This is a genomic window from Corynebacterium sp. HMSC063G05 (assembly GCF_001810555.1).
GTDB lineage: Bacteria > Actinomycetota > Actinomycetes > Mycobacteriales > Mycobacteriaceae > Corynebacterium > Corynebacterium jeikeium_D.
In genome coordinates, this window is record NZ_KV801846.1 from 1 (window position 1) to 56,422 (window position 56,422).

General features: G+C 61.3%; 52 protein-coding genes and 2 tRNA genes. 29 read left to right on the forward strand and 25 right to left on the reverse strand.

All coding sequences use genetic code 11. The features are described from left to right. Positions 1-261: 261 nt before the first annotated feature. The 10 genes from HMPREF2751_RS03835 to HMPREF2751_RS03880 all read left to right on the forward strand — a co-directional run bounded on the left by HMPREF2751_RS03835 (position 262) and on the right by HMPREF2751_RS03880 (position 10,917). Complete coding sequence (locus tag HMPREF2751_RS03835) at positions 262-843, forward strand: ECF transporter S component (RefSeq protein ID WP_224783742.1); 582 nt, start codon at positions 262-264, stop codon at positions 841-843. A gap of 107 nt (positions 844-950) precedes the next feature. Then, positions 951-3,152 carry an ATP-binding cassette domain-containing protein gene (locus HMPREF2751_RS03840; RefSeq protein ID WP_246823143.1) on the forward strand — a complete coding sequence of 734 codons (2,202 nt, stop codon included), beginning with the start codon at positions 951-953 and terminating at the stop codon, positions 3,150-3,152. 173 nt (positions 3,153-3,325) lie between these two features. Next, positions 3,326-4,066 (forward strand): AMP-binding protein, encoded by a 741-nt coding sequence (locus tag HMPREF2751_RS03845; protein WP_070438210.1) that lies wholly within the window; start codon positions 3,326-3,328, stop codon positions 4,064-4,066. Beyond that, the gene (locus tag HMPREF2751_RS03850) at positions 4,063-4,281 is read left to right on the forward strand and encodes a hypothetical protein (RefSeq protein ID WP_224783744.1); all 219 of its coding nucleotides are present in this window, start codon (positions 4,063-4,065) and stop codon (positions 4,279-4,281) included. Before HMPREF2751_RS03845 ends, HMPREF2751_RS03850 begins: the two co-directional genes overlap by 4 nt. Beyond that, positions 4,278-5,321, forward strand: coding sequence for an ABC transporter ATP-binding protein (locus tag HMPREF2751_RS03855; protein WP_070438215.1), 1,044 nt, complete (start codon positions 4,278-4,280; stop codon positions 5,319-5,321). The genes HMPREF2751_RS03850 and HMPREF2751_RS03855 overlap by 4 nt, the downstream gene beginning before the upstream one ends. After that, entirely contained in the window at positions 5,318-6,070 is a 753-nt protein-coding gene (locus HMPREF2751_RS03860; protein ID WP_070438218.1) for an ABC transporter permease, read from the forward strand. The genes HMPREF2751_RS03855 and HMPREF2751_RS03860 overlap by 4 nt, the downstream gene beginning before the upstream one ends. Further along, positions 6,067-6,804: an ABC transporter permease gene (locus HMPREF2751_RS03865; protein WP_070438221.1), complete on the forward strand. Its 738-nt coding sequence runs from the start codon at positions 6,067-6,069 to the stop codon at positions 6,802-6,804. The genes HMPREF2751_RS03860 and HMPREF2751_RS03865 overlap by 4 nt, the downstream gene beginning before the upstream one ends. Before the next feature lie 107 nt (positions 6,805-6,911). Then, a complete protein-coding gene (locus HMPREF2751_RS03870; RefSeq protein ID WP_070549420.1) occupies positions 6,912-7,412 on the forward strand; it encodes a class I SAM-dependent methyltransferase in 501 nt (166 codons plus the stop codon). Continuing rightward, a complete protein-coding gene (locus tag HMPREF2751_RS03875) occupies positions 7,409-9,187 on the forward strand; it encodes an ABC transporter ATP-binding protein (RefSeq protein ID WP_070549403.1) in 1,779 nt (592 codons plus the stop codon). Before HMPREF2751_RS03870 ends, HMPREF2751_RS03875 begins: the two co-directional genes overlap by 4 nt. Continuing rightward, entirely contained in the window at positions 9,184-10,917 is a 1,734-nt protein-coding gene (locus HMPREF2751_RS03880) for an ABC transporter ATP-binding protein (protein WP_049172232.1), read from the forward strand. Before HMPREF2751_RS03875 ends, HMPREF2751_RS03880 begins: the two co-directional genes overlap by 4 nt. 178 nt (positions 10,918-11,095) lie before the next feature. Here the strand turns inward: HMPREF2751_RS03880 and pth are convergent, their stop codons facing one another. From pth to HMPREF2751_RS03905, 5 genes are all read right to left on the reverse strand, one after another. Then, entirely contained in the window at positions 11,096-11,704 is a 609-nt protein-coding gene (gene pth / locus HMPREF2751_RS03885; RefSeq protein ID WP_049172234.1) for an aminoacyl-tRNA hydrolase, read from the reverse strand. Positions 11,705-11,829: 125 nt separating this feature from the next. Beyond that, positions 11,830-12,474 (reverse strand): 50S ribosomal protein L25/general stress protein Ctc, encoded by a 645-nt coding sequence (locus HMPREF2751_RS03890; RefSeq protein ID WP_049172236.1) that lies wholly within the window; start codon positions 12,472-12,474, stop codon positions 11,830-11,832. A 250-nt stretch (positions 12,475-12,724) separates the two neighbouring features. Then, the gene (locus tag HMPREF2751_RS03895; RefSeq protein ID WP_016423206.1) at positions 12,725-13,702 is read right to left on the reverse strand and encodes a ribose-phosphate diphosphokinase; all 978 of its coding nucleotides are present in this window, start codon (positions 13,700-13,702) and stop codon (positions 12,725-12,727) included. Positions 13,703-13,709: 7 nt separating this feature from the next. Continuing rightward, a complete protein-coding gene (gene glmU / locus HMPREF2751_RS03900) occupies positions 13,710-15,200 on the reverse strand; it encodes a bifunctional UDP-N-acetylglucosamine diphosphorylase/glucosamine-1-phosphate N-acetyltransferase GlmU (RefSeq protein ID WP_070595506.1) in 1,491 nt (496 codons plus the stop codon). An 87-nt stretch (positions 15,201-15,287) separates the two neighbouring features. Then, positions 15,288-15,358: transfer RNA gene (locus HMPREF2751_RS03905), tRNA-Gln, on the reverse strand. Positions 15,359-15,468: 110 nt separating this feature from the next. Between HMPREF2751_RS03905 and HMPREF2751_RS03910 the strand changes: the two genes are divergently transcribed. The 9 genes from HMPREF2751_RS03910 to HMPREF2751_RS03950 all read left to right on the forward strand — a co-directional run bounded on the left by HMPREF2751_RS03910 (position 15,469) and on the right by HMPREF2751_RS03950 (position 25,576). Then, positions 15,469-16,161 carry a TetR/AcrR family transcriptional regulator gene (locus HMPREF2751_RS03910; protein ID WP_101687444.1) on the forward strand — a complete coding sequence of 231 codons (693 nt, stop codon included), beginning with the start codon at positions 15,469-15,471 and terminating at the stop codon, positions 16,159-16,161. A gap of 44 nt (positions 16,162-16,205) precedes the next feature. After that, positions 16,206-19,832, forward strand: a complete 3,627-nt coding sequence (gene mfd, locus HMPREF2751_RS03915) for a transcription-repair coupling factor (protein ID WP_070595508.1) — start codon at positions 16,206-16,208, stop codon at positions 19,830-19,832. 7 nt (positions 19,833-19,839) lie between these two features. After that, positions 19,840-20,880: a MazG nucleotide pyrophosphohydrolase domain-containing protein gene (locus HMPREF2751_RS03920; RefSeq protein WP_049172244.1), complete on the forward strand. Its 1,041-nt coding sequence runs from the start codon at positions 19,840-19,842 to the stop codon at positions 20,878-20,880. Between the two features lie 71 nt (positions 20,881-20,951). Beyond that, positions 20,952-21,812, forward strand: a complete 861-nt coding sequence (locus tag HMPREF2751_RS03925; protein ID WP_049172246.1) for a lytic transglycosylase domain-containing protein — start codon at positions 20,952-20,954, stop codon at positions 21,810-21,812. Between the two features lie 85 nt (positions 21,813-21,897). Continuing rightward, entirely contained in the window at positions 21,898-23,172 is a 1,275-nt protein-coding gene (gene eno, locus HMPREF2751_RS03930; protein ID WP_048733955.1) for a phosphopyruvate hydratase, read from the forward strand. 112 nt (positions 23,173-23,284) lie between these two features. After that, positions 23,285-23,821 carry an FtsB family cell division protein gene (locus HMPREF2751_RS03935; protein ID WP_048733957.1) on the forward strand — a complete coding sequence of 179 codons (537 nt, stop codon included), beginning with the start codon at positions 23,285-23,287 and terminating at the stop codon, positions 23,819-23,821. Positions 23,822-23,960: 139 nt separating this feature from the next. Then, complete coding sequence (locus HMPREF2751_RS03940; protein ID WP_048733959.1) at positions 23,961-24,497, forward strand: DUF501 domain-containing protein; 537 nt, start codon at positions 23,961-23,963, stop codon at positions 24,495-24,497. Then, positions 24,498-25,487, forward strand: coding sequence for a Ppx/GppA phosphatase family protein (locus HMPREF2751_RS03945; protein ID WP_070595510.1), 990 nt, complete (start codon positions 24,498-24,500; stop codon positions 25,485-25,487). A gap of 12 nt (positions 25,488-25,499) precedes the next feature. Beyond that, a tRNA-Leu gene (locus HMPREF2751_RS03950) sits at positions 25,500-25,576 on the forward strand. 62 nt (positions 25,577-25,638) lie between these two features. Here HMPREF2751_RS03950 and HMPREF2751_RS03955 read toward each other — a convergent pair. Then, positions 25,639-27,222 (reverse strand): succinic semialdehyde dehydrogenase, encoded by a 1,584-nt coding sequence (locus HMPREF2751_RS03955; protein WP_048733962.1) that lies wholly within the window; start codon positions 27,220-27,222, stop codon positions 25,639-25,641. A gap of 71 nt (positions 27,223-27,293) precedes the next feature. After that, the gene (locus tag HMPREF2751_RS03960; protein ID WP_048733964.1) at positions 27,294-27,626 is read right to left on the reverse strand and encodes a hypothetical protein; all 333 of its coding nucleotides are present in this window, start codon (positions 27,624-27,626) and stop codon (positions 27,294-27,296) included. 235 nt (positions 27,627-27,861) lie between these two features. Between HMPREF2751_RS03960 and HMPREF2751_RS03965 the strand changes: the two genes are divergently transcribed. Beyond that, a complete protein-coding gene (locus HMPREF2751_RS03965) occupies positions 27,862-28,689 on the forward strand; it encodes a Bax inhibitor-1/YccA family protein (protein WP_048733966.1) in 828 nt (275 codons plus the stop codon). 250 nt (positions 28,690-28,939) lie between these two features. On the opposite strand, the gene greA is transcribed toward HMPREF2751_RS03965, so the two are convergent. Continuing rightward, positions 28,940-29,452: a transcription elongation factor GreA gene (gene greA / locus HMPREF2751_RS03970; protein ID WP_048733968.1), complete on the reverse strand. Its 513-nt coding sequence runs from the start codon at positions 29,450-29,452 to the stop codon at positions 28,940-28,942. 174 nt (positions 29,453-29,626) lie between these two features. Then, positions 29,627-30,094 (reverse strand): DUF4307 domain-containing protein, encoded by a 468-nt coding sequence (locus HMPREF2751_RS03975; RefSeq protein WP_070566587.1) that lies wholly within the window; start codon positions 30,092-30,094, stop codon positions 29,627-29,629. 261 nt (positions 30,095-30,355) lie between these two features. Between HMPREF2751_RS03975 and mca the strand changes: the two genes are divergently transcribed. The 4 genes from mca (at position 30,356) to HMPREF2751_RS03995 (ending at position 33,752) form a co-directional block, all read left to right on the forward strand. Further along, positions 30,356-31,210 carry a mycothiol conjugate amidase Mca gene (gene mca / locus HMPREF2751_RS03980; RefSeq protein WP_070546065.1) on the forward strand — a complete coding sequence of 285 codons (855 nt, stop codon included), beginning with the start codon at positions 30,356-30,358 and terminating at the stop codon, positions 31,208-31,210. A 27-nt stretch (positions 31,211-31,237) separates the two neighbouring features. After that, the gene (locus HMPREF2751_RS03985; RefSeq protein WP_016423190.1) at positions 31,238-31,522 is read left to right on the forward strand and encodes a hypothetical protein; all 285 of its coding nucleotides are present in this window, start codon (positions 31,238-31,240) and stop codon (positions 31,520-31,522) included. A 314-nt stretch (positions 31,523-31,836) separates the two neighbouring features. Then, entirely contained in the window at positions 31,837-32,928 is a 1,092-nt protein-coding gene (locus tag HMPREF2751_RS03990) for a 3-deoxy-7-phosphoheptulonate synthase (RefSeq protein ID WP_049172260.1), read from the forward strand. A gap of 38 nt (positions 32,929-32,966) precedes the next feature. Continuing rightward, positions 32,967-33,752 (forward strand): isoprenyl transferase, encoded by a 786-nt coding sequence (locus tag HMPREF2751_RS03995; protein WP_016423188.1) that lies wholly within the window; start codon positions 32,967-32,969, stop codon positions 33,750-33,752. A gap of 30 nt (positions 33,753-33,782) precedes the next feature. On the opposite strand, the gene coaA is transcribed toward HMPREF2751_RS03995, so the two are convergent. After that, entirely contained in the window at positions 33,783-34,718 is a 936-nt protein-coding gene (coaA, locus tag HMPREF2751_RS04000; RefSeq protein WP_038626177.1) for a type I pantothenate kinase, read from the reverse strand. 150 nt (positions 34,719-34,868) lie between these two features. On the opposite strand from coaA, the gene glyA reads away from it, so the two are divergent. Then, positions 34,869-36,170: a serine hydroxymethyltransferase gene (gene glyA, locus HMPREF2751_RS04005; RefSeq protein ID WP_005510713.1), complete on the forward strand. Its 1,302-nt coding sequence runs from the start codon at positions 34,869-34,871 to the stop codon at positions 36,168-36,170. 41 nt (positions 36,171-36,211) lie between these two features. Here the strand turns inward: glyA and HMPREF2751_RS04010 are convergent, their stop codons facing one another. Beyond that, the gene (locus tag HMPREF2751_RS04010) at positions 36,212-37,459 is read right to left on the reverse strand and encodes an HNH endonuclease signature motif containing protein (RefSeq protein ID WP_242451338.1); all 1,248 of its coding nucleotides are present in this window, start codon (positions 37,457-37,459) and stop codon (positions 36,212-36,214) included. A gap of 158 nt (positions 37,460-37,617) precedes the next feature. Beyond that, positions 37,618-38,163 (reverse strand): GNAT family N-acetyltransferase, encoded by a 546-nt coding sequence (locus HMPREF2751_RS04015; protein ID WP_049192850.1) that lies wholly within the window; start codon positions 38,161-38,163, stop codon positions 37,618-37,620. An 80-nt stretch (positions 38,164-38,243) separates the two neighbouring features. Between HMPREF2751_RS04015 and HMPREF2751_RS04020 the strand changes: the two genes are divergently transcribed. Further along, positions 38,244-39,002, forward strand: a complete 759-nt coding sequence (locus HMPREF2751_RS04020) for an enoyl-CoA hydratase-related protein (protein ID WP_048733985.1) — start codon at positions 38,244-38,246, stop codon at positions 39,000-39,002. A gap of 42 nt (positions 39,003-39,044) precedes the next feature. Here HMPREF2751_RS04020 and metS read toward each other — a convergent pair whose 3' ends face one another. The 5 genes from metS to HMPREF2751_RS04045 form a co-directional block, all read right to left on the reverse strand. Continuing rightward, positions 39,045-39,212, reverse strand: coding sequence for a methionine/alanine import NSS transporter subunit MetS (metS, locus tag HMPREF2751_RS04025; RefSeq protein ID WP_048733989.1), 168 nt, complete (start codon positions 39,210-39,212; stop codon positions 39,045-39,047). A 5-nt stretch (positions 39,213-39,217) separates the two neighbouring features. Continuing rightward, entirely contained in the window at positions 39,218-40,828 is a 1,611-nt protein-coding gene (locus HMPREF2751_RS04030) for a sodium-dependent transporter (protein ID WP_070438236.1), read from the reverse strand. Positions 40,829-41,125: 297 nt separating this feature from the next. Further along, positions 41,126-42,298: an acyl-CoA dehydrogenase family protein gene (locus tag HMPREF2751_RS04035; protein ID WP_005510658.1), complete on the reverse strand. Its 1,173-nt coding sequence runs from the start codon at positions 42,296-42,298 to the stop codon at positions 41,126-41,128. A 634-nt stretch (positions 42,299-42,932) separates the two neighbouring features. Next, positions 42,933-43,706, reverse strand: coding sequence for an alpha/beta fold hydrolase (locus HMPREF2751_RS04040; RefSeq protein WP_070595512.1), 774 nt, complete (start codon positions 43,704-43,706; stop codon positions 42,933-42,935). Positions 43,707-43,748: 42 nt separating this feature from the next. Beyond that, on the reverse strand, positions 43,749-44,141 hold the full coding sequence (locus HMPREF2751_RS04045) for a DUF5997 family protein (protein ID WP_070595549.1): 393 nt from the start codon (positions 44,139-44,141) through the stop codon (positions 43,749-43,751). Positions 44,142-44,181: 40 nt separating this feature from the next. Between HMPREF2751_RS04045 and HMPREF2751_RS04050 the strand changes: the two genes are divergently transcribed. Together HMPREF2751_RS04050 and HMPREF2751_RS04055 are read left to right on the forward strand one after the other, a co-directional pair. Beyond that, positions 44,182-44,934: a type 2 periplasmic-binding domain-containing protein gene (locus HMPREF2751_RS04050; protein WP_070595514.1), complete on the forward strand. Its 753-nt coding sequence runs from the start codon at positions 44,182-44,184 to the stop codon at positions 44,932-44,934. A gap of 64 nt (positions 44,935-44,998) precedes the next feature. After that, positions 44,999-45,631 (forward strand): GNAT family N-acetyltransferase, encoded by a 633-nt coding sequence (locus HMPREF2751_RS04055; protein ID WP_038626150.1) that lies wholly within the window; start codon positions 44,999-45,001, stop codon positions 45,629-45,631. A gap of 30 nt (positions 45,632-45,661) precedes the next feature. Here the strand turns inward: HMPREF2751_RS04055 and HMPREF2751_RS04060 are convergent, their stop codons facing one another. From HMPREF2751_RS04060 to glpX, 4 genes are all read right to left on the reverse strand, one after another. Next, positions 45,662-47,260 carry an MDR family MFS transporter gene (locus tag HMPREF2751_RS04060; protein WP_070595516.1) on the reverse strand — a complete coding sequence of 533 codons (1,599 nt, stop codon included), beginning with the start codon at positions 47,258-47,260 and terminating at the stop codon, positions 45,662-45,664. Next, positions 47,250-47,945 carry a TetR/AcrR family transcriptional regulator gene (locus HMPREF2751_RS04065; protein WP_246823144.1) on the reverse strand — a complete coding sequence of 232 codons (696 nt, stop codon included), beginning with the start codon at positions 47,943-47,945 and terminating at the stop codon, positions 47,250-47,252. Before HMPREF2751_RS04065 ends, HMPREF2751_RS04060 begins: the two co-directional genes overlap by 11 nt. Before the next feature lie 233 nt (positions 47,946-48,178). Next, positions 48,179-49,579 (reverse strand): class II fumarate hydratase, encoded by a 1,401-nt coding sequence (locus HMPREF2751_RS04070; protein WP_016423173.1) that lies wholly within the window; start codon positions 49,577-49,579, stop codon positions 48,179-48,181. A 163-nt stretch (positions 49,580-49,742) separates the two neighbouring features. Next, complete coding sequence (gene glpX / locus HMPREF2751_RS04075; protein WP_005510610.1) at positions 49,743-50,768, reverse strand: class II fructose-bisphosphatase; 1,026 nt, start codon at positions 50,766-50,768, stop codon at positions 49,743-49,745. A gap of 370 nt (positions 50,769-51,138) precedes the next feature. On the opposite strand from glpX, the gene HMPREF2751_RS04080 reads away from it, so the two are divergent. Beyond that, on the forward strand, positions 51,139-51,768 hold the full coding sequence (locus HMPREF2751_RS04080; protein ID WP_083304402.1) for a DUF4245 domain-containing protein: 630 nt from the start codon (positions 51,139-51,141) through the stop codon (positions 51,766-51,768). A gap of 118 nt (positions 51,769-51,886) precedes the next feature. Here HMPREF2751_RS04080 and HMPREF2751_RS04085 read toward each other — a convergent pair whose 3' ends face one another. The 4 genes from HMPREF2751_RS04085 to HMPREF2751_RS04100 form a co-directional block, all read right to left on the reverse strand. Continuing rightward, positions 51,887-52,177, reverse strand: coding sequence for an exodeoxyribonuclease VII small subunit (locus tag HMPREF2751_RS04085; RefSeq protein ID WP_070595522.1), 291 nt, complete (start codon positions 52,175-52,177; stop codon positions 51,887-51,889). 61 nt (positions 52,178-52,238) lie between these two features. Continuing rightward, positions 52,239-53,474, reverse strand: a complete 1,236-nt coding sequence (gene xseA / locus HMPREF2751_RS04090) for an exodeoxyribonuclease VII large subunit (RefSeq protein WP_048733842.1) — start codon at positions 53,472-53,474, stop codon at positions 52,239-52,241. Positions 53,475-53,580: 106 nt separating this feature from the next. After that, on the reverse strand, positions 53,581-54,669 hold the full coding sequence (locus HMPREF2751_RS04095; protein WP_070595523.1) for a DUF6542 domain-containing protein: 1,089 nt from the start codon (positions 54,667-54,669) through the stop codon (positions 53,581-53,583). 146 nt (positions 54,670-54,815) lie between these two features. Continuing rightward, the gene (locus HMPREF2751_RS04100) at positions 54,816-56,366 is read right to left on the reverse strand and encodes an AI-2E family transporter (RefSeq protein ID WP_070595525.1); all 1,551 of its coding nucleotides are present in this window, start codon (positions 56,364-56,366) and stop codon (positions 54,816-54,818) included. Between the last annotated feature and the right edge of the window lie 56 nt (positions 56,367-56,422).

The following is a 56,422-nucleotide window of genomic DNA, read 5'->3' on the forward strand; positions in this document are numbered from 1 at the left end:
CCGGATTATGGAAATGTTCACGCAGATAAGCCATGCCGGGCACGGTGACCGCGCCCCGTGAGGGGGCACCATCGTGGTAACGGGGGAGGGGGTAATTTCAGTGAATTGAGCCTTGCGTAAGGCGATAAGCATTGCCTAACCTAATTCTGTTTCAGGTGGTGTTCCCGATCGGGAACCGGCAACGGAAGCGAGGCGGCGACGATGAACGGAAAACGTGGATCGACCGGAGAGCCCCTCTCCGGAGGGGGAGTCGGGGACGCGGTGGCGTCGCAGACAGATGACGGGCGGTTGGTGCACGTCGCACCGGTCGCAGCGGGTGGCCGACCATCCACCCGCGACATGCTCGTCGCCGCCGCGATCGGCGTTGCGGGGTCTCTCATCATCGTGCCCCTGACCTACCTGCAGGTGTTCGCTGGCATCGCCCACGTTTATCTCGTCGCGGCGACGCTCGGGTTGTGGTTCCTGCAGTGCGTTGTTCCCCTCATCGTCGTCCGCAAGCTTGGCGCGAGCCTCATCGCGTGCCTTGCCATGGGCGTCGTGTCCGCGGCGACCACCCCGTTCGGCGTCGCCGCAATCGGGGCGCTGATTATGGAAGGATTGCTCATCGAGCTTCCGTTCATGGTCACCCTGTACCGGCGGTGGACGCGTCCCCAGTTCGTGGCCTCGGCGATGTTGTTCTCCGCGCTGATGGGAACGATGGCCCCGCGCGCAGTCGGCGTCGACTCGCCGACCACGCCCATGACCCTGATCAGCTTCGCCGTAGCCTTGGCATCGAGCTTGGTGTTTTTGGTCCTGGGCTTTGCCGTCGCAAAGGGGCTTCGCAGCCGCGGGGTCACCCGGTGACCGGCGGAGCACCCGCGTGCGCCGGTGCGACACGCGGGACGGCCCCGGCCCGGTTACGGGTTAGTGGTGCAGGTGTGCGGCACGCCGATGGGCGATGGGCACCCGACATGGTGGATCTCTCCTTCGATTTCGGCACGATCAACGCCATCACGGGACCCGTGGGATGCGGAAAGACGAGCCTGGCCCACCTCATCGCTGGACTGATCCCCTCGCACATCCCCATCGACCATGCCGGATTCGTGCACATCATCGATGCCGACGGCACCGAACGCCCCGTGGACGGGGACCGGGTCACCTTCGTCGGGCAAGACCCGGCGACGCAGGTGCTCACGCTCCGAGTCGTCGATGACGTGGCCATGGCCCTCGAGTTTTCCCTCGTGGAAGCCGGCATCGTCGCCAAGCAATCAGCCGAGGCCCTATCGGAGCTCGGGCTGTCAGAGCTCGCGGAGAAGGATCCGTGGGCTTTGTCGGGCGGGCAACGCCAGCGGATGGCCATCGCCGGTGCGGTGGCCAGGGCGCCGGAGGTCATGATCTTCGACGAGCCCGCGGCCCACGTCGACGAGGACGGTCGCCGGTCGCTGTTCGCCGCCATCCGTGATTTGCGGGCCCCGGGGCGCGTTATCCTGCTCATCGAGCACGACCTCCGCCCGTTCGACGGGTGGGTCGACACGGTGACGGTCCTCGATGCGGACGGGAGCGTCGCCGCCCACGGAGCGCCGGATGGCATCGCGGTGAAGGGCATTGCGACGACGGCCGCGACCGCCGGAACGCCGGACGCCAGTACGCCGGGCACGGGGGCGCCGGACCGTCCCGATCCGGAATCGGAGGCGGATGCCGTTCCACTGCTGGCCTTGACCGGAACCCACGTGGCCCGAGGCGGGGAGAGGATCCTGAACGGGGCCGATCTGACACTGGAACGGGGCGAGATTCATGCCCTAGTCGGTGCCAACGGAGCCGGTAAGTCCACCTTGCTGGCGGTGCTGTCGGGCCAGATGACGGCGGGAGCGGACCTCCGGATTGACGGCGCGTCCGCCCGGCGCGTGCCCGACGCCTTCGCGTCGTTGGCGTTCCAGAACCCCGAGCACCAGTTCACCCGCGCGACCGTCGCCGCGGAAATCGACTCCGCGCTGGCCGGCACGGACCCGCACGGACCACTCGGCGCCGATGAGCTGCGGAAACTGCGGGAAGCCCTGTGCCCCCGGGCACTTGACCCCGTCTCGCCGTTCGTCCTGTCGGGCGGACAGAAAAGACGGTTGGGCATCTTCCTGGCGGTGGCGGCCAATCGCCGTTTGCTGCTTCTCGACGAGCCGTTGGCGCACCTGGATTCGCCGAGCTCGCGCATCGTACTGGATGCCCTAGCGGAATACGCCGGGGCCGGCGGAACCGTTGTGTTCACGTGCCACGACCGCCGTGCCGCGCGAACGTGGGCGGATCGGGCGAGCATCGTCGCCGAAGGGAAGGTCGCCTGGTCCGGTCCCGCAGCCGACGTGCCGGCTTCCCCGGAGTCGTCCCGGCGGGATCGTGCACTGCCCGCGGCCGGCGCACGGACGTCCTTGGACGAAAGCCCCTGGACCAGTGGATCCGCCGCTCGAAGGCGCGCGGGGTTGAACGCCATCACGATTGTCGCGGCGGTGATGCTCGTCCTCGTCGCCGGGCTGCTCTACGGCGGAGACGCCGTTCTCGCCCTGACGGTGGTCGCGTTCCTCGCACTCGCTGCGATCGCGGAACGCGACGTTCGGGCGACGGCGGGGAAGGTCCTTCTCGTCCTGTTAATCGGGGTGTTCTTCGGCCTGCTCGGGTGGCGCTCCGAGTTCTACGGAGGTGGGGATGCGGCGGAGGCCGTCCGCCACGGCATCCATCACGGACTGCTGCTGACGGCCGTGTTCGCGGGGACGGTCCTGGTCTCCGCGTGCATGCGCGTCGAGGAGCTTTTCGACGCCATGGTGCAACGCCTCCGGGTGCCCTACACATGGTGCACCATAGCGATTTCCGGGGTGAGCATCGCGGCGTTCCTGCGCAGCGAAATCCCCCATCTGACATGGGCGATTAGATTGCGCTCAATGCGACCGGGGCAGTCTTTCCGCTCCGGCTTCATCCGCGCGACGACGCCCGCGCGCATCGCCTTTCCCCTGTTCGTCAGCGCCGTGCGCTGCGCCGAAAAGCTGTCCCTGACCCTGGCGATGCGCAACTTCGGCCGCCATCCGCGGCGCACCTTCCGCACCGATTACCCCTGGCGAGTGCGTGACGGGTTCGTGGCCGCAGCGTCCGCCGCGGCCTTCGTCGCCGCCCTGGTGTCCGCAGTGACTTGACGGGCACCCGGAACCGGCGGGTCCCGGGCCCGCGAGCGTTTCCGAGCTTGTGCGGAGACGCGCCCCACCCAGTTTCGTCACCCTTTCAACCCTTCAGACACATCCGCCGGGTCACGCCATGCGGCCCGGTCCGCCCGGCACCGGCATGGCGCCGACAACCGAAAGAGGTACCAATGAACACGATCCGGACCATCAGCGACGTGCTTCGGGACAAGGCCGATGAGACGAAAAAGGGGATCACCTTCGTCGAGAATCGGCGGGACGTCTTCGTCCCGTATGGCCGGGTCCATGCGGAGGCGGTGGCGGGCCCGGTTGACGTCGACAGGGTGCGGACGCTCTCGGACATGATGCCCGGGGCCCCGATCCTGGTCGACGAACGCAGTCACACGCTGCTCACCGGCGCAAACGGTGCCGTGGTCGTGGGCGAGGACCGGCTGCTCGACGTGTCCATCGTCAATGACGCTGCCGCGGAACCGGGTGCGGCGATGCCGGGTGATGCTGAATCGGACTTCTCTCAGGCGGGGGACGTGGATTCCGGGGATGGCTCCGGGGCGGTCCCCGCGTTCCCGGTGCGAGGTGGGACGGCCGGCGAAGCCCTTATCCAGTTTTCGTCCGGCTCCACGGGATCGCCAAAGGGCGTCATCGTAACCAACGAGTCCGTGCTGAACGGTCTGCGCGCGACGATCCCACGCCACGCACACCGGTACGAGAACAAGATGCTCACGTGGCTACCTTTGACCCACAACCTTTCGCTGATCGGCTTCCACGTCTACGCCCTTTTTTGTGGTTACGACCAGGTGTTGCTGCCGGTTTCCGAGGTGGTCGCCGATCCCCCGAGGTGGTTCGAGGCCGTGACCAGGCACCGGCCGAAACGACCGTCGTCCGGGCGACCGGCCCGGGTTCCTACAAAATGACCGCGGCGATTGCTGCCGCCACCGTTGTGGCGGTCGCGGGGAAGCCGGTCGCGCCGGGGTGCCGGGATCTCGTCGGCCACCCCCGGCTCCTCGAACCGGTCCTCGCCTTCGCCCGCGATGCGGGCATCCATATCGAGGTGCCGCATGACAACCCGACCACGGGGCCGCTGCCGACAGCGGCCCACTGCGATACCAAAGGAAAGGGGAAACGATGACGGATCAAGCTGAACGAGGTGCGGCGATTGTCGTCCGCGACCTCACGAAGAGCTACCCGATTGCGGGCAAAGCGGGCACCCCGCCCGAAGGCGGGGCAGGTGCCCCGCCGGCCGGCGGCCGCAAGGGAAAGCGCGGTGCCCGGATGCGCAAGCATGTGCTCGACGGCGTGAGTTTCACCGTGCCCACCGGGGCGATCGTGTCGTTCCTCGGCCACAACGGTGCAGGCAAGACCACCCTCATCCGAATCCTGTCGACGCTCATCACCGCCGACTCCGGCGAGGTGAGCATCTTCTCGCGCGATGTGAAAGAGGACCCGGCGGGCGTGCGCGCTGACATTGCCACCACCGGCCAATTCGCGGCGATCGACGAGAACCTCACCGGCCGGGAGAACCTGGAGTTCTTCGGGCGGCTGCGCGGACTCGACCGCGCCGCCGCGGCCGCCCGCGCGACGGAACTGCTCGCGCAATTCTCGCTCGCGGACAGTGCCTCGACGCTGGCGTCGGCCTATTCGGGTGGCATGCGGCGCCGCCTCGACATCGCCGCGTCGCTGTGCGTCGTGCCCAGGCTGCTGTTCCTCGACGAACCCACGACGGGGCTGGACCCGGTCAGCCGCGAAGAGCTGTGGGGCTTCATCCGGCAACTGCGGGACGACGGAATGACCCTGGTGCTGACCACCCAGTACCTGGAAGAGGCGGAGGCGCTGGCAGACCACGTCCATCTGCTCAAGGATCGCCGCATCGTCGCCAGCGGAACGCCGGAGGAATTGCGCCGCGACTTCGGGTCGCACGTGCTCCGCGTGTCCTTTGCCACCGCCGCCGAGGCGGAGGCGTTCGCCCGCTGCCTCGGGGGAACGTGCCTGGACGGCGCCCGCGTCGCGGGGAAGTCGGTGTCCCTCGACGTCGACCCCGGACCGCGGGTCCTCGAGGCGGTGGCGCAGGCGATGGAGGCCTCGGAAGCGTCGCCGGATTCGCTGAGCGTGTCGCCGCCCACCCTCAACGAGGTGTTCATATCGATGAACGCAGGGGGTGCGGCGCGATGAGTGCGACGTCGGTCGCGGCGTTTCTCCGTCGGGATCTGCTGCTGTTGCGACGCAACACCGCGTCGCTGATCTCCATGTTCGTAGTTCCGCCGCTCTTCCTGCTGTGCCTGTACGCGGTGTTTGGGTACTCGGCGGGGCAATCCGGCTTCGGGTACCTGCGTTTCGTGCTCGGCGGCTGCCTGTTCCAGGCGGCGATGTTCACCGCCGCGGCGTCGGCGATGGCGGTGGGACAGGACGTCGAGTCCGGGCTCGTTGACCGCGTGCGCGTGTTGCCCGGGGCCACAGGCGGCTATGTCGCCGGCAGGCTCGCCACCGATGTGCTGCGGATGTCCGCGTCGATCGCGGCGCTGCTGGTCGTCGCGTGGTCCTGCGGCCTCGACATGGCTATCGGTGACGTCGCGTGGACTGTCCTGTGGTCGCTGCTCGCCGCGGCGGTCCTGTCCCTGGTCACGGACGGGGTGATCCTGATGGTGCCCGCCCCGGTGTCGACGGCCTCATCGATCCAGGCGCTGGAAATGCTGCTGCTCATGTTCTCCACCGCGTTCATTCCGGCGACCGCTTTGGACGGCTCCCTTCGCGACGTCGTGCGCCACATGCCTTTTTCGCCGGTGATCGAGGTGATTAGGGCGGCGTCCCCGGACGCCTTCCCGGATCGCGCCGGGGAAGAGGCCGCCCTGTGGCTCGGTGTCGCGGCGGTCGCCGGAATCGTCCTGTTCATCCGCCGGTTCACCTCGAGGAGCGAATCATGATCGGCCCCATCTTCGTGCATCTGCGGCGCATTGCCCACATTTGGCTGCGGCGCCCCGACTTCTGGTTCATGACGTTCATTGCTCCGCTCGTGTACCTGTTCATCGTCAACCGCATGTTCGGTGGCCTGGTCAGGCAGCTCACCGGAGAGTTCGAACTCCCGAACGCGGTCATCCTGGTCGTGACGGCGTGGGCATTCATCCTGGCCATCACGGGATCGTCCACCGTGTTCGTTGAACGCAGCAATGGCCTCCACGAGCGGTTGATCACCATGCCGGCGCCGTACGCGGCCGTGCCGGCCGCACGGATCATCGCCGAGTTTATCCGGATCATGGCGATGACGGCCGTCGTCGTGGCGGTGGCCGCCTTGCTTTCCGACAGCCCCCCTGAGGCGTCCTGGTGGTGGAGGATCGCGATGACCGGCGCGATGGTTGCCGCGGCGGCCGCATGCACCGGCACGTACATCGCGTTCTCCATCACCAGCCCCCAGGGCTCCGTGGCCCTCATCCCGTTAATCATCGTTGCGATGTTCGTCAACACGGTGCTCATGCCCGCCGACCACTTCCGTCCTCTCCTGCGCGGAATCGCCGGGCACACCCCCGTATCCGCGGCCGGCGAGGCCGTCAACGGCACCGGGGCTGCGGGTCTGGTGGTCTGCGCGGCCTGGTTCTTAGGCATCGCCGTGCTCGCGGCGTGGGGCATCGCCGTGAAAACGAGGCCGGGGGAGTCTGCATGACGGGCACGTCCACGGGGGCATCGCCGCCGATGACGGCCCGCGAACCCGAGCACCTAACCCGAAACCGCCGCGTGGACGCGGCCCACACACCCCGGAGACAGAACCAGATGAAGTCGATTGCCCAGATCGTCCAGAACAACCGCAGACTCCTCGCGGCCTACCAGGACAAGGTCCAGCCGAGGTTCCTCAGCCGCTATGCGCGTGAACCGATGGACGCCGCCGCCGTCGAAGGGCTCGGGGCCCGGACGGAATTCCACGTCGCCGACGTCCTCGCGCCGCTCGCGGGAGAGCCCGGCGGGACCGATGAAATCTGGGTGTGCGGCGCGCTCCACCAAATGAAGGATGCGGGTGCTGTGCTCGGCAGGGTCGCCGGGCTGCTCGCCGACGGCGGCATCGCTTACGTGCAGACGTTCGCCGAGGATCCCGACGTGAACGAGCGGGTCGACATGGCCGTCATGGCGAAGATGGGCCACCGGGTGTTCCGGGGCAGCGAGCTCGAGGACCTCGCCGAAGCCAACGGGCTGAAGCTGGGCGGAGCCTCACGCGCCGGCATGGTGTACTTCTGCACTCTCACGAAGAAAAGCACGATCGGGGAGGCGGGCAAGTGAGCGCCGTGGACGGGACCGTAAGCCCGTGGTCGCTGCTCGCCCCGATCCGGACCCGGATGCGTGCGGTGGTCGCGTTATCCGTCCTGTCGTCGGTGGCTACCGTCGCTTCGCTGGTCGGCATCATCGACATCGCGATGACGTACCCGGAGGCCCCGGAGCATCGGACGTGGTTGGCCGTGGCTGTCATCGTCGTCGCCGCAACGGTGCGCATGGCCGCGGACGGCGCCGCCGGCATGCTCTCGCACCGGGCGGATAACGACCTGCAGCTCCACCTTCGGCGCCGGCTGGTCGCCCAAATCCGGAAGTTGCCGCTGGGCTGGCTGGACGCCCGGCGCTCGTCGGGAATCATCGGGTCGGTTGAGAAGGACGTCGCGGCTATCCACCAGCTCATGGGCCACACCGTCGGTGAGACCGTGGTGGCGGTGCTGGTTCCCATGCTTTCCCTCATCGCGCTCGTTGCGGTGGATTGGCGGATTGCGGCGGTGGCGGTCGTCCCGGTGCTGGTCACCTTCGCCCTGATGGGCGTGATGATTTCGCGCGGAGCCGGTCTTCAGCGCGACTACGAGCGAGCCTCCGAAGGAGTGACGGCCGCGGTCATCGAGTTGGTGCGAGGTATCTCAGTGATGAAGTCCTTCGGACGCGCCAACCAGGGCGCGGGTCGCTACGATGCCGCGGCGCTGTCGTTCGTCCGTGCGTGGTCTGCCTGGTCCCGGCAGTCGAACATCTATCTCGGGGTCATCGACGTGGTGACGTCCCCGATCACAGTCCTCGCAGTGGTGTGCGGGGCCGGCCTCGCTCTGAGGGACGCCGCGGGCGGCCTACCGGAGGGGCTCGTCGCCGGGCTGGTTCTCGGCCTTGGACTCTCCGCGGCGATCGTGCGGGTGGCCATGAACTCCGAACCCATCATCGCGGGGATCGCTGCCCTGAAGTCCATCGCGGAGGTGCTGGGCACGCCGCCGATCGTCGAGCCCGCCGATCCGGTGCCCGCGCGCGGAGGCGCGCTCGAGGCCCGGAACCTGGTCTTCTCCTACGGCGATGGGCCGCGGGTCCTCGACGGGATGTCCGCGACGTTCGAACCGGGGACCCTCACTGCGCTGGTGGGGTCCTCCGGTTCCGGAAAGTCCACCGTCGCCCGGCTGTTGGCGCGTTTCTACGACCCCGTTGAAGGCTCGGTGCTGCTGGGCGGCGCCGATCTTCGCGACATCGCCGTGCGTGACGTGCACCGCTCGGTGTCGGTGGTGTTCCAAGATCCGCAGTTGCTCACGCTGCCGTTGCGGGAGAACATCCGGCTGGCCAGGAGAGACGCCACCGACGGCGAAATCATGGCGGCCGCGAAGCTCGCGAACCTCGATGCGGTCATCGCGGCGCTGCCGAAGGGCCTGGATTCGGTGGTCAACGTCGACGTGACCTTTTCCGGTGGTGAGGCGCAGCGCGTGGCCATCGCGAGGTCGATCGTCACGGACGCGCCGGTGCTCATCTTCGACGAGGCAACCGCTTACGCGGATCCGGCTTCCGAGGCCCTCATCCAGTCCGCAATCGAGCGTTTGGCCCGTTCACGGACGGTGATTGTGATCGCGCACAGGTTGAGCACGATCCGCAACGCCGACCGCATCCTCGTTCTCGACGGGGGAGCGGTCGCGGAGGCGGGTACCCACGACGAGTTGCTTGCGCGCGGTGGCCGCTACCGGGATTTGTGGCGCGCGTTCGCGCTCGACGACGAACCATCCGCCCCGCGGGGCACTGAATTAGACGATGAAAAGGCGGGGAACCGATGATTCGGGACTTGTGGTCGATGACGGATCGGCGCTCGAGAATGACGCTGGCGTGGCTCATTGCGTTGGCCGCGCTTGCCGCGCTGGCTCACGGAGCGGCGTTCGTCGCGCTGCTGCCGCTGCTGTCGGCTCTGGCCGAGGGAGATGATGCGACGGCGTGGCGTTTCACCGGCGTCATCGCCGGCCTCGCGGCCGCCCATGCGGTGCTGTCTCTCGCCGCGGGGACGGTCGGCAGGGCGAATTCCGCAGCGGTGCTGTCGTCCCTGCTGCGTTCCCTGGGCGAACGCGTGCTGACGTTGCCACTCGGGTACGTCACCAAGTCCACGGCCGGCCGCTTTTCGGAGATGGCATCGTCGGGTATCGCGTTCGCGGCGTCCGTGCCGCACGTGATCCTGCGGCCTGTCATCGCCGCGGCGGTTGCGCCGACCGTCATCGCCTTCGGAATTCTGGCGGTGGATTGGCGCGTCGGTTTGGTTCTCGTCGCGTCGGCGCCGGTGATCTTCTTCGCCTACCGGGCCATTGGTCGGGTCGGCGGGGAGTCGGACGAAGCGCATGCTGACGCCGTCGCTGCCGTCTCCGGCAGGCTGATCGAGTTCACCCGCTGCCAGCAGGCGATTCGCGCCGCGGGCGACGGTTCGGCGGCGGACGCGATGGTGGATGAGGCAATCCGGGCCCAACACGATGCGTTCGCGAAGGCGACGTCGACGCAGGGGGCGGCCATCGGACGACTGGGTTCGGTCGTCCATGCGGTGTTCACGGCGGCGGTGATAGTCGCCGTGGCAGTCGCCGCGACGGGCGGGATGGCGCCGGCGCATTTGGCGCCGATGCTCATCGTGGTCGTCCAGTTCACCGGACCGATCACCACGGCGGGAGCGTTGTCCGGCGGTTTCGGTGCGGGCCGCAACACGTTGGCTGCGTTGCGTGACCTGCGGGCAATCCCCGCCCTTCCCGAACCTGCCGCACCGGAGCTGCCCGACGGGCATGACGTGGAGTTCCGCGACGTGAGCTTCGGGTACGGGGATAAGAAGGTTCTCGACGGCGTCAGCTTCCGTGCACCTCAGGGAGCGCTGGTTGCCGTAGTGGGACCGTCGGGGGCGGGCAAGACGACGGTCATGCGGCTGCTGTCGCGTTTTCATGATCCGGACTCGGGGGAGGTCCTCATCGGCGGGGTACCCTTGCCTCGGATTGGCACCGACGGCGTGAACTCGCTGGTGACCCCGGTGTTCCAAGAGACGTTCCTTTTCGACTCGTCCGTGCGGGACAACGTGGTCTTCGCCGATCCCGGATTCGGTTCCGAGCCCGGTGACGGGGATCGCTTGCGCGAGGCCGCCCGGCGTTCCGGGGTGGACCGCATCGTGGAGCTGCTGCCTTCCGGGTGGGATACCCCGGTGGGGGAGGAGGGGACGCTGCTGTCGGGAGGCGAGCGGCAGCGCCTCGCCATCGCCCGGGCGCTTCTGAAGGATTCCCCGGTGGTGCTTCTCGACGAGCCGACGTCCTCGCTGGATGCGGCCACTGAGCGGGCGATCGTCGGCACGATGGAGGCGTTGCGCGGCGATCGCACCGTGATTGTCGTCGCCCATCGCCTGCACACCGTTCGCGATGCCGACCTCATCGTCGTGCTTTCGGAGGACGGGACGGTCGCAGAGCGGGGCACGCACGATGAATTGCTGGCGAAGGGCGGCCGCTACGCCGAGTCGTGGGCGTGCCGGACGGGGAGCTCCTCGGGCGCCTGATCCTCATCACCTGGTCGATGCCCTCACGGGCGCCCTGCCGCAGCTTCCCGAATCCCACCGCCAGGCGCTCGGTGGACAGAGCGAAAACGCCGACGAAAACGCCGAGCAGCACGAACACCGACGAGCTGTAAAGACTGAAGCTCCCGGGAACGTGAAAATAGCCCCCTTCCCGCTACTGCTACCGCCCGTGAATCTGGTTCTGCGCAATCTCCAGCCCGTGGCTGGCGATTAGCTCCACCGCCTCCGCAGCAGTGGGCAGAGTGAAAGCGAGCTCCTCGCGTTCCTTAGCATTGAAATTACGCAGCACGTAGTCCGCCGGATCTTGGCGGCCCGGAGGACGGCCAATGCCAATACGTACCCGCATGTAGTCCTTCGTGCCCAACGACTTCGTGGTCGAGCGCAGGCCATTGTGGCCATTCTCGCCCCCGCCGCGCTTGAGGCGCACCACGCCCGGGTCCAGGTCCAGCTCATCGTGGACTACCACGACGTCGGTAGGTGCGACGTTGAAGAACTTTGTCAGCGCCGCGACCGGTCCACCTGACAGGTTCATGTACGTCCGGGGCTTAGCCAGAATCACCTGCCGCTCGCCACCGTCGGAAGTCTTGAACCGAGTCTGGACTATCTCAGCATTCGACTTCTTGTGCACGCTAAACGACGACGGCATCGGAGAAGTGCGGCTGGCTAGTTCATCTAGCACCAGATGCCCGACGTTATGGCGGGTGAGTTCATATTTGGGCCCAGGGTTGCCGAGCCCCACGACAAGCAGAGGTGTGGTGGAGGCGTTCATGAGTTCAATCTTGGCACACAGCGCGCGGACTTCTGACTTCGGGGAGTTTCAGAAAAAAGAAAGGGACGGACAAAAGTCCGTCCCTTTCTTACGCAGCTGTGTTAGCTAAGCATGCGAGAGGTTAACTACTCAGCAGCCTCTTCCTCAGCTGGCTCATCCGGGGTCTCAGCCTCGCCCATGCCCTCGATATCGGCATCGACGTCACCAGCCGGCTCTTCCTCCGGCTCGACAATGTTGAAGATGAGCAGGTCAGCGTCGTCGGTGAGGACCAGGCCCTCCGGCAGGGTAACGTCGCCGGCGTGAACCATGGTGCCGACCTCTGCACCCTCGACGGAGACCTCGATCTCTTCCGGAATAGCCAGAACCGGTGCGTTGACCAGAATGGTCTCGGCATCCTGCATGAGCAGGGCGCCCGGAGCGAGCTCGCCAGTCGGAACGACCGGAACCTCAACCTCAACCTTCTCGTCACGGTGAATGGCGAGCAGGTCAGCGTGGTCGATGTCGAGGGTCAGCGGGTTCTGGTCAACAGCCTTGACCATGGACAGCTGGGACTCACCCTCGATGTTGACGTCCAGAACAGCGTTGACACCGTGGTTACGGATGACAGCGTGGAAATCCAGAGTGTCAACGAGGATGTGCTTCGGGGCATCCAGGTCAGCGCCGTAGATGACAACCGGGATGTCGCCAGCAACGCGGGCACGGCGAGCGGCACCCTTGCCGAACTCGGTGCGGTTACGAGCATCAATCTTGATGATGTTGGGCTTTGCCATGAAAATGGACTCCTAAACGATTCGATATTGAGTCGTCGAGTCGAGCACGTGCCGCATCCATGCCACCGTGGGCGCAAAAGTTGGGCTGCGAGCGTCGCGTCGATAACGGCAACCACCTACTGTGGCCGCCCTCGCCGAGACTTACCGGAGAAATTGTAGTGGACTAACAGGTCAAACAGCAAACCCCGCCACCACCAGCAAAACTAGGTTGCTGGTCGCGGCGGGATGCCCGTCGGCAAGCGGAAAGAACTTATGCCTGACCCTCGAAGAGGGTGGTGACGGAACCGTTTTCGAAGATCTCGTGGATCGTCTTAGCCAGCAGTGGTGCGATTGGCAGGACGGTCAGGTTGTCCCAGCCCTCGGTGGACTGCGGCAAGGTATCGGTGGTGATGACCTCGCGGGCACCGCACTTCGACAGGCGCTCGCGAGCTGGGTCGGAGAAGACGCCGTGCGTGGTAGCGATGATGACATCCTCAGCGCCAGCCTCACGCAGCACCTTGACAGCGCCGGCGATGGTGCCGCCGGTGTCAATCATGTCGTCGATGAGCAGACAGGTCTTACCGGAGACCTCGCCGACCACGCGGTTGGCGACAACCTGGTTTGCGACATCGACGGAACGGGTCTTGTGAATGAAGGCCAGCGGGGCGTCGCCCAGGGTGTTGGCCCACTTCTCGGAAACCTTCACACGGCCGGCGTCAGGGGAGACCACGACCAGGTTGTCCAGGGAGTAGTTCTTCTTGATGTACTCCGACAGAATCGGCATGGCGTGCATGTGATCGACCGGGCCGTCGAAGAAGCCCTGAATCTGGTCGGTGTGGAGGTCCACGGAGACGATGCGGTCAGCGCCTGCGGTCTTGAGCAGGTCAGCGACCAGGCGAGCGGAAATCGGCTCACGGCCACGGTGCTTCTTGTCCTGGCGGGCGTATGGGAAGAACGGCAGGATAGCGGTGATGCGCTTGGCTGAACCGCGCTTGAGCGCGTCAATCATAATCAGCTGCTCGATGAGCCACTTGTTCAGCGGTGCCGGGTGCGCCTGCAGTACGAAGGCATCGGAACCGCGGACGGATTCCTCGTAGCGCACGAAGATTTCGCCGTTGGCAAAATCACGAGCGGTCATCGGAGTCAGCTCTGTGCCGAGCTCCTTGGCAACTGCCTCGCCCAATTCCGGGTGTGCCCTTCCGGAGAAGAGCATGAGGTTCTTTTGGTTATCGATCCACTGGCCGGTCATCTGCCGTCTAGCCTTCCTGGTCTTCCTTGTTGTTGTCAGCGTTGTCAGCTACCTGCGCCGCCTGCGCTGCCTCAGCAGCAGCGGTACCTGGACGCTTCCGCTCGACCCATCCCTCGATGTTGCGCTGACGGCCACCACTGACCGCCAATGCTCCCGGAGGAACGTCGTCCTTAATAACAGTACCTGCACCTGAGTACGCACCATCACCCACGGTCACCGGAGCGATGAACATGGTGTCGGAGCCGGTGCGAACATGCGAGCCGATAACGGTGCGGTGCTTGTTGACGCCGTCGTAGTTCACGAACACGCTGGAGGCACCAATGTTGGAGTGCTCGCCAATCTCCGCATCGCCGACGTAGGTCAGGTGCGGAACCTTCGAACCGTTTCCAATCTGCGCGTTCTTCGCTTCTACGAAGCCGCCGAGCTTCGCGCCGACACCGAGTTTGGTGTTCGGGCGAATGTAGGTGAACGGTCCGACCGTCGCATCCTCGCCGATCTCCGAATCGGAACCGTGTGTACGTACGACGCTGGCGCGCTTGCCGACGACCATGTTGGTCAGCGTCGTGTCCGGTCCCACGGTGGCCCCGTCGCCAATCACGGTCTTGCCGTGCAGCTGCGTGCCCGGCAGAATCGTGACGTCGCGGCCGATTTCCACCTCAACGTCAATCCACGTGGTGTCCGGATCGACGATAGTGGCGCCCCCGCGCATAGCTGCCTCGCAGGTGCGACGGTTGAGCTCACGGCCAAGGGTAGCCAGCTGGACGCGGTCATTGACACCGGCGACGACGGTGGCGTCGGCGAGGCGGTGACCGCGTACTGAGCGGTCGGCCTCACGGGCGATGCCGATGACATCGGTGAGGTAGAGCTCGCCCTGGGCATTGTTGGTGTCCAGCTGCTTGAGAGCGTTTGCCAGGGTCTCGGCATCAAATGCGTAGACACCGGAGTTGACCTCGGTGATCTCGCGTTCCTCGTCGGAGGCGTCCTTTTCCTCCACGATGCGCAGAACTTCGCCGTCGGCGTTGCGAACGATGCGGCCGTAGCCGTGCGGGTTGTCAGCAGTGGAGGTCAGCACAGTCACGGCAGCGCGTGGCTTGCGGTTGTGCTCTTCGAGCAGTGCCTGGAGCGCTTCGGAATCCAGCAGCGGAACATCGGAAGTGGTCACCAGAATGGTGCCATCGAAATTCTGCAGCTCAGGGTGTTCCAGTGCGCACTGAACAGCGTGGCCGGTACCGTTTTGTTCTTCCTGCGGGGCAATGACGACGTCGTTGGAGTGCTCGGTATCCGAAGCCCAAGTCCCGATGGCGTCGATTACCTTTTCGCGCTGGTGGCCAACGACAACAGCAATCTCTTCCGGACTAATTCCCTTGGCGGCATAGAGCGCGTGCTCCAACATGGTACGACCGCCGATAGCGTGCAGCATTTTCGGCGTATCGGATTTCATTCGGGTGCCTTGACCCGCGGCGAGAATGACCACAGCGGTGGCCGAACCGTTTGACATGAAACTTGCTACTCCTCGGTCAGGGTGCATCACGGTCACGGCGGGGCGAAAAGTCACTTCTTAATTAAGGGGCCGGCCCCCCGCTTGCTCTCCCACCAGGACTCGAACCTAGAATGCCGGTACCAAAAACCGGAGTGTTGCCATTACACCATGGGAGAATGGGGCAAACGCGAAAAATTGCATGGCTGATTCGACGCTGATTCGACTCAGCCAACTCGCTTGCGCCTGCGATATACGATAGCAAGACTTTAGCCACTAATCTAAAAGCATGGCCTCCAATTCTCCGAGACGACGTATGACCGGTCCACAGCGCAAAGCTCAGCTGACAGAAGTCAGCCGTGGAATCTTTGCCGCCAAGGGGCTTGATGCCGCCTCAATGGAGGAGATCGCTGCCGCAGCTGGGGTATCAAAGCCGGTTGTCTACGAGCATTTCGGTACCAAAGAGCGGCTCTACCAGGCAGTCGTCGACCAGGAGATGAAGACCCTGGAGGCCACGATTAGGGAAGCGTTGTCCCTGGGACGCTCGCGTTACCGCATCGAACAGGCGGTGTTGGCACTGCTGACTTATGTGGAGGAAAACCCGGAGGGATTCTCCATTATTTCTCGCGACCCCGGCGTGGCGGGTGGCTATGAGACGCTGCTGAATAATGCCACTGAGTCGATTACGCCTATCCTTGCCGAGGCTTTCAAACGCGCCGGCTTCGACCCGGCCATGTCGGTGCTCTACGGAAACTGCATGGTCGGTATGGTTTCGCAGACCGCTCGCTGGTGGATGGAGAAGCGCAGTCCGGATAAGGAGACAGTGGCGGCGCACATCGTGAACCTGTGTTGGAACGGGCTGGCCGGCATGGAGGGTTCTCCGACTCTGCATGGCTCCGCTGATGTGCCAGCGGCCGCTGAGGGCGCGAAGTTCGGCGCAGGTGCCGCAGCGGACCCGATGCAGGTGGCGGAGAACGGCTAACCAGCACGCAGGGTGGATCCGGGGTGCATGGTTATATTGGGGCTATGCCAACTTCTGCGTCTTCCTCGGCGAAAGCCACACCCAGCATTCTGCCGAACCCGCTGTCGGGGCTGGAAAGCCTCGTTGTCACGGATCCTCAATTTGTCGGCGTGCTCGGGCGCATCGGCGAAGACGAGCTGGCGCTCACGGGTGCGGACGCGGTGCGTTCGCACCTTATTTACGCCATGTCTACGAAGGTGCCGGTGCTGGTCATCACGGCTACCGGCCGTGAGGCGGAGGACCTGACTGCCGAGGTCAAGTCTATGATCGGCGACCGTGTAGCTATGTTCCCCTCGTGGGAGACGCTCCCGCATGAGAAGCTTTCGCCGGCCGTGGATACTGTGGCGCAGCGTCGTAAGGCGCTTTACGACGTTCGCCGGGGCAAAGTCGACGTTCTGATTGCGGCGGTGCGCTCGTTGGTGCAGCCGATTGTGGACGACCTCGAGGCTGAAACCAGTGCCCCCATTCACGTTCAGCTGGACCAGGACTGCGAGAACCTAGTTGAGCGGTTGGTGCATCACGGCTATTCGCATGTGGACATGGTCGGCAGGCGTGGCCAATTTGCCGTGCGTGGCGGCATCGTCGATGTTTTCCCTGCGACCGAAGAGCTGCCGGTACGTATCGAGCTCTGGGGTGACGAGGTCACCGACCTGCGCGCCTTTTCCGTCGCTGACCAGCGCACGATCTCTGAGGTAGAGGTCGACCAGCTGGATATCTTCCCGTGTCGTGCACTGCTTATCGACGACGACGTGAAGGCCGCCGCGGAGAAACTCGCCACCACGCGCTCTGGCCAGGTCCAAGAAATGCTCACCCGCATCGGCGATGGCCAGTGGGTGGAGGGCATGGAATCGCTGATCCCACTGATTAGTCAGCATCCGATGAAGATGCTCACCGAGGTCATGCCGGAGAAAACGCATGTGCTCATGTGCGGGCCGGAGCGCATTCGCTCCCGCGCACAGGACCTTATCAGTGCAGGCGAGGAGTTTATGGCCGCAGCGTGGGAAACTGCTGCGATGGGTGGCTCGGCGCCAATCGCCACGGATGGGCTGGAGCCCAGCGCGTACCGCAGCTTGGCCTCTATCCCGATGCCCACTTCGTGGCATATTTCCCCGCCCGGCATGCTGGAGGCGGGAGTCACCGAAGATGATGTGCTGCCACTGACCTTCGAGCCTGGGCCCGCGCCACGCGGAGACTTAAAGGAAATTGGTCACCTGATGAAGCAGCTGCGCGATGCCACGGTCGCGGGGGAGCGAGTGGCGTACGTGGCGGCGACGCCCGCGGGGGCGCGTCGGCAAGCGGAAAAGTTTAGGGAAGCCGGAATTGCGACGCGCATGGCGGCAGGTCCGGAGTATCCCGAGTCCGGAAGAATTACCGTCTACCAGGGTGTTTTGCACGGTGGTCTGGTATTCCCGCGTATTCCCGGTGGCGCGCTGACTCTGATTACCGAGCAGGACATCACAGGTAACCGCATCGCGGAAGGTGCGCTTGGTGGGCGCCGCAAGCCGGCGAAGCGCCGTGGTCGCGTGGATCCGCTGGCGCTGAAGGCCGGTGACTATGTCGTGCACGACACGCATGGCATTGGTCGGTTTGTGAAGCTCACTGAGCGCACCATCGGCACGGGCGAGGATCAGGCACGCCGCGAGTACGTGGTGCTCGAGTACGCACCGAGCAAGCGCGGAGGTCCCTCGGACCAGCTCTACGTGCCGATGGAGAGCCTGGATTTGCTGTCGCGCTATGTCGGCGGCGAAAAGCCCACCCTGTCGAAGATGGGCGGGTCGGACTGGAAGTCCACCAAGCGCAAGGCCCGTGGCGCTGTCCGCGAGATTGCGGAAGAGCTGGTCAAGCTCTACGCCGAGCGCCAAGCCGCGCCGGGCCACGCGTTCGCGCCGGATACGCCATGGCAGCAGGAGATGGAGGATAACTTCCCCTTCACCGAGACCGAAGATCAACTGCAGGCCATCGACGAAATTAAGTCCGACATGGAAAAGCCGGTGCCGATGGATCGCGTGCTCATCGGCGATGTCGGCTACGGCAAGACCGAGGTGGCACTGCGTGCTGCCTTCAAGGCTGTTCAAGATGGCCGTCAGGTGGCAGTGTTGGTGCCGACCACACTTCTGGCGCAGCAGCACTTGACCACTTTCACCCAACGTATGGAGGGCTTCCCGGTCACCATCCGTGGACTGTCCCGCTTCACCTCGCCGAAGGACTCCAAGGAGGTCCTCGAAGGGTTGAAGAACGGGACGGTCGACATTGTTATCGGCACGCATCGTCTCCTGCAGACCGGCGTGCAGTGGAAAGAACTCGGCCTGGTCATCGTTGACGAGGAGCAGCGTTTCGGCGTCGAACACAAGGAACACATCAAGGCGCTACGGCACCACGTCGACGTACTCACCATGTCCGCAACGCCAATTCCGCGCACGCTCGAAATGTCGATTGCTGGCATCCGCGAGATGAGCCAGATTCTCACCCCGCCGCAGGATCGTCACCCGGTGCTGACATACGTCGGCGCGCAGTCCGACAAGCAGGTCGCCGCAGCTATCAGGCGAGAGCTGCTTCGCGACGGCCAGGTGTTCTACCTGCATAATAAGGTGGAAACCATTGACAAAGTCGCCCAGACTATCCGCAATTTGGTGCCCGAGGCCCGCGTGGTAGTGGCCCACGGTCAGATGGGGGAGGAGCAGCTGGAGCGCACGGTCGATGGCTTCTGGCAGCGCGAGTACGACGTGCTGGTGTGTACCACCATCGTGGAGACCGGCCTGGATATTGCCAACGCCAATACGTTGATTGTGGAAAACGCCCACCATATGGGTCTTTCCCAGCTGCACCAGCTGCGTGGTCGTGTGGGCCGTTCCCGCGAGCGCGCCTATGCCTACTTCCTCTACCCGGAAAATCAGACGCTGACGGAGACTTCCTACGACCGTCTGTCCACGATCGCGCAGAACAATGACTTGGGTGCCGGCATGGCTGTGGCCATGAAGGACCTGGAAATGCGTGGCGCCGGAAATATCCTCGGTGCGGAGCAGTCCGGTCACATTGCCGGCGTCGGCTTCGACATGTACGTCCGACTGGTTGGCGAGGCCGTGGCCGCACTGAAGGCAGTGGCCGATGGTGAAACTCCGGATGCTTCCGATAACGAACCGAAGGAAGTTCGGATCGATTTGCCGGTCGATGCGAATATTCCGGCCGAATATGTGTCGTCGGAACGCCTACGTCTAGAGGCGTACCGCAAATTTGCTGCTGCCAGTGCGCTGGACGATATCGACGTAGTGCTCGAAGAGCTCGTTGACCGTTACGGAACCCCACCCATTGAGGTGGAGAGATTGGCGGTTATTTCACGACTTCGAATTATTTGCCGGGAATTCGGCGTGCATGAAGTTCAAGCCATGGGTGCGCACATTAGAATAACCCCTATGGAGCTTGCTGACTCCAAGCAGGTGCGTCTCAAGCGCCTGTATCCACAGGCGACCTATCGTGCGGCAACGCGCACGGTTTCCGTCGGAATGCCGAAGGAAGGGCGAGGGTTGCGGGCAAAACCTGTCCGCGACATTGCATTGGTGCAGTGGGTAGCAGACTTCTTGACATCGATGGCGGGAATTCCACGTATGGATATCTCGCACATGGGAAAGGACTAGAAACCGTATGACTATCATCAAGCTCGATAGCCGCTTTCCAACAGCGATTCCGCTGGAAGCCGCTAGCCTGCTGACCGGTGAAGTCAGCTACACCGAAGAAGTCCCGATCCGTGTGCGCTGGGCAATCGCCGACGCCGGTGGGCACTCGGTGTCCCAGGCGGAGATTCTGGTCACCACCGATATGGAAAACGACGAGGTACTCGATCGCCTCGATGCGGGCGAGAAGGTCTACTCGGTCGAGCTGGATGATGCGCCGGACCCAGCAGCTCCGGCAGCTCAGGTTGCGGCGGCTCCCCAGCAGGACTCGGTGAAAGAACCTGAGCCAGAACCGGTTGCAGAGCCAGGGGCAGAGCCTGTTGCAGAACCGCTGACTCCGCAGGAACAGCTTGCCGCAGCTCGTCTGCCCCACGTCGTCGAGGCCGTGGACATCATGGCGGCAGCACGGCGCACGGGGCAGTGGGAAGCTCGCCAGACGCACAAGAGCCTGCTGCCGTATCTCATTGAAGAGGCCTACGAGTTTGTCGACGCAGTCAACGAGGGCGGTGACATTCGTAGCGAGCTGTCGGATCTGCTGCTGCAGATCCTCTTCCACGCTGAAATCGCGGAGGACTTCGACTTCGACGATGTGGCGACCGACTTTATTTTGAAGATGCGCGCTCGTCAGCCGTACCTCTTCGACGGCACTGTGGCCGAGGGAGAGATGGTGTCGGAGGAAGAACAGGAGCGACTGTGGGCTTACGGCCGCGGACGTCCGCGCTCGAACCCGGCCACACAGCTGCCAGCTCTGACTTTGGCTGAGGAAGCCATCCGCCGCGCACGTGCACTGGGACTGTCCGATGCAGACATTCCAGTGGAGATTCTGGTCCCGACCCCGGGGCTGGAGACTGAGTCCGGTGCGGAAGAACGGACCCGACAGGCTTCACGCACATTCCTGACTGAGCTGGCCCAGATGGAGAATCAGCAGGCCGGCAGTGCTGAGCAGTGGGCAGCGGGCAGCGAAGATAACGAAGAGGCTGAGGACTTCGGCCCGTCGGAAAGCGACAGCTAGTTTCCAGCAAAAGTGATTTCTGTCCTCGAGTTTGAGTGATTTTTACGGTCTACCCCGTAGAGTAATTCCCCATGCCTTCTAATTCTCCCTTTGATGAATACGCGCACCCCGCACCCCGCGGGGCGAAGCCGCGTGGCCGCAGTAAGGGGAAAAAGAAGTCCTCGAGAGGCTGTGGCTGCCTCGGTCTAACCTCCCTGGCGGTGCTGATCATCATTGGCACGGTTGGGGCGTTGGCTATGTTCACTGGACCCGTAATCCCGTCGTTGACCAAGAAGCCGATTCCGGATAATGTGCCGCCTGCTGCGGCTGAGCCACCGCCGATGATTGATGTCAACGCGCCCGGGCGCACCTCGGAACAGCTCCGACAGTGGGCGCAGCAGATTTCCCCGAAGACGGGTATTTCTGAGGACGCTCTCCGCGCCTACGGCAACGCATATGTGATTGCGGCAGAACAGTTCCCGAACTGCCACCTGGAGTGGAACACGCTTGCAGGACTGGGCAAAGTGGAGACTAATCACGGCACGTACTCGGGCAATTGGCTCAAGCCGGCTCATATCGGCGCCGATGGGGTAGTCAGTCCGACGATTATCGGTCCGCCGCTGGACGGCACGAGTGGGTTTGCTGAGGTTCTCGATACTGACAACGGCGAACTCGACGGTGACACAGAGTATGACCGCGCTGTGGGGCCGATGCAGTTTATTCCCGAGACCTGGCATCGTTTTGCGATGGATGCGTCTGGTGATGGTGTCGCCGACCCCAACAACATCGACGACGCAACTGCGACCACCGCACGGATGCTCTGCAGTGGGGAACGCGACCTCGCCACCCCGGAAGGGTGGGCATCTGCAATTCGCTCATATAACCAGTCTGAGCAGTATCTTCGCGATGTTCGGGACGCTGCGGCGAACTATGCGCTGAATCAGCCCGCATAGGGTGAAAAGGATTTAAGGCGAAGGTTGGCAAACCGTGCCACAATTGGAGTCATGTGCCGGAACGGTTCCGGCGGAAAGGTGACCTATGGCTGCAATCATCGAGTTGAACGCACGCGAAATTCTGGACTCCCGTGGTAACCCGACCGTTGAGGTTGAGGTGCTGTTGGAAGACGGCGCTGTGGGCCGCGCTGCGGTTCCGTCCGGTGCCTCCACCGGCGTTCATGAGGCACACGAGCTCCGCGATGGCGGAGACCGTTACCTGGGCAAGGGTGTCGAGAAGGCTGTCCGCGCTGTGCTCGAGGAGATTGAGGACGCAATTATTGGCCTCGAGGCTGAGGACCAGCGTCTGGTTGACAAGACCATGATTGAGCTGGACGGCACCGACAACAAGTCCCGCCTGGGTGCTAACGCAATCCTGGGTGTTTCCATGGCTGTTGCCAAGGCTGCTGCTGAGTCCGCTGGCCTGGATCTGTTCCGCTACGTCGGCGGCCCGAACGGTCACGTTCTGCCGGTTCCGATGATGAACATCCTCAACGGTGGCGCACACGCTGACTCCGGCGTTGACGTCCAGGAGTTCATGATTGCTCCGATTGGCGCCCCGACCTTCAAGGAAGCACTGCGCGTCGGTGCTGAGGTCTACCACGCACTCAAGAAGGTCATTAAGGACAAGGGCCTGTCCACTGGCCTCGGTGATGAGGGCGGCTTCGCTCCGTCGGTTGACTCCACCAAGGCTGCACTGGACCTGATTGTTGAGGCAATTGAGGCCGCAGGCTACAAGTTGGGCGACGATGTCGCTCTGGCTCTCGACGTCGCTTCTTCCGAGTTCTTCAAGGACGGCAAGTACCACTTCGAGGGCGGCGAGCACACCGCTGAGGAGATGGCAGCTGTCTACGCTGACCTGGTTGAGAACTACGCCATCGTCTCCATCGAGGATCCGCTGCAGGAGGATGACTGGGAGGGCTACACCACCCTGACTGCTCAGCTTGGTGACAAGGTCCAGATCGTCGGCGACGACTTCTTCGTCACCAACCCGAAGCGTCTGGCAGAGGGCATTGAGAAGAAGGCCGCTAACGCTCTGCTGGTCAAGGTCAACCAGATTGGTACCCTGTCCGAGACCTTCGAGGCCGTCGCAATGGCTCACAACGCCGGCTACAAGTCCATGATGTCCCACCGCTCCGGTGAGACTGAGGACACCACCATCGCTGACCTGGCTGTCGGCCTGAACTGTGGCCAGATCAAGACCGGTGCTCCGGCTCGCTCCGAGCGCGTTGCTAAGTACAACCAGCTGCTGCGCATCGAGGAGTACCTGGGTGACGCTGCTGTCTACGCTGGTCGCAGCGCATTCCCGCGTTTCAAGTAAAGAGCTGAGGCGCTGCGAAAGCTGCGTCTAGCACTGCCCGTCCGCACCACGCACGTGGTTGTGGGCGGGTTTTTGTTATTTCATCGGCTGGCGGTCGGGTAGAGTGTGGGGCATGAGTGCATCGGACCGATCTCGCCGCGGAACACAGTCGCGCCCTGCAGGGGCGGGGCAGCGTTCGGCAGCGGCAATCGCATCGGGAATGCGCTCGCTGAGCACGGCACAGAAGATCGGTATTGGTCTGCTGGTGCTTTTCTTAGTATCTGTTCTCGCAATTCCGCTGCGGACTTTTGCACAACAGCAGGCGGATGTAGCCGCAACGCAGGACAATATTGCTCGCATGGAACAGCGAATTAAGCAGTTAGAGGATGAAAAGGAGCTGTACTCCAACCCCGCCTATGTTAAGGAGCAGGCACGTCTGCGCCTGGGGCTGGTAGAGCCGGGGGAGACCCCATTCCGTATCCTCGATCCGGCCGTGGGCGAACAGCCTGTGACGCAGCCGGAGGAAATTCCGCAGCACCAGGCCAAGAAGTGGTACGAGACGCTGTGGGATTCCATTTCCATCCCGCCCGAACCCGAAGAGACTCGCCCTAATCCGGGGCGCGATCAGGCAACGAGGCCAGAGAGCTTGCCGACGGTACCGGAGTCCTAAACCTCCGTAGGGCTACCTGGGGCCTCTCGGTGAGGTTGCATGCGCGGCGGAGTGTGCCGTCGTAAAGCGAAGCAACGCGCTTGTAAGGCGACTGTGAGATTATGTGTCAGTAAAAACGGAAGCAAAAGGAGTGTGACCGATGTCTGTGGATACCGCAGATTTGGAAGTGATAGCGGAGCAGCTCGGACGTGAACCGCGCGGTGTAGTGGACATCTCTTACCGCAGCCCCGACGGCACTCCTGGTGTGGTCAAGACGAAGCCGCGCTTGGACGATGGCACTCCGTTTCCCACGCTCTTTTACCTAACTGATCCGCGACTCACCGCCGAGGCCTCTCGGTTGGAGACGACCGGCGTGATGAAAGAAATGACCGCGCGTCTGGAAAGCGACGAAGAGCTCGCCGCCGATTACCAGCGCGCGCACGAGGCGTTTCTGGCAGAGCGCAATGAGATGGAAGACCTGGGCACGGACTTCTCCGGTGGCGGCATGCCGACGCGCGTGAAGTGCCTCCACGTTCTTATTGCCTACGCGCTGGCCAAGGGGCCGAATCACTTCCGACTGGGTACTGAGTCGGTGGCGCTGGCGGCGGAGAACGAGAAGCTGCGCGGCACCGCGATTCCCGCAGATTGGCCCACGATTGCCGAGCTCGGTATTGCGTATCCGGGGGTGGAGGGATAAATGACGACCCTCGCTGCCGTCGACTGCGGCACTAATTCGCTTCGCCTGCTTATCAGCCGGGTCGAGGTTGTCGATGGAGTTCTCGAAATCACAGAACTGCACCGACTGATGGAAATCGTCCGCCTTGGCCAGGGCGTGGATGCCACTGGCATGCTGGCTCCAGAGGCGCTGGAGCGCGTGCGGGAGGCTCTGACGAAGTATGCGGAGCTTATGCAGGTCGAAAAAGTGCAAGCAGTCCGAATGGTGGCGACATCGGCGACACGCGACGCAAGCAACCGCGACGATTTCTTCGCCATGACCCGCGAGATTCTCGCTCCCTGGGGTGCAGAGGCCGAGGTTATTTCCGGCGACGAGGAAGCCGCGCTGTCCTTCCGCGGGGCGGTAGATGACTTGGAGCCCGAGCTCGGTCCGTATTGCGTCATTGACGTCGGCGGTGGCTCCACCGAGGTTATTGTCGGTGACCACGATGGTACGGTAGCCGGTTCTGATTCCGTGGCTATGGGCAGTGTGCGCTTGACCGAACGGTTCCTGCAGGCCTCGCCACCGACGGCGGAACAGGTCCAGGAGGCGCGTTCGTATGTTGCGGAGCTGGCCGACGAGATTGTTGCGAAGGTGCCTGTCGACAAGGCTCGCACCATCGTCGGCTGCGCCGGGACCTTCACCACGCTGTCGGCGCTGGCACAGGGGCTAGAAACCTACGACCCGGAGGTAATCCACCTGTCGCAGCTGCGCTTTGCGGCGTTGCGTGCGCTGACCGCGTCCGTGATTGAGACCGACGCGGAGTCCCTCGCTGCCAATCCCGTGATGCATCCGAAGCGCGCGGATGTCTTCGCCGGCGGTTCCATCATTGTGGACGGTCTGATGGACATGTTTGAGGCGCTGCCGCTTTCCGAGGCAGCGAAGGAAGAGCAGCGCTTTTTCTACATCAGCGAGAAGGATATCCTCGACGGAATTGTGGCGAGTTTGGTAGACACCCATATCGCCCATTAATCTTTCTTAGGGGCCCCTATAGCCCAATTGGCAGAGGCAGAGGACTTAAAATCCTTTCAGTGTGGGTTCGAGTCCCACTGGGGGCACCAAAAGGCCAGGTCAGAGAGTTTTCTGACCTGGCCTTTTGCTATTTGTGCGCGCTACATGCGGATTACGGCAGGACGTTGAACTTCTTGCCGAGGACAAGTGCCGTGTTGAACACCTTCGAGTACAGCTCACGCGGCATCTGCGGCATCGATACCGGGGAAAGACGCTGCACGGTCACCGTCTGCTCATCGGTGTACTTCAACAAACCGCCCGCTGCTTGACGACGGCCCACACCCGAATCCTTGAAACCACCCATCGGGGCATCGACAGACGCGAAGGCCGCAGCAAAACCATCGTTGACATTGACAGTGCCGGCCTCAAGCTGTGGAGCCAGCTCCTTTGCGCGACGCGGGGAGGTCCACAGCGAAGCGTTGAGGCCATAACGGGAATCGTTGGACTTGGCGATAGCCTCGTGGACATCCGAGACGCGCTGGAGGACTACCACCGGTCCGAATACCTCTTCGGTCAGCAGGGCGACGCCCTCCGGGACGTCGGTAAGCACGGTCGGCTCGTAGAACAGCGGTCCCAGATCCGGGCGAGGACGACCACCGGTCAGCACGGTGGCGCCGGCCTCGATGGCCTCGTCGACCATGGACTTGACGATGTCGAACTGGCCCTGCGACTGCAGACAGCCCATCTCGGTTTCCCACTCGTAGCCAGCGCCGATGGACATTGCCTTCACGCGGTCGGTGAATGCCGGGACGAACTCGTCCCAGACGGAGTCCACGACATAAATTCGCTCAATGGATACACACAGGTGACCGGAGTTGGTGAAGCAGCCAATGCGTGCGCCCTCGACCGCGCGGTTGATGTTGGCATCTTCAGCGACAATCAGCGGGTTCTTGCCGCCGAGCTCCGCGGAGAAACTGATCAGGCGTTCGCCGCACTGCTGTGCCAGCGAGCGGCCGGTCTCGGAGGAGCCGGTGAACATCAGGAAGTCACACTGGCCGACAATGCCCTGGCCGACAACGCGACCGGGTCCTGGAATGACCTGGAAGAGATCCTCCGGAAGGCCAGCGCGGTAGAGCAAATCGACAGCGAAGAGAGCGGTAAACGGAGTGGTGCTGTCCGGCTTGAGCACGATGGCGTTACCGGCCATCAGTGCAGCCAGCGCATCGGAAACCGCGAGGGTCAGCGGGTAGTTCCACGGAGCAATAACACCGACGACGCCCTTTGGGTGGTGGTAGACGGTGGTCTTGGAAAGTACCGGGACCGCGCCGTGCGCTCGCTTCGGCTCAAGCAGTTTCGGGCCCTGATTGCCGTAGTAGCGGGCGGTGATAGCGGTGTGTACGAGCTCCTCGTGGGCACTGGCGCGGTTTTTACCGGTCTCGGCCTGCAGCAGGTCCAGCACCTGGTCGCAGTGGGTAAAGAGCAGGTCGTGGAAGTGGTGCAGCACTTCGCCGCGCTTTTCCGGCGCCATGCGGGCCCACTTCTTCTGCGCGGCACGGGCACGCTTGAAGGCCTCGTCGACATCGGCCTGGGTACCGACAGGAATCTGCGCCAGCTCCTGGCCGGTAAATGGTGCCGAGATAGTGGCGGTCTTCGACTTATCAGCTACCGTGACGCGCTGAAGAAGGCGGGCAACGAGCTCGTCGTTAAGCGGATTGCGGATGGTAGTTCGGTTTGTCGTAGCAGTAGATGCTGTCATGGCACAGATACTACTGTTGCGCGGCGCCCCGAGATAGTAAATTTGGCAAAACTACAAAAACTTAGAAAACTTTAGTAAGTAGTCCAGCCCATCCGACGGTTGCGGTCCGGGTCGCGCGGGCCATCGTTGCCGAACTCGAACGGTTCGTGGCCGTCGACATCGCCGTAGCGCATCTCCGGGTCATCATCCAGATCGTCGTCGACGTCGATGTCCGGCTTTTCCTCGGCCAACCGCTTGCCGAGAGTGTCATGCGGAGAAGCGCCCCGCCAGCGGTCCGGCGGATCCATTACATAATTCTCGCCATCACCGGTGAGGAAGTCGCCATCGAGTCCCTCTGAGCCATCGAGCGTGGTCTCGTCGAAATCACCAGTGGTATCCGGATCGTAGTCAAGGCCATCAGACATCTTGACCAACCTCCTGTTTCATAATCACTCATGTGGTGCCCACGCCTGGCGACTGTGAGTTTTTCCGCGATTACAAAATCACCGCCAGCAGGCGAGGAATTACCTTGATACTAACTGTTTTTCAGGGTTGGGAACAATACCTTTACATCGCCCGTTGTAGAAAGTGTAGGCAAACGTAAGCGCGTGTGCCTGAATACAAAACGTAAGAAAAACTGAGAAAAGAAAGAAGGACGACGTGCGCGAAAGCAGCAATCCTGCATTCAGTTCACTTACTAAGACCGTCGCCCGCGGACAGGCGGGCGCACATCACTACGGCCAAGGTCAGATGGGCGCTGGCTACGGGGATAACCCGTACCAGTCGCAGGTTGCCGCCGACTACCGTCCGATGACGGTCGACGATGTCGTTTCCAAGACCGGCATCACGCTGGCAACCATCATCGTTTTGGCTGCGGTCAATTTCTTCATTGCCGTCAGTGTCTCCACCAGCCTGGCCATGATTCTGACCATTGTCGGCGCCATCGGTGGTCTGATTACTGTTTTGGTTTCCACCTTCGGCAAGAAGTACGGCTCCGCGCCGGTTACCCTCACCTACGCGGCCTTCGAGGGCCTCTTCGTCGGTGGCATCAGCTTCATGTTCACTGCTCCAATTCAGGGCGTTGCCGCTGGTGCGCTGATTATGCAGGCCGTGCTGGCTACCCTGGGTGTCTTCATCGGTATGCTCTTCGTCTACAAGTCGGGCGCTATCCGCGTGACCCCGAAGTTCACCCGTTTTATGAGTGCGGCTCTGATTGGTGTCCTGGTCCTCATGCTGGGCAACCTGGTGCTCTCCCTGTTCGGCCTGGGCTTCCCGCTGCGTGACGGCGGCATGCTGTCGATCATCTTCTCTCTGGTCTGCATCGGCCTGGCAGCCTTCAGCTTCCTGATTGACTTCGATCAGGCTGATCGCCTGGTTCGCGCTGGCGCTCCGGCTCAGTACGCCTGGGGTGTCGCCCTCGGTCTGGCTGTGACCCTGGTCTGGCTCTACACCGAGATTCTGCGTCTGCTGTCCTACTTCAGGGACTAAACGCTAGAAAACTAACTAACGCACAAGCGCCGGGTAGCCCGTTATTACGGGTTGGCCGGCGCTTTGTTGTTGGCAGTCGACGTATTGACCGATAGGGCTGTGCAGTGTGACGTCGTAAAGCGCGATATCGAAGCGGGAGAGGGCACAAAAAATGGACCGATAGGCCATATGGGCTTCTATCGGTCCAAGAATCGGGCACTGTGGCCCGAAGTTGCCGCCTGGGTTGAGGCCGGTCTAACGCCGGGAGCGCTTAGGCGTCCATCTCCGGGTCGTACGGCTCAGCCTTGACCACAGTGACAGACACTTCGTCGCCGCTCGGGGAAGCGTAAGTGCGGGTCTCGCCCTCCTTAGCGCCGACCAGAGCCTTGCCCAGCGGGGAATCGGTGGAGTAGGTCTCCAGGTTCGGGTTGGAGGAGTCAGCGCCACGGGTACCGATGAGGAAGGTCTCGGTGTCGTCTTCGTCGCCGTCGTAGTAGACGTGGACCACGGTGCCGACCAGAGCCACACCGGACTCCTGTGGAATCTCGCCGACGGTGGCGCGCTGCAGCAGGTCTTCGAGGTAGCGGATGCGTGCCTCTTCCTGTCCCTGCTGCTCGCGGGCGGCATCGTAGCCGGCGTTTTCCTTCAAGTCGCCCTCTTCGCGACGCTCGTTAATCTCGGCGGCGATGACCGGGCGGTTTTCATATAGCGCCTCAAGCTCGGCCTTGAGCTTGTCGTAGGACTCCTGGGTGAGCCATGGGCTATTGTTCTTTGCCTCAGTCATGGTTCCTCCTGTGTTTTTGGCTATTTAATACAAAAGCGGCCCCGCGTGGGGCCGTCGGCTGCGTCACAGGATAGCACTGTCACGCCACATGGCAATAACAGGCGCGTCGGAGTGTTGTCGCGCACGCTTTACGACGTGCCCCCGCAGCGCATGATCCTCAGTCGCGAAGGGAGATTACTTCGCAGGTGCGAGGAACTCCGGAATGTCGGTGGAGCAGCCATAGACATCGCCTGCGACGGCCAGCTCGCGGGTGGCAATGGGGACGTCCATCCGCACGGTAGCGGGGCCGCCGCCCGGGATGAATACGTCGCGACGCCCGACCTCTGCCACGTCATAGTTCAGCGCATAGATAATGCAGTAGCTATCCAGCTCCGGCTTTTCGCGGGTGACGTCCAGCGTGAAGATGAACTGCTCATCTTCCTTACCTGGAGTGCGGCTCCAGCCCGCTTGCGTTGCAGAGACATCCGGGGCGGAGACGCGGTTCATCTGAACGAAGATGTATGCGCCGGCGATGACGAGCATGCCAACAATAGCGATGACAACCAATTTTGCGGGGAGAGTGCGACTGTTGTCCCCATAGCGCTCGCGCTCTCGCTTCGGCGCTGCGGTATTTCGGGTGTTTCGCTCCGAACTTTCAGCCATGCTTTTTAGCCTATCGGAGTTCTCGGTCGACGTGGTAAAATGTTGACAGTTAAACAATCTTTCTGGTGTGGCGCGGTGTCCTGCTGCTATGTCGTTCCACCGAGTAGCGATGCTGCGTGGTCATATGATGGTGCAGCGCTATAGTGGGGCGGTATTGAAACGGTGCTGGAGTAGCATCGTTGCGGTCGAAGGGCTCCGGCCTTGGCCAGAAAACATGGACTGAGATAGTAGCGGGAGTGACTTCAATTGACACTTCGTCTGATGGCAATTCACGCTCATCCTGATGACGAATCGAGCAAGGGCGCCGCAACGATGGCCCGATATGCGGCGGAAGGGCATCGCGTCAAAGTGGTGACCTGCACCGGCGGTGAGGCCGGCAGCATTCTCAACCCTGCGATGGATCGGCCGGAGGTGCGGGAGAATATCGCCGCAGTGCGCGTTCACGAAATGGCTGCAGCCGCTGAGACTCTCGGCGTTGAACATGAGTGGCTCGGCTTTACCGACTCCGGTCTGCCTGCGGGCAACCCGGTGCCGGTGCTGTCGCACGGAGTGTTTGCTCGCCAATCGGTCGAGGATGCGACCAAGCCTCTCATTCGGGCAATTCGCGAGTTTCGTCCGCACGTCGTCATTACTTACGACGAAAACGGTGGCTACCCGCACCCGGACCACATCATGACCCATATCGTGTCCATGCGCGCTTGGCTGGAGTCTGGAACGGATAAGTACCCCGAGCTCGGTGAACCATGGGAAATTTCCAAGCTCTACTACACCCACGGTTTCATCAAGGCGCGTCTCATCGCGCTGGACAACTACTATCGCGACAACGGTTTGGAAAGCCCGCTGGCCGAGTCCTTCCGCCGTTGGACTAAGACTCCCGGCGACATCATGACCCGCGTGACCACGCAGGTTGAGTGCGGCGATTACTTCCAGCAGCGGGATCAGGCGCTGCTGGCGCACGCTACGCAGATCGATCCGAACGGGCCATTCTTCGCCGTGCCGGTAGACATTCAGCAGCGCGTTTGGCCGACCGAAGAGTTTGAGCTTGCCCGCACTCGAGTGCAGACCGAGCTGCCAGAGACCGATCTCTTCGCCGGTATCGACCCCGACGCGGAATAGTCCGGAATTAACGCTAAGCTGGAACTCATGATTGAAAGCTTCGATGCCTTGGCGGCTCGCACGACAATTTTCCTGGCGCAGAACCCCACTGGTCCGCGGGGTGCTGACTTCGGAAAGGCCTCTCCTGTTGGCCTGCTCATCATTGTCGTTTTGCTCATCGTCATCCTGGCTCTCGGCTGGGATCTCTCGCGGCGCGCGAAGCGCATGGCCGCTCGCCGGAAGTTCGCCGAGGCGCACGACATGGATCCCTTCGATTCCGAGGCTGTGGATAAGGCGATGGCTGCAGCAGAGCAGCGTCGTGAAGCGGAGTAGTCAGCGTCAAGGTGTGTGCGCGTCGCTTGACGACGGGCAGTTGCGCGCACCCCTGATTGTTTCCCGTGTGGCGGGATTTGGAGTTCGAATTGCGGGATTCTAGGCAGTGTGCTACAGTCAAGCACATGCGTATGTGGCGATTTTATTTTTCGAAGGCTCCGGAGGCAGTGACGACATAGTCACAGCCGGCGGCTAATCGTCACGTCGCCACCAACCGGAGTCAAAGGCAGCAGCCCCAACCAATCGGGGCGCTGCCTTTTGTCGTATCTACAGCCAAAATGCGCAACTAATCACCCAGAGAAAAGAGACCTCAGATGACCCCTCCAACTTCCCTCGAAGCCCCCGCCTCGACCGCGAACCGCCGCGTCGTAGCCTTCCACGACCTGCCCTCCCCAGAAGAGGTCATGGCCAAACAGCCACTGACCCCAAACCTGGTTAACGAGGTAGAGCAGTCGCGACTCGACGTCGCCCGCGTCATCGCCCGTGAAGACGATCGTCTGCTGGTCGTTGTCGGCCCGTGCTCCATTCACGACCCCGAGGCCGCCATCGACTACGCCCGCCGCCTGAAGGCCACCGCCGATGAGCTCGACGAGGACCTGCTGGTCGTCATGCGCGTCTACTTCGAAAAGCCGCGCACCACCGTCGGCTGGAAGGGACTCATCAACGACCCCGACCTGGATAGCTCCTTCAAAATCAACAAGGGCCTGCACATGGCCCGCGAGGTACTCATCGAGGTCCTGCGCACCGGCCTGCCCGCCGGCGCCGAATTCCTCGAGCCCAACAGCCCGCAGTACATTTCCGACGCCGTCTCCTGGGGTGCAATTGGTGCGCGCACCACGGAGTCGCAGGTCCATCGTCAGCTCGCTTCCGGACTTTCCGTGCCCATCGGCTTCAAGAACGGCACCGACGGCAACGTCCAGGTCGCCGTGGACTCGCTGGTCTCCGCAGCAAACCCGCACTTCTTCTTCGGCATGAACGACCAAGGCCGCGCCGCCGTTGTCGAAACCGCCGGCAACCACAACTGCCACATCATCCTCCGCGGTGGCACCTCCGGCCCGAACTGGGACGAAGAATCGCTTAACGACGCCGAAGCGCGCCTGAACAAGGCCGAGCAAACCGTCAGCATCATGGTGGATGCCTCCCACGCCAATTCCGGAAAATCCGAGGTGCGCCAGGCCGAGGTCGTTGAGGAGCTCGGCAAGCTCATCGGGGGCGGCGACGAGCGCATCACCGGCATCATGATGGAGTCCTTCCTCGAAGCCGGCGCGCAAAAAATTACCGATGGTCGTAAGGGCCTCGTATACGGCAAGTCCGTCACCGATGCGTGCATGGATTGGGAAACCACCGACCGGCTGCTGCGTACGCTTGCGGCAGAAGTTCGGAAGCGTCGGCAGGCACGCGACTAAGCACAAAGTGGCCGTGCCCATTGGGTAGGGTTACATATGTGAAAGAAAACCAGCCGTCCTCACTCCGGCGGATCGCCTATCCGCTCTACGAGCGCAAACTAGCCCAAGAGCTAGAAGGAAAACCTCGCCCCAAGCACGTTGCCATCATGGCCGATGGCAACCGCCGCTGGGCGAGGGAGGCTGGATTCACCGACGTCAGCCACGGCCACCGCGTCGGCTCCCGCAAAATCGCAGAATTCGTCGGCTGGTGCGCCGAGCAGGAAATCGAGCTGGTCACCATCTACCTGCTCTCCACCGAAAACCTCGGGCGAGACCCCGAAGAGCTGGAATTACTGTTCGACATCATCGCCGACGTCGTCGACGAATTGGCGCAATCGCCTAACGACGTGCGCCTGCGCATGGTCGGCCACCTCGAGCTCCTTCCGGAAAGAATGACCGCCCGGCTGCGTCACGACGAAGAAGTCACCGCGAACAACACCGGCATCCAGGTCAACATCGCCGTTGGCTACGGCGGCCGGCAGGAAATCGTCGACGCAGTACGCAGAATCATCCGGGAATCAGTCGCCGAGGGAATCGATGCTTCCGAGCTTGAGGAGCGCATCACCACCGATGCCATTTCTCGCCGCCTCTACACATCCGGACAACCGGACCCCGATCTAGTCATCCGCACTTCCGGAGAACAGCGGCTCAGCGGCTTCCTCCTCTGGCAAACCGCCTACTCCGAGATTTGGTTCACCGATACCTACTGGCCCGAATTCCGCCGCATCGACTTCCTCCGCGCACTTCGAGACTTTTCGCAGCGCTCACGCCGCTTCGGCAAATAACCTCCCTACATCCGGAAAAATTTCCGGATGTTAGAGTTTGCGCATCCGGACCCTCGAAACCTTGTGGTCCCGAGACTTCGTAAGAACTAATGACGCCCGCACTCGAGTGGGCAAAATATTTTCCGTCAGGTTCGGCAAGTTCACCTGCTGCCAAATGCGTCGGGCCACCTCGGCCGCAGCTTCGTCGTCAAGCGTGGCGTAATCCGCGAAGTGCGCGCCCGGAGCGCGAAACGCCGTCTGGCGGAGACTGAGGAAACGATTAATGTACCAGCGTTCGATGTCCGCGCGCGGGGCATCGACGTAGACACTGAAATCGAAAAGATCGGAAATCATCAGCGTCGGGCCCGTCTGCAAAACGTTGAGCCCCTCGAGAATGAGAATGTCCGGACGATCGACATCGACGAACTCATCCGGCACCCGGTCATAGAGCGTGTGCGAATACACCGGCGCCTTCACATGCCGCGCCCCCGACTTCACCGCCGTGACAAACCGCATCAACGCACGCTGATCATACGACTCCGGATACCCCTTGCGCTGCATAATCCCACGGCGATTCAATTCCTCAGAAGGATAGAGGAAGCCATCAGTAGTAACCAAGTCCACCCGCGGATTAGTCTCCCAGCGCTCGAGCAGGACCTGCAGCAAACGCGCCGTCGTTGACTTGCCGACCGCCACCGAACCCGCGACGCCGATAATAAACGGCACCGACGCCCCCTTCGAAGGATTTTCCCCAAGGAAGTTTGACGTTACGGCGTTCAGCTCCCGATGCGCCGCCACACGCATGTGAATCAGACGAGAAAGCGGAAGATAGACCTCGGCGACTTCGTCCAGGTCGATGTTTTCACCGATACCGGAAAGTCGTTCAGCTTCCTCTTCCGTCAGCACCAGAGGCATATTCTTGCGCATTTCGCGCCACTGCTCGCGTTTGAACTCGACGTACGGGCTGGGGGATGTTGCGCGCGTCATACTTCCAATTGTGCCAAGGGGGTGCCGAAAACCGGAAAACGAGTCAATAAAGGGGGCATACCTGAATGGTGCTGCTTTCGTGGTTTGCCCCATAAAGGGCTAGCATGGCCTGTGGCATTGAAGTTTCATTGAAAGGTCGAAAACCTACTCATGACCGGGTCTAACAATAACGATGTCCGCTACCAATCGCTGCGTGAACTCGATCCCGACCTCGCAGAGGCAATGGCAGGGGAGCTCTCTCGTCAGCGTGACATGCTCGAAATGATTGCCAGTGAGAACTTTGTTCCACGTGCAGTGCTGCAAGCTCAGGGCTCGGTTCTGACCAACAAGTACGCCGAAGGCTACCCGGGCCGTCGTTACTACGGTGGCTGCGAATACGTCGACGTCGTCGAGGACATGGCACGCAACCGCGCCAAGGAGCTCTTCGGCGCTGAGTTCGCCAACGTTCAGCCACACGCAGGTGCGCAGGCCAACGCTGCCGTTCTGCATGCGCTAATCAACGCCGGTGACAAGATTATGGGCCTCGACCTGGCACACGGCGGTCACCTGACCCACGGCATGAAGCTGAACTTCTCCGGCAAGCTCTACCACGTCGCCGCATACGGTGTGGACAAGGACACTATGCGGATCGATATGGACAAGGTGCGTGAGCAGGCGCTCGCAGAAAAGCCGGATGTTCTCATCGCAGGTTGGTCGGCGTACCCGCGCCACCTCGACTTCGAAGCTTTCCGTTCCATCGCCGATGAGGTCGGTGCGAAGTTGTGGACGGACATGGCGCACTTCGCAGGCCTGGTTGCCGCCGGTCTGCACCCGTCGCCGGTTCCGCATTCTGACGTTGTGTCGACTACCGTTCACAAGACCCTCGGTGGTCCTCGTTCGGGCATGATTTTGGCTAAGCAGGAGTACGCCAAGAAGCTGAACTCCGCTGTTTTCCCGGGGCAGCAGGGGGGTCCGCTGATGCACGCCATCGCCGGCAAGGCCGTGGCGCTGAAGATTGCTGGTACCGAGGAGTTCAAGGAGCGCCAGGAGCGCACTCTGGCTGGTGCCCGCATTCTGGCTGAGCGTCTCACCGCTTCCGACTGCGCCGAGGCTGGCGTCGATGTTCTCACTGGCGGCACCGATGTCCACCTGGTTCTGGCGGATCTGCGCAATTCTGAGATGAACGGCCAGGAGGCCGAGGATCTGCTCCACGCTGTTGGCATTACCGTCAACCGCAATGCTGTTCCGTTTGACCCGCGTCCTCCGATGGTTACATCCGGACTTCGTATCGGTACTCCGGCGCTGGCCACCCGTGGTCTCGACGAGAAGGCCTTCACCGAGGTCGCCGATGTCATCGGTACTGCTCTCGCCGCCGGCAAGAATGCGGATGTTGACTCCCTGCGTGCTCGTGTTTCGAAGATTGCTCAGGAATTCCCGCTTTACGACGGCATCGAGGACTGGAACCTCATCTAATTCTGCGTTTTTGCAGCGCAAGTACCCGTTCTAGCAGTGCGCTAAGACGGGTTTTCCCGTACATCCGGGTTTTGGTCCGGAGGTGGTGGCTCCGGCCCGAGCTGTTTCGTCGTGCCTGCCCGGTATCCGGCGTAGGACCTCCCGGACATTGATGTCACGAATGAGTTGCTAAACAGCGGCGGCCGAGTCTTGTCAGGTGGGCGCCATCGAATATGTCCGGATGTGGGGATGCGTTCGAGGTGGCCGTTGCGTCCTTCCCGGTCGTCGTCGTTAAGCCCGTTGTGTTCGCGGCAGACCATGGTGAGGTTGTCCAGCGTGGTTGTGCCGCCGTGTTTGTGGGCGACTAGGTGGTGCGCTTGTCCGCTATAGGCGGGGCGTTCACAGCCGGGCCAGGCGCAGATGGGGTTGTCGATGAGCATCGCGATGCGCTGCTCTTCAGTCGCCAGGCGGGGGTTGCCGATGGGAAATAAGTCCGTAATGGCGCTGTGTTCGTCGTAAAGCACGGCCCACCCGGTGTCGGCGAGTAGGGCGTTGAGGAAGACGTCGGGGGCGAGCGCAGAGCCGTTGGTGGTGGCGGCGAATCGCGGGCTGTAGTCGATGAGGTCTTGTGCGGTGATGATGATGGCGGGTTGGTAGCGCATTTCATCGAGCTTGTCGACGGGCGTTGCGGCATCGGCATGCTCGAGGCGCTCGGCAAGCGCTTGGCCGACGCAGCGGTCGTGGGAAAACTCCGGATGGGACTTCCGGATTTCTGCGGCACGGATGGTAAGCGGCGACAGGAGATTGTCGAGCATATCCGAGGGGCCGGAGATGTGGAAGTGCTTCATTCCCCGGATGTCTACCTTCCGGGAAAATCGGGCGCGCAGATGCTGGGGTGGCTCGTCTTCGGTGTTGAGCTCGGTGAGAGTTTCCCGCATGTAGAGATCGAGTTCTTCGAAGCCGAGGCGTTCGGCGGCAGCGACGAAGGTGAGCCGCAGGTTGTCGTGGAGTTCGGCGTTGTTGGCTTGGCGGCTGCGCTTGTCGATAAGCACGCAGGTGTCTAGGCTGAGCCCGAGTCGGCGGGCCAGAGCGGTGGCATCTTCGCGGGCTTTGGTGTTTTCTTCGGTGTCAGCGGGTTGGAGATAGTGGGCGGCGACGCGTAGCAAAAGCCGGAGGCGCGCCGGGTCAAGGCCGAGGGTTGCCGCCAGGTGGGAGGTGGCGTCGTGGCCGTCGGGACGCGCGGCGTGGAGTTCCGCTAGCGTGTCCATTCCGCGCGAGGCCAGTGCGGCGAGCGTCCCAAGAACTGTCATGCCTTTGAAGGTAAAAGTCCGGATGTAGGGGGACAACGCCTATGGGGGCAGGCTGTGGATAAGTCAGCCGGTTTAGCAGTTATCCACATCCGGACTTTTCACCGCGCAAACGCACCGCAGCTGCACCGCCGTACCGCCGCACCACGCGCTGCCGTCTGTTACGCCCCGAAGTCACGCAGGGCGCTGCCGGTGAGGCGGAAGGTGTCCCATTCGTCCATGGGGAAGGCGCCGAGGGAGCGGTAGAAATCGATGGAGGGTTGATTCCACTTCAGGACGCACCACTCGACACGTGAGTAGCCTCGCTCCACGGCAATTCGCGCGAGGTTCTGCAGCAGTGCTTTGCCCTTGCCGGTGCCGCGTGCCTCGGGGCGGACGTAGAGGTCTTCGAGGTAGATGCCGTGGGTGCCTTCCCAGGTGGAGTAGTTGAGGAACCACAGTGCAATGCCGTCGAGGCGCGGGCTGCCTTCAACACCGCCACCAACGCCATCGCCACCATCACCGCCACCGGCGCCGTCGTCCAAATTTCCGGATGTGGAGTCGACGACGTGGCAGAAAATCGCAGGGTTGTCCCCGAAGAGCTGTTCGCGCAGGCGCTCGGGGGTCAGTCGGACGGCATCGGGTTCTTTTTCGTAGGCCGCCAGGTCTTTGATGAGGTCGACGATCTCGTGGACGTCGTCAGGCGTGGCGGGGCGTGGAAGTGTCATGTGTCCCTTGTTACTCGCGGCGAGTGATTTGGTGCAAAAGTGCGTCCGAGGCGGGGGAGATTGCGATAACCTGCGAGGTTATGAGCAACGTTACTCAAGACTTTTCCGACGGCATTCTAGCCATCACCATCGACCGCCCGGATGCCTATAACTCCCTGGATAAGAATCTCCGCTTGGAGCTGAAAGCCGCTTTTGAGCGTGCGCAGGAGCCGGATGTGCGCGCTGTTATCCTGCTCGGCGGGCCGAAGGCGTTTTGTACGGGCCAGGATTTGAAGGAGCACATTTCTGACCTGCAGTCCGGCGCCGGCATGGGCAAGGTTGTCGAGGAGTACAACCCGATGGTCGCGGAGCTGACCGCGATTAACGTTCCGGTTATTGCAGCTATCGAAGGTGCTGCGGCGGGTGCCGGCTGGTCGTTGGCGCTGCACTGTGATTTCCGTATCGCGGGCCCGAAGGCGTCGTTCAAGGCGGCGTTCCCGTCGATTGGCCTGGCCACGGACTGTGGCATGTCGGCGCTGCTGCCGCGCATGGTCAGTGACGCGAAGGCGCGTGAGCTGTTGTTCTTCGATAAGAAGGTGCTTGCCGACGAAGCCCTGAGCCTCGGCCTGGTCACTGAAGTGGTGGATAATCCAGCGACTCGGGCACGTGAGTTGGCTGCCCAGTTTGCGGCGGGGCCGACGGCCGCGCTGAAGGAGATTAAGGCTCTGCTGCGCCGGGATACCTTGTCTGCCGCTGCGGCGGAGGCGGACGCGCAGGCTCGTTTGGCGGTCTCGGCCGACCATAAGGAAGCGGTGGCCGCGTTCTTGGAGAAGCGACCACCGCATTTCGTAGGTGAGTAAGGCAGATACCTGGAGTGGCAGGGGAGAGATAGTAGTGAAGAACTACTGCTCTTCCTGTGCTCCTAGTACTTCACTGGTGAGCTCTGGGTGATCTCCCAGCTCACCGGAAACCTCGTCAGGGTGCTTGGATAGGCTGACCAGCGAGACCGCCAGACCGCCCCAGATGACGATGATGAACAGTGCCATCATGACAATTGCGATACCGGACATTTGGCTTAAACCTCCTCGGTTTCCGGAGTGTGCTTGCGTGGCAGGTGTGAGGACCGCTTGAAATCTGGCGTCACACCGAAGTCCGAGCCCGGAGGGCCATCGAGACGGTGTTGGCCGCGCCAAGGCAGGATGGCCATAATCAGAGCGCCGATGAGAATCACGCCGATGACACCCCAGCCAAAGATGTCGATTTGGGTGTCGGAGTAGCCTTCGTAGTTTTCCTGGAAAAGTCCAATGAGCTCCTGGAACAGGATGACGGCGAGAATGACCGGCGTGATGTTTCCGACGAAGATCTGCCACATGGTGCCGACCTTGAACGAGGACACGGCGTTGAGGTGCATGGCGAACTCGTTGGTGCGGCGCAGGATCCAGTCGATTGCGATGATGGTCAGCAGTGCAACCAGGACGATACCGACGTTGTTGGTGAACTTATCGACGATGTCGAGGGTTACCAGACCTGAGGTGGTCGGGAAGGCCAGCAGCGAGATGACGGCCATGGCGCCACCGACGGTGAGGGTGGCCTGGACGCGGCCGAGGTTCAGCTTGTCCTTGACTGCGGAGACGACGACCTCGAGCAGCGACATCAGGGAGGTCACACCGGCGATTGCCAGGGAGAGGAAGAACAACAGGCCGAAGACGGAGCCGATGAGCTTTGGCATCTCAGAGATGACCGTCGGGAAGGCGATGAAGGCAAGACCAATACCGGAGGTTGCGACCTCGTCAACGGCCTGACCCGACTGCGCTGCCATGAAGCCCAGGGTGGCGAAGACACCGATACCGGCGAGAACCTCGAAGGAGGAGTTTGCGAACGCGGTGACCAGGCCGGAACCGGTGAGGTTCGTGCGTGGCTTCAGGTAGGAGGCGTAGGTCAGCATAATGCCGAAGGCCACGGACAGGGAGAAGAAGATTTGGCCGTAGGCGGCAATCCATACGCTGGAGTCAGTGAGTGCGGACCAGTCTGGGGTGAAGAATGCGTCCAGGCCCTTTGCAGCGCCGTCGAGCGTCAGGGAGTAGATGACCACTGCGACGAAGAGGATGGTCAACAGTGGGATGAAGATAATCGAGACCTTGCCGATGCCCTTGTCCACACCAGCGGCCAGAATGCCGATGACGAGTACCCAGACAATGAGCAGGACGATGGAAATCGAGGGGACGAAGTCCAGAGAGAAGACGCTCTCGGTGTCTACTTGGAGGAAGTCCTTCATGAAGTGGGTCTCGGCATCTGGGCCCCAGCTCTTGCGGATGGACTTCCAGGCGTAGATGAAGGACCACGCGATAATAACGGCGTAGTAGACGGTAATGAAGAAGGCGATACCGACCTGAATCCAGCCAATTGGCTCAGCCCAGGGCTTGATGCGACGCATCGACTTCGGTGCGGACCCGCGGAAGCGGTGTCCGATGGCGAAGTCGAGGAAGAGCAGTGGGATACCTGCGGTCAGAAGTGCGACCAGGTAGGGGATAAGGAAAGCGCCACCGCCGGAGTCATACGCGACATAGGGGAAACGCCAGATGTTTCCAAGCCCGACTGCCGAGCCGATAGCGGCGAAAATGAAGGCTGCTCGGGTGGAAAACACCTCCCTTCGCTGAGGGGTAGCGGTCGAGTTGGTTGTGCTCATACCTCTGGAACTCCAATCCTTCATCTCCGGTCACGCGCTCGCGCGGCCTAGGAGGGAATTTGGTGAAGTGCCTCACCATTACCTAACAGAATCTTAGTATATGAGATGGGTGTCTCATTGTATAGTTTCGGTTTTGTAGGGGGTAATGTTTTTTGGTGAGGGGTGTGGCACGGGGGAAGGGAGCTCTAATCAAGCCTCGTAAATAATCGCCAGCCACCTACTTTGAGGTATGCAAAAACCCCGCCAGGAAGACCTGACGGGGTTTGGGGGCGAATCGGCTAGGCCGACGTGCGCTGTTTACTCTGCGCCGCCCTTGGCGATACGACGGAAGATGATCTCCTTCATGATCTCGTTGGTGCCACCGTAAATGGTCTGGACCTTGGAGTCGAGGTAGTGAGTGGAGATTGGGTACTCGAGCATGAAGCCGTAGCCACCGAACATCTGCAGGCAGCGGGTAACGATGTCCTGCTGTTCCTCGGTGGTCCAGTACTTGGCCATGGAAGCGCCGGTCTCGTCCAGCTGGCCTGCGTTGTGAGCCATAACAGCCTGGTCAACGAAAGCCTGCAGGGCGGTGACGCGGGTGGCGATGTCAGCCAGGTAGTGGCCGTGGACCTGGTGCTGGATGATCGGGCGACCGAATGCCTCGCGCTCCTGAGCGTACTTGTACGCCAGGGTCCAGGCGCGCCGGGAAGTTGCTACAGAGCCGCAAGCCAGGGTCAGGCGCTCGTGAGCGAGGTTGGTGCGCAGGTAGCCGAAGGCAGCGCCCTCTTCGCCGAGCAGGTTCTCGGCCGGAACGCGGACGTTGTCGAAGTTGAGCTCAGCGGTGTCCTGAGCCTTCAGGCCGACCTTCTGCAGCGGGCCAGCCTTGGTGAAGCCCTCGAGATCAGCGTCGACGATGAACATGGAGACGCCAGCGCGGCCCTTGGATGGGTCGGTGATAGCTGCGACGAGAGCGAAGTCGGCCATCATGCCGTTGGAGATGAAGATCTTGGTGCCGTTGAGGACGTAGTGGTCGCCGTCCTTCTTGGCGAAGGTGCGCATACCTGCCAGGTCAGAACCGGCGCCCGGCTCGGTCATAGCGAGGCAGCCGATGGTGTCGCCGGCGTTCATGGAAGCCAGGTACTTCTGCTTCTGCTCTTCGTTACCGAACTTGGCCAGGTACGGAGCGACCAGGTCGTTGAGAACGCCGAAGGAAACGACGATGGAGCCACAGTCAGCGTTGGAGAGCTCCTCGTTCAGGACCTGGTTGTAGCGGAAGTCCATCTCTCCGCCGCCGCCGTATGCCTCCGGAGTGGACATACCAATCAGGCCCAGCTCGCCGGCCTTCTTGAAAATCTCGCGGTCCGGCTGACCTTCCTTGTGCCAGCGCTCTACGTTCGGGGTGATTTCCTTCTCGACGAAGCCGCGAACCATGTCGCGGAACATGTTGTGCTCTTCTTCGAAGTGAGTACGGGGCAGAAAGTCCTTCATGACATGCTCCTAGAAATATTGTCGTGGAATTTTTGTCTTAAGGCCTTTTCGTACGTCGCAGATAAACGCTGCAGATAAACGCGATGGCCTCGGTTCATCGTCATAGTGACTATGACTGTTGTACCCCATTATGCATGAGTGTGATGAGAGACACTTGTTTTTTTAAAAGTTTTTTCCCGATTGATGACGTGAAATCGCTTGACGACGGATATTGTGCCCAACCTTCCCGGAAAACTACCCCCGTTGCGGTTGGAGGTTGCTATTGAATCCAGACTATCCTCGACAGTCGGCAATGTTAGGTAATGCTAACCTACAAAGCCAGGTGAATGGCTATTTTTGTCATATCTGACAGGCGGGACCCTGGGGCTTTGGGGTCGATAGGGTAGGCGTTTTGGATGGTCATCATGGGGGTGATTAACGAAACATTCTCGTTTTCTTATTCCCATTAGTGCTGGTGGTAGTTAGTATGAGCATCAGGTGGAGACCGGTTCCCTTGATTATCCGAGCTTCTTCCACTGCAGTCATAGCAACCTCCAATTGCACTCGAAAAAATGACGCGACCTGTGCGCCGTCCCCGTGGAATGGACAGCGAGCAGGTCGCGTTATTTTTATTTTTTATTGCTGCGATTAGGCGCTAGTCGGCAATCCCATCAATGTGCGCCAGCAGGGCCGAGTTGTAGTACTCCGGGGTCTCCTGGTTAAGCAGGTGCTTGGCCGGCGAAATGACGACCATGGTCGAGCCCGCGATGCCGTCGTGAAGCGAAGTGACGACGTCGAGTGACGTAGAGGTGTCTTGCTTGCCGGCGATGACCAGCGTCGGAGCGGTGATCTCGGCGAGGCGCTCGCGGGTGTCGAAGCGGGACAGTGCTCCGCAGGCGCCGATGTAGCCGTCATCGGGGCAATCTGCGATCATGTCGCGGAAGCGGGCGGGGAGCTCAGGGGTGGTGTCGAAGCACTCGTCGGTAAACCAGTTGCGGACGACAGTATCGGCGAGCGCGACCGTGCCCTTGTCGCGCACGAGCTCGGCCTTTTCCTGCCAGGCCTCGGGTGTGCCGAATTTCGGCGCCGTCGACGACAGCGTCAGGCTGACCACACGATCGGCGTGTTCTAGTGCGACGGTCTGGGCGATAGCGCCGCCGAGGGATAGTCCCACAAAATGTGCGCGGTCAACATCCTCCTCGTCGAGGACCTCGATGATGTCGGCGGCCAAGTGGCTCATGTCCCACTCACCCTCGGGGATAGGGGATTCGCCATGGCCACGGACATCTGGCGTGATGACCTGGTACTTTTCACTCAAAGTGGCTACCTGTGGCTCCCACATCTCCTGTGTGGTGCCCAGCGAGCCAATCAGGACAACCGTACCGTTGCCCTTGTGGTTGATTGCATGTGCGGTGTAGTCGATGGCCACGAGGATCCTCCTTGAAGACGTCGGCTGTGTCTGCTGTGTCTGCTATTTCTCGGCGTTGCGAGCAGCTTCAGCGGCAGCCCGACCAGGGCCGTCGTCCTTCTTGGACTCTGCCTCAGCGGCTTCCACGCGCTGCTTCGCCAGAGACGCACGAGCGGCCTCCAGCCACTCCGGCATCTGCTCGAGCAAATCCTTAATCTCCGCCGTTGTCAGCGGCTTGTCCATGTCATTCTTCTTCAACGCCGTGATAGTAATGCCCAGCTTGCGGGCAACTTCCGGGCGCGGGTGCGGTCCGTTGCGGCGTAGCTCAGCGAGCCACTCCGGCGGATTGGACTGCAGTTCCGCAAACTGCGCGTGCGAAATCTCACCAGTGCGAAATTCCTCGGGTGTGGCCGGGAGGAAAATGCCAAGTTTCTTGGCTGCGGTTAGGGGTTTCATGGGTTCAACGCTAGCACCCATTCGAGTAACCTTGCGGAGTATGTCGACTCCTGAACCCGCCGTCCTGCGCATCGTGTTCGCCACCGGCACCAGTCCCGAGAAGTGGTTTCGCCGCTTTAGAGATCGGATTCCGGCAACACTGCACACCCACGCCGCCGACGATCCGATGTCCGACCTGGTCGGCGGTGCCGCTGACATGGCGCTGGTTCGGTTAGAGTCCGAAGGCTCGCTGCCCGAGTCGCTCCATCGCATCCGGCTTTACGACGAAGCCTGGGGCGTGGCCTACGAAAAAGAACACGTATTCTCCCTCACAGAGTCCGTGCCGGAGGAGCTGTTGGCGGACGAAACTGTGCTGCTGACCTCCGTGGATGCGGACGAGCTGCGACAGATGCTGCCTGTCGCAGCCACTGGTGCAGGTGTCGTAGTGGGGCCTCGCACGATTTTGAAGGCGCTATCGAAGAAGGCGGTGGCCTCATCGAACTTGGTGGCTGAGGAAGGTGCCACAGATCCGCTGTCCCGAACAGCTATTTGGTTGGTGTGGCCGAAAGCAGAGGACGATGAGCTCCGGCAGGAGTTCGTCGGCATTGTCCAGGGGCGTCGGGAGGGATCGACACGCACGCAGCTGGGGCGCAGGAAGGCTGACGAAGCTCCAAAGAAGTTGTCGGCCCGAGAAAAGACGCTTGCTAGGCAAGCCCGCCGGCAGCGCGCTGGGGCCGTCGTAAAGCATGCGCGCAGTGGCCGTGGCGGACGTCGAAGCGGTGGCGGAAGCGGGCGACCACGCAAGAGAAAGTAATCTTTTTACAATATTTTTGCCGTTTCGTTCGACGTGCGCGAAAAAATTAGCCACACTTGTAGTTATGGCTGAAAAGAAGCGCGATTTCACGATTCGAATGATGCGTGAAGAGGACTATCCACAGATCCAAGAGATCTACGAGATTGGCCTGGATACGGGGCATGCGTCGTGGGAGCACTCCGCTCCGGAGTGGGACGAATTCATCGCACTCAAACGAGTGGATTTGTGTTACGTCGCCGTCGACGCAGAGAACCCGGACAAGATTCTGGCTTGGGCATCGGCAGCGCCGGTATCCAAGCGTCCGATTTTCAATGGCGTCATTGAAGACTCCATCTACGTCCACCCTGACGGGCAGGGCATGGGGCTGGCGGCGACGCTGCTGCAGAAGCTTATCGACGATGCCACGGAGCGCGGCTGCTGGTCGATTCACTCGTGGGTCTTCCCGGAGAATGTGGGATCGCTAAAGCTGCATCGAAAGCTTGGCTTCCGAGAAGTGGGGATTTACCACCACATGGCAAAGATGACCTACGGCCCAATGGCGGGGCAGTGGCGCGATGTCATTATTTTGGAAAAGCTCCTGGAAAAGCCAGAGGAGCGTGCGTTGAAGCGCGTCCAGGAAGAAGCAGAAGCCGCCGGTGAGCCGAACCGTCCGATTCTGGACAAGCTCGACCGTGCCGACGGCCAGGTGGGGGCATAGCTGCCGGGAGCTGTGGCTCCCGCGAATTAATTATTCGACGGTTTCCTTCAAAGGATCCTCGCGAACGAAGAACGCAATGATTGCCGCCAGAATAATCACTGGCGTTAGTACCAAGAAAATCGGCGTCAAACCATCGTTGTAGCTGGAGATCAGCGCTTCATGGATTGGCGCCGGCATGCTATCCAGTACATGCGGCGTTAGTGAACCAATCGACTTAGAGGAAAAGCCCTCCGGGCCCATCTGCTTTGCGAACTCCGCTGCAGCTTCCGGTGATGCGGCCTTGATTTGTTCGACAGCCGCCGGAACGCGTTCGCCTGCCAGGTCCTTCATCCGGTGGATGAAAATCGAACCCACAATGGAGGAACCGACCGCACCGCCAATCTGGCGGAAGAAGTTATTCGCAGCGGTAGCGGTACCGACCATGGCGACCGGGAAGGAGTTCTGCACGATGAGAACCAGAACCTGCATGCCGGTTCCCAGGCCGAAGCCCATGATGAACAGGTAAACACCAACCTGCCACAGTGGGGTGGTGGTCTCCAGCGTGGACAGCAAGTAGAGGGAGACAGCCATAATCATCAGGCCGACGAAGGGGTAGAAGCGGTATTTACCAGTCCGGGAAACAATCTGGCCCACGCCAATCGAGGTCAGAAGCATGCCGACCATCATCGGTGTCATCATCAAACCTGCAGCGGTCGGTGACATTGAGTGCACCATCTGCAGGTAGGTCGGAATATAGGCCATAGTGCCGAACATCGCGATACCCAGAATGAGGCCCGACACAGTCGTGAGCACGAAGTTCCGGTTATTAAACAAGTGCGTCGGAATCAGTGGGTTGGAAACGCGAGTCTCGGTGAGGAAGAACAGCACCCAGGAAACGACAGAGGCGCCGATAAGCGAGATGATGATCCGGGAGTTCCAGTCGTACTGTGTACCGCCCCACGTGGTGGTGAGAATTAGCGTCGAGGCAGCAGCGGTCAAGAACGTCGTACCGATGTAGTCGAAGTTTCCTTCGCGCTGGCGTCGGGGCAGCTTCAGGAAGGCCGCAGCTGCCGATAGTGCAACCACGCCCATCGGGACGTTGATCCACAGACCCCAGCGCCAGCCTGGGCCGTCGGTGAACCAGCCTCCCAGTACTGGTCCCAGCACGGAACTCAGGCCGAACACAGCACCCATGATGCCCATGTACTTACCGCGCTGGCGTGCGGGAATAACCTCGGCCAGGATGGCCTGTGAGGAAACCATCAATGTACCGCCAGCAAATCCCTGAAAAGCGCGGGCGGCGATGAGCAGGCTCATGGAGCTGGTGACTGCACCCATGACGGAACCGATTATGAACAGAGCGATGCCCATCATGAACAGGCCCTTGCGCCCAATCATGTCACCGAGCTTGCCGACAATCGGCATTGCCACAGTCTGTGCCAACAGGAATGCAGAAATAACCCACGACATGTGGTCAACTCCGCCGAGCTCGCCGACAATGGTCGGCAGGGCGGTGGCGAAAATCATCTGCCCCAGCGAGCTCATCAGCATAGTGAGAATGAGCGCGAAGAAGATGATTCCCAAGTGGGACTTGTTGCCAGAAACCGTGGTGTCGGTTTGGCCTTGAGCAGTGGTGTTGCTAGCTGTCACTATTCCTCCTCCAAAAATTTTTAACGACGTCGGCGGCGTCGTGAAGCGGTGTGTCTGTTGTGAATTCGTCCCGATGAGCCGATGAGTAGAGCACGCATTCGCGGACGAAACCGACTGACAGGGCTACCTCGTGCTCGACGGGCAGCTCGGGGTGCGTGCGCGACTGTGGATTCATCTCGAAATAGCGCTCAAATGCGGACCGGACGCGGCGCATTGAGCTGCCAAAATTGGAAATGACAACCGTCGAGAGCTTTGGCTCATTGCGCAAAATCTCGCGGATACGCTCCTTGAGCATGCGGTGAAATTCCTCGGTTGCCCCCAGCTCTTTATATCGGAGTAGCTGGGCCCGCTGCTTTTGCTCAATGAAATCGAGCATGTCCGCGATGGGGTCTTGGTGGGTTTGGGCGAGGAATGTCTCTTCATCGTCAGCATCGAATGACATGATGCCGTTGCCGAAGATGGATTGATCCTTGGAGTCGAAGTAATTGAAGAATGTGCGTCGACTGATACTGACCCGCTGGCAGATGTCTTCGATGTTGACGTGGTCGTATCCGCGATCCAACACAAGAGTGGTCGCGGCATCGGCCAAAGCGCAGTGTGTTTGAAACCTTTTGAGCTCCCGGAGACTGCATTCGGGACGTTCGCCCGGGTCCAATCTGGGAGAAGCTTTTTCATCAATTTGCACAAGGTGCAAAGTTACACCGAGTGCAATGTGGTGGCAAGTTGACTAATCAACATAAAGCTTGCCGCAGGGCGCATCCCCGGCAGTATGGCAGGGGTCGAATGGGGGACACGAAGTCACTCTCCGATCATTGCGAATGGAGAGTACCAAAACAAAGGACCCCGGAGTCTCTCAACTAAGTGAGACTACGGGGTCTTATGCGTAAGGTGCTCTCACACCTTCGAGTTCAGAAAGAACTAGTCACGATCAGTGTTGGCCATTGCCAGCACGTCGAGGCGCTTGTCCAGCTCTTCCTCGGTCAGCTTCTCGCCGTCGACGAAGCCCATGTCGATAACAGTCTGACGGATGGTCTTACCTTCCTTCAGAGCAGTCTTAGCGACCTTAGCTGCGTTCTCGTAGCCGATGGCGGAGTTCAGCGGGGTCACAATCGACGGGGAGGACTCAGCCAGAGTCTTCATACGCTCAACGTTCGGCTCGATGCCGTCCACCAGCTTCTCGGCGAAGACGCGTGCGGTGTTCGCCAGCAGCTTAGCGGACTCCAGCACGTTACGTGCCATGACCGGGATGAAGACGTTCAGCTCGAATGCGCCGTTAGCGCCAGCAAACTCAACAGCGGTGTCGTTGCCCAGAACCTGCGCTGCGACCTGGGTGGCAGTCTCACACAGAACCGGGTTGACCTTACCCGGCATGATGGAGGAACCCGGCTGCAGATCCGGCAGGTGAATCTCAGCAAGGCCGGTCAGCGGGCCGGAGCCCATCCAGCGAATGTCGTTAGCGATCTTGTTTAGGGAGACTGCGACGGTGCGCATAGCGCCGGAGAATTCGACCAGGGCATCGCGGTTAGCCTGAGCCTCGAAGTGGTTCTGAGCCTCGCGCAGCTCCTTGATGCCGGTCAGTTCGACGAGCTCAGCGGTGACCTTGGCACCGAAGTCCGCCGGGGTGTTCAGGCCGGTGCCAACAGCGGTACCACCGATTGGCAGCTCGCCCAGACGCGGCAGGGTGGCCTCGATGCGCTCAATGCCAGCCTCAATCTGGCGAGCGTAACCCGAGAACTCCTGACCCAGGGTCACCGGGACAGCGTCCATCAGGTGAGTGCGGCCGGACTTAACAACGGTCTCCCATTCCTTGGCCTTCTTAGCCAGGGACTCCTGCAGAACCTTCAGTCCCGGGACGAGGTCCTTGACAGCTGCCTCGGTTGCTGCGACGTGAGTGGCAGTCGGGAAGGTGTCGTTGGAAGACTGACCCATGTTGACGTGGTCATTCGGGTGAACCTCAACGCCGTTGGCCTTTGCGATGGACGCAATGACTTCGTTGGTGTTCATGTTGGAAGAAGTGCCCGAACCGGTCTGGAAGACGTCAATCGGGAACTCAGCATCGTGCTTGCCTTCGGCAATTTCCTTGGCAGCGGCGACGATGGCATCTGCCTGCTCAGCAGACAGCAGGCCGCGCTCCTTGTTGACGATGGCGCAAGCTGCCTTCAGCAGACCCATAGCGCGAATCTGTGCAGACTCCAGCGGACGGCCGGAAATCGGGAAGTTCTCAACTGCACGCTGAGTCTGTGCGCGCCACAGGGCGTTAACCGGAACCTTAACCTCGCCCATGGTGTCGTGCTCGATGCGGAACTGCTGCTCTGTCATTCGTTGCCTCTTTCAGTTAGGGGAACTTGAGTGCGCGCAGAACGGCCCCTCATTGCGCATGCAATTTTCATGCGACGCAGAACCGTTAGCGCATTCGTCTTCAAGTATGAATCAGTTTGTTAAAAAAGTGGTGCCCTGAGGGCACCACTAAAGGGGTAGTTACTTACAGATCGATGTCAGGCATCTCGCCCTTGCCGTAGTCGATGCTGGCGTACTTGCGCAGCTTCTCCAGGGAGTGGAAAGCCTCGATGCGGCGGATGGTGCCGGACTTGGAGCGCATAACCAGCGAGCGGGTCCACGCGCCGTTACCGCGGTAAGCGACACCGCGCAGCATGTCACCGTTGGTGACACCAGTGGCAACGAAGTAGCAGTTGTCGGATGCGACCAGGTCATCGGTGGTCAGAACACGAGAAAGATCGTGCCCAGCGTCGAGAGCCTTCTTAATTTCAGCCTCATCGCGCGGGTGCAGTTTGCCCTGGATCTCGCCGCCCATACACTTCATGGCGCATGCGGTGATGACACCTTCTGGGGTGCCGCCGACGCCCATCATGATATCGACCGAGTTCGTGTTCTGAGCTGCGGCAACAGCGCCAGCAACGTCACCATCGCCAATCAGTCGAACCTTGGCGCCAGCTTCGCGGATGTCACGAATCATGTCAGCGTGGCGCGGGCGATCCAGCACGACAACAGTGACATCTTCCGGACGCAGCCCCTTGGCCTTAGCAACGACCTTGATGTTGTGCTCAACTGGAGCCTCGATGTCAATCTTGCCGGCAGCCTCCGGGCCAACAGCAATCTTATCCATGTAGAACACAGCCGACGGGTCGTACATGGAACCGCGGTCTGCAGCAGCAAGAACAGCGATAGAGTTCGGGCGGCCCTCTGCCATCAGAGTCGTGCCGTCAATCGGGTCAACCGCGATGTCAACGGCCGGACCTTGGCCGTTGCCGACCTTTTCGCCGTTGAACAGCATCGGGGCTTCGTCCTTTTCGCCCTCGCCAATAACAACGACACCGTTCATAGCCACGGTGTTGATGAGCTGACGCATGGCATCGACGGCAGCGCCGTCGCCCTTTTCCTTCTGACCACGACCGACCCACTGACCAGCCGCCAATGCAGCGGACTCAGTAACTCGGACGAGCTCCATCGCAAGGTTGCGATCTGGTGCTTCAGGATTCGAGGCGTTCATTGACTTCTGGCCCTTCCGTCGTTTTTTAGAACTCTTTTGAGGTTTGAGAATGTGCTGGGAGACGCCACGCCAGGAAACTGGGGTTTAGCGCTGCAACAATTTCTATTGATTGATGTTTGGCGCATCAGTTTTAGCGCCTTTGCATCTGTTACTAGTGTTCCACCTTTTTGGTGTTCGGGGGTGGACGCAGCGCCAAAGTGGGGGGAGTTTCAGGGCTAAACCCCCACATCACGCGGTTATCAAAAGTATGTTCCGGCGTCAGTTCGCTTGACGACGTCGACAGCGTCCGTCATCAAGTATTGCTAGCTGCAGCTGTGCGGGTGCGACTGATGACTAGGTTCATTGCGGGGCCTTTGGCATACTTGAGCGCGTGGCGAATGAGAAACCTAGGATTTTGCAGGACAGTCGAGACATGATTCTCACCCTCGTGGTGATGTTTCTTGCGGTGGCTGTCACCATTGGCTTTACCGGCCTGTGCAGTTTTAACCCCGGGAAGCCGGAAAACGGTCCGGTGCACGAAGTCGATGCTGCCCCATTCGTGAACGTGGAGGCTCGGCGCGTGGACTATCCAGTTCGCCTGCCGAAGGTGCCTGAGGGCTGGACTTCAAACTCGACCCGCGCGGGTATGGCGGCGGGGAAGCAGACGACCATTATTGGCTATGTCACCGCTAGCGGAGCATTCATTCAGGTCACGCAAACAGATGCGGAAGCAGGTCAGCTGCCGGATGATGGTAAGAACCGTCTCCGGGACGGTACTACTGACGTGGAAGGTACAACCTGGACTAAGTATGAGCCGGCTGAGGACAACGTGCGTCGCGTATGGGTTGGGGACCTCGGTGACTCCCGCGCAATTATCGAGGGCACTGCCAACGACGAGGAGTTCACACAGTTGGCGGCGGCATTGCAGAAGGCCGAGCCAATTGATCCGGACACGACAATGCCGGATTCGTCACAGCCGCAGCAGACTGCGTCCGAGACGCCGTCGGCACCAGCAAAGTAGGCCGAGTCGAGCACTCACCTGGAGTGGTAATCCCGACTAGGGCCATATAATAGCTGAACTCAGCTATCAGCGAAGAGACGAGAAACGATATGAACTGACAATCGTTTCTCGTCTCTTTTTAGTCCTCATCGCCCACATTCTCGGCAGAAGCCGCGACATCCTGATTCTTGCTGGCCAAGGCGGCTTCAACCTTTGCCCGTGCGCCAGCCAAATGCTCCTCGCAGCGGCGGGCCAGCGCCTCGCCTCGCTCCCACAGCGCCAGGGATTCATCCAGGCTCATCTGTCCGAGTTCTAGGAGCTTGACGGTCTCGACCAGCGCATCTCGAGCCTGCTCGTAGCTCAGGTTCTCTACCGGTACCTGTTCCTCCGAAGAGGGAGCCTGACCCGCGCCGAAAACATTGTCATTCATTAGCGAATACGTCCTTCACATCTAGTAGTTAAAGCTCTAAGGTTGGAAAAGTCATTGCTTACTAATTCGCCGGCTTCGTAGCTAGCGTCGCTGCAGAGATGGAGCCGTCACTGACGCGAATTCGCAGTTGGGAACCCATCGGAGCATCTGCAATAGAGGTCACAATCTGTGGTTCCGGCTGAGTAGCCGATTGTGCCTGCACGATGGCATAGCCGCGAGCGAGCGTGGCAGAGGGGCCAAGTGCTGAAACCTTGCCGCGCAATCCCGATACCACGGCTTCCTCACGTTCCAGACTGCGGTGGATGAGAAAACGTAGCCGATCGACCTGCGCCGTGACAAACTCTTCACGCACGCGGATGGGAGTGAGCGGATCGCGCAGTACCGGCCGCGACGTCAAATCCCGCAGAGTCGCTACTTCACGGTCAACCCATCGCCGCAGAGATGCCGAGGAGCGCTCACGCAGCTGTGCAATGAGGCGGCGTTCCTCAGCAGCATCGGGCACTGTTCTCTTGGCTGCATCCGTCGGTGTGGCAGCACGTAAATCAGCGACGTAATCCAACAGCGGAGTATCCGGCTCGTGCCCGATTGCAGAAACCACCGGTGTTGTCGCCTTACTCACCGCACGAATCAGCGCCTCATCTGAAAAAGGCAGCAAATCTTCGACACTGCCACCGCCACGGGCGACGATGATGACATCGACCTCCGGGTCGGCGTCGAGCTGTGTCAGCGCTTCAATAATCTCCGGAACAGCCTTGGCGCCCTGCACAATTGTGTTGATTACCCGGAAATCCACTTCGGGCCAGCGGGCACCCGCGACCGAAAGCACATCGCGTTCAGCTGCCGAACCGCGACCGGTAATCAACCCGATCTTGTTGGGGAGGTAGGGCAGAGGGCGTTTCAGCCGTGGATCAAAGAGGCCTTCCGCCGCTAGTGCCTGGCGCAGCTGCTCCAACCGTGCCAACAGTTGCCCCAAACCTACGGGCCTCCACTCCGTAGCCCACAGGGAAAACTGCCCCCGCCCGGCATAAAACGCAGGCTTGCCCAAAACCACTACGCGGTCGCCGTTGCGCAGTGGATTATTGCGGAGAGCCGCCGTAGAACAAGTCACCGATACCGAAAACTCCGCGGAGGTGTCACGCAGAGTGATGTAGGAGAGCTTCCAGCTCGGCTTGGAGTTGACCTGGGCGATTTCCCCCTCGACCCAAATCTGTCCAAGGCGCTCAATATAGTCCTTGACTAACTGGTTCAGGCGCCGAACCTGAACCGGTTTCTCGGCCGACGTTTCCAATTTCGACATACATCAACACTTACACGATGGGGCGGATCGTCCTGCTTATAAACGCACGTTGCCCACAGGCTAAATCTGCCTGTGGGCAACTGTGACGGTAAGGTGCAAGCCCGAGCTACTTGCGGTAACGAGACCTGCTATCGCGCCCGGTTATGCGCTCCTGGCGAGGGCGCTGCTGTCGCGGTGGCCACTCCTCGGTGCGGCGGTGGTTGCCTACTTGGCGTGCGGGGCTCTGTCGAGGCTTTTCGGACCGGGACTCCGGCGAAGACTGTTCTCCCCACATCCGTGCCGTTCCTGCCGCTTGACGACGGGGAAACTCCTGCTTCGGCCACTGCGGTGCGTTTGGCCGTTCAATCGGACGATGAGGCTGCTGTCTGGTCGAGTTTGGCGAAGTGGAATCCTGAGTGAACTGCGCCTGGCCCGGATGCGGGCGAGACTGCCAACGGGATGTTGGCTGCTGGACCCGCTGTGCGAAATTCGAGCGCTGCTGGGCACGCTCCCTAGAGCGGTCAACTGGTCGCTCACGCAGTTGCTCGGCGTTGCGCGATGCCGAGCTGGCGCTCGCTGCCGGTCGGGCACCAGAACGAGAAGTCTCCTGCCGAGAGCGTGCAGCCTGCTGGCGCGCCTGGCGGCGAGCTTCGGCATCTCGGATAATGTCCGCAGCGGGACGTCGTGAAGCAGGACGTTCCTGAGAGCGAGAGGCGACGCGGCGATCAGATTCGGCGAGACGACGGCGAACCTGAGAGCTGGATTCGACAGCGACTTCGTCACGGTGCTGGCGTTGTTTAGCGGCCTTGCGCTGGGTGTTGAGGGATTTCTCCTGGGTGCGGGTGATTTCGAGGTAACGCCACACTGCGATGATGACACAGATAATCATCAAGATCAGCAGCCACGGGAACTGCTGGATGATGGGATATGCGGAGGTCACCAGGCGAGCGCGTTTAGAGGTCGTCGCGGTCGCGCCACCATTTTCGGGATCGGCGAGAGAACCGGTAAACCACGCTGTGAAAAAGGTGACAAGCGCGAACAAAATAGGGATTTGAGCGACGGTAACTACCAGACCGCGAGGAACCACCAACAGTGTTCCGGCCACAGCAGCCACGGCAAAAGCAATGAAGTAGGGCTTGCCAAGCGAACCGTTGGGAACAGAAAAGAGCAAACCAAAAACGCCGGCCAGAAGCATCAGCAACGGCGGCACAAACATTGGCACGCGTGGAAGCAGGGGTTTGTTCCCACTGCCTTTACGGGTTATTGCTGATCTGTTCGACACGAATGCGTATCCTACCGGTTATTAGTGATAAAAACGGGCAAGCCCGGTATAAGAGCCTGCCCGTGTCTTGGAATCTCGCCCTACTTGTTTTTCTTAGAGAAAGGCCCGGAGACGACTTCAGTGACCTTGTGGAAGGCCTTGGTCATCGCTCCCTCTTCCTGCTTGGTCGGACCAGCATCGGGGGAAACTTTACCGGCGGTGCGAGCATCTGCCTTCACAGCGCTCTCCGCGGAGCTGTCGGAGTCATCACTGCCCAGACGGAACGAAGCCAGTCGGTCGCGCATCGCACGGCCGGCAGCTTCAATCTGAATGCCGGAGATTGATCCGGCATCCGTGGCGAACTCGATGTCCTTTGCGGTCTTGTCACCCGTTCGCAAATCCGTGAGGTCGCCGAGGTAGCGGAACCAGACCGCGACGACTGCAGTGACTGGCACAGCCAGGAAAGCGCCGATGATGCCGAAGATACCGCCACCGAGCAGAACCACCAACAGGACGATTGCGGCGTGCAGGTCCATAGCCTTGGACTGCAGAATCGGCGAGAGGATGTTGCCCTCAATCTGCTGGACGGCAATGATGATGAGCAAGACAAAGATTGCTGTGGTCAGGCCGTTGGCAACAAGTGCGACAACCACCGCAATGAAGCCGGCGGTGAACGCGCCGACAATAGGAATGAAGCCAGCGAAGAAAGTCACCACGGCCAGGACCATTGCCAGCGGCACATTCAAAATCGCAAGACCGGCACCGATGAAGACCGCGTCGATAAGCGAAACGATAGCCTGCGTGCGGATGTAGCCCGACAGCGTGTTCCAGGAGCGGGTGAGTACCTCCGTGAGATGCCAGCCGAGGCGACGTCCGGTCAGGCGGCGGAGCCATGGCAGGAAGTCCTGGCCGTCCTTGATGAAGAAGAACGTCAGCACCAGCATTGCCATCAAGGTTACGGCGACCGAAGAGACCACCGAGATGCCTTGGAAGACTGTGTTGGCGATATCGCCGGAGCGCTCCTGGAGCCATTGGGAACCCTGGTCCAGAGCGTCGAGGATTTGTTCATCCTTGACGTTAAATGGCGGTGCCTGAATGATGTTCTGGACTTCTTGAATGCCGTCGGTGAACTGGCGACGCAATTCTGGGAACTGCGACTGCACAGTCGGTGCGAGGAACGCGACGACGCCGCCAAGCAGCGCCAGCGCGCCTAGGATGACCGTCAGTGCGGAGAGTGCGCGGGGCCAGCGGTGTTTCATCAGGAACACGGCGGGCGGAGCCAGCACCGTGGAGACAATCAGAGCCAGCAGAATCGGCAGAACGCCAGCCCAAATCTTTCCCAGAATCATAGCGCTGACATACAGCGCCGCTGCGGTGATGAGGAAACGCAGGCACCAACCTGCGAACCATCGGGCGCCCTCGCCAATGACGTCGGCGCGGTCGATGGACTCGGAGTCATTTTCGCTCATAAGCTCATCGAGGTTTTCAGCATCTTCCGGCAGATCCGGTTGCGTTGCCGCTGACTTATGGGCGTCGGAGGGGATAGACAGAGACTGTTCTATACGCAGAGGCTCCGATCCCATTACGTGATCGATAGCGTCTTTTTCGGACTGCGCAGTCCACTCTTCGCCTTCATTGGGTTTATTGCTCACGTATTCATTATGGGGGTTCGGAGGGGATAGGGGGCAACTTCACGAAGTTAGGGCGA

Bases quoted from the DNA above. Each gene is read 5' to 3' on its own strand.
- HMPREF2751_RS04050 (WP_070595514.1), top strand. From the start codon at position 44,182: ATGTCGACTCCTGAACCCGCCGTCCTGCGCATCGTGTTCGCCACCGGC.
- HMPREF2751_RS04045 (WP_070595549.1), bottom strand. From the start codon at position 44,141: ATGAAACCCCTAACCGCAGCCAAGAAACTTGGCATTTTCCTCCCGGCC.
- xseA (WP_048733842.1), bottom strand. From the start codon at position 53,474: ATGTCGAAATTGGAAACGTCGGCCGAGAAACCGGTTCAGGTTCGGCGC.
- HMPREF2751_RS03935 (WP_048733957.1), top strand. From the start codon at position 23,285: ATGAGTGCATCGGACCGATCTCGCCGCGGAACACAGTCGCGCCCTGCA.
- HMPREF2751_RS04070 (WP_016423173.1), bottom strand. From the start codon at position 49,579: ATGACAGAGCAGCAGTTCCGCATCGAGCACGACACCATGGGCGAGGTT.
- HMPREF2751_RS03910 (WP_101687444.1), top strand. From the start codon at position 15,469: ATGGCCTCCAATTCTCCGAGACGACGTATGACCGGTCCACAGCGCAAA.
- HMPREF2751_RS03975 (WP_070566587.1), bottom strand. From the start codon at position 30,094: ATGGCTGAAAGTTCGGAGCGAAACACCCGAAATACCGCAGCGCCGAAG.
- metS (WP_048733989.1), bottom strand. From the start codon at position 39,212: ATGTCCGGTATCGCAATTGTCATGATGGCACTGTTCATCATCGTCATC.
- eno (WP_048733955.1), top strand. From the start codon at position 21,898: ATGGCTGCAATCATCGAGTTGAACGCACGCGAAATTCTGGACTCCCGT.
- HMPREF2751_RS03870 (WP_070549420.1), top strand. From the start codon at position 6,912: ATGAAGTCGATTGCCCAGATCGTCCAGAACAACCGCAGACTCCTCGCG.
- glpX (WP_005510610.1), bottom strand. From the start codon at position 50,768: ATGAACGCCTCGAATCCTGAAGCACCAGATCGCAACCTTGCGATGGAG.
- HMPREF2751_RS03855 (WP_070438215.1), top strand. From the start codon at position 4,278: ATGACGGATCAAGCTGAACGAGGTGCGGCGATTGTCGTCCGCGACCTC.
- HMPREF2751_RS04010 (WP_242451338.1), bottom strand. From the start codon at position 37,459: ATGACAGTTCTTGGGACGCTCGCCGCACTGGCCTCGCGCGGAATGGAC.
- HMPREF2751_RS03850 (WP_224783744.1), top strand. From the start codon at position 4,063: ATGACCGCGGCGATTGCTGCCGCCACCGTTGTGGCGGTCGCGGGGAAG.
- pth (WP_049172234.1), bottom strand. From the start codon at position 11,704: ATGAACGCCTCCACCACACCTCTGCTTGTCGTGGGGCTCGGCAACCCT.
- HMPREF2751_RS03880 (WP_049172232.1), top strand. From the start codon at position 9,184: ATGATTCGGGACTTGTGGTCGATGACGGATCGGCGCTCGAGAATGACG.
- HMPREF2751_RS03860 (WP_070438218.1), top strand. From the start codon at position 5,318: ATGAGTGCGACGTCGGTCGCGGCGTTTCTCCGTCGGGATCTGCTGCTG.
- HMPREF2751_RS04015 (WP_049192850.1), bottom strand. From the start codon at position 38,163: ATGACACTTCCACGCCCCGCCACGCCTGACGACGTCCACGAGATCGTC.
- HMPREF2751_RS03955 (WP_048733962.1), bottom strand. From the start codon at position 27,222: ATGACAGCATCTACTGCTACGACAAACCGAACTACCATCCGCAATCCG.
- greA (WP_048733968.1), bottom strand. From the start codon at position 29,452: ATGACTGAGGCAAAGAACAATAGCCCATGGCTCACCCAGGAGTCCTAC.
- glyA (WP_005510713.1), top strand. From the start codon at position 34,869: ATGACCGGGTCTAACAATAACGATGTCCGCTACCAATCGCTGCGTGAA.
- HMPREF2751_RS04055 (WP_038626150.1), top strand. From the start codon at position 44,999: ATGGCTGAAAAGAAGCGCGATTTCACGATTCGAATGATGCGTGAAGAG.
- HMPREF2751_RS03890 (WP_049172236.1), bottom strand. From the start codon at position 12,474: ATGGCAAAGCCCAACATCATCAAGATTGATGCTCGTAACCGCACCGAG.
- HMPREF2751_RS03925 (WP_049172246.1), top strand. From the start codon at position 20,952: ATGCCTTCTAATTCTCCCTTTGATGAATACGCGCACCCCGCACCCCGC.
- HMPREF2751_RS04085 (WP_070595522.1), bottom strand. From the start codon at position 52,177: ATGAATGACAATGTTTTCGGCGCGGGTCAGGCTCCCTCTTCGGAGGAA.
- mca (WP_070546065.1), top strand. From the start codon at position 30,356: ATGGCAATTCACGCTCATCCTGATGACGAATCGAGCAAGGGCGCCGCA.
- HMPREF2751_RS03920 (WP_049172244.1), top strand. From the start codon at position 19,840: ATGACTATCATCAAGCTCGATAGCCGCTTTCCAACAGCGATTCCGCTG.
- HMPREF2751_RS04020 (WP_048733985.1), top strand. From the start codon at position 38,244: ATGAGCAACGTTACTCAAGACTTTTCCGACGGCATTCTAGCCATCACC.
- mfd (WP_070595508.1), top strand. From the start codon at position 16,206: ATGCCAACTTCTGCGTCTTCCTCGGCGAAAGCCACACCCAGCATTCTG.
- HMPREF2751_RS03895 (WP_016423206.1), bottom strand. From the start codon at position 13,702: ATGACCGGCCAGTGGATCGATAACCAAAAGAACCTCATGCTCTTCTCC.
- HMPREF2751_RS03845 (WP_070438210.1), top strand. From the start codon at position 3,326: ATGAACACGATCCGGACCATCAGCGACGTGCTTCGGGACAAGGCCGAT.
- HMPREF2751_RS04095 (WP_070595523.1), bottom strand. From the start codon at position 54,669: ATGTTTGTGCCGCCGTTGCTGATGCTTCTGGCCGGCGTTTTTGGTTTG.
- HMPREF2751_RS03985 (WP_016423190.1), top strand. From the start codon at position 31,238: ATGATTGAAAGCTTCGATGCCTTGGCGGCTCGCACGACAATTTTCCTG.
- HMPREF2751_RS03940 (WP_048733959.1), top strand. From the start codon at position 23,961: ATGTCTGTGGATACCGCAGATTTGGAAGTGATAGCGGAGCAGCTCGGA.
- HMPREF2751_RS04030 (WP_070438236.1), bottom strand. From the start codon at position 40,828: ATGAGCACAACCAACTCGACCGCTACCCCTCAGCGAAGGGAGGTGTTT.
- HMPREF2751_RS03945 (WP_070595510.1), top strand. From the start codon at position 24,498: ATGACGACCCTCGCTGCCGTCGACTGCGGCACTAATTCGCTTCGCCTG.
- HMPREF2751_RS03865 (WP_070438221.1), top strand. From the start codon at position 6,067: ATGATCGGCCCCATCTTCGTGCATCTGCGGCGCATTGCCCACATTTGG.
- coaA (WP_038626177.1), bottom strand. From the start codon at position 34,718: ATGACGCGCGCAACATCCCCCAGCCCGTACGTCGAGTTCAAACGCGAG.
- HMPREF2751_RS04035 (WP_005510658.1), bottom strand. From the start codon at position 42,298: ATGAAGGACTTTCTGCCCCGTACTCACTTCGAAGAAGAGCACAACATG.
- HMPREF2751_RS03990 (WP_049172260.1), top strand. From the start codon at position 31,837: ATGACCCCTCCAACTTCCCTCGAAGCCCCCGCCTCGACCGCGAACCGC.
- glmU (WP_070595506.1), bottom strand. From the start codon at position 15,200: ATGTCAAACGGTTCGGCCACCGCTGTGGTCATTCTCGCCGCGGGTCAA.
- HMPREF2751_RS03960 (WP_048733964.1), bottom strand. From the start codon at position 27,626: ATGTCTGATGGCCTTGACTACGATCCGGATACCACTGGTGATTTCGAC.
- HMPREF2751_RS03840 (WP_246823143.1), top strand. From the start codon at position 951: ATGGTGGATCTCTCCTTCGATTTCGGCACGATCAACGCCATCACGGGA.